Raw genomic sequence first — 53,911 nt, forward strand, 5'->3', positions numbered from 1 at the left:
ATATCCGCGGTAATCGCTCGCTGACCCTGCATCACGTGCAGGACAGCAGGCGACCCATGGGCCGCAGCGTCTATCCGGTCATACGCCACCTGCACCAGCTGTGGGGATTTCCCGTGCGGCTGGAATCGCTCTCCGAGGACGGGACGGTGGCGCGGCGCTATCAATGGCCGCTACCCGACGAGGAGGGCAAGGAGTGACCCGGACCCAAGGGCGGCGGGCCTTGAGGCCCGCTCAGTCCGCGGTGACCCAGGACTGGCACCAGCCGCCGGATTCGACGCTGTTCTGCGGGAACAGTTGGCAACTCTCGTTGCGGCGTTGGAAGAACATGCAGTTGTGGCAGGCTTCACCCTCCTCGTAGGCGGGGTGGTCGCTGGCTTGCTCGGCCACTTCGACATAGTTCAGCGCCTGGGCCTGCTCGTCGCTGGGATCGAGCTTCGGCAGGCTCTGCGCAAAAGCCTGGCGCGACAGCACGCCGGCTCCCAGCGGCAGGGCGGCGATGGCCACCAGGCTTCGGCGTAGGAAGGTACGTCGGCTATGTACAGCCTGAGGCCGGCTCTCTTTGGCCATGGATTTCTCTCTCCTGCTTCGACACGGTCCAGACTTTCCGCTTCGGCCCAGACTGGCGCCATGGTCGCTGCTTCACGCACCAACCGATCTATCTGACTCAGCGCAGGGTCCGAAGTTCTTTATACGTCAAGCAGGGAACACGTTTTCTCTCGGGGGCGCAATTGCCAAGTGTATCGCACCGTAGCTGCCTGGTGTCGGGCGGTTTCAGAAGAATAGCGTAGGTAGCCGTGCGGCCTTGTAGAGGCACGCATCGCCGGGCGGTAAACCTGGCCCCGCTACCCTACATTGGTTAGGGTGGGTTCACACTGCTGCTGCAAGGATGCCGTGATGCCGTGGATCAAGGTGCTGCACATTGCCACGCTGCTGTGCTGGTGTGCGTCTCTGCTTTATTTGCCCGCCATGCTGCTGACGGGCGCCAAAGGACAGGAGGGGGCGTCTTTCGACGCCCCCGTTCCGGTATTGCTGCGCTTTCTCTTCACTTACGTCGCCACCCCTTTCGCCTTGCTGGCGATCATGAGCGGCACGGCGCTGTTTCTCGTCGGGCAGATAACCGGCGGCTGGCTGGTGCTGAAGCTGATGGCAGTAAGCGGCATGGTGCTGTGCCATGTCCTGTGCGGCGCATTGATCGTACGCCTGGAGCAAGCGCAGCGCCGTTTTCTGGTGCCTGCCAGCGGGCTGCTCGCGATCGCCTCGGCAACGCTGATGCTCGCCGTCCTGGTGCTGGTGCTGAGCAAGCCGTTCGCTTGAGGCATGACAAGGAGAGTCACGATGCCGAATCCTACTCAGTCTCTCTCACTTGTCGTCGATCTCGACGCCCACCGCCTTCTCGTAGACCAGCGTGCCCCCCAGGGCGCCGGTGAGGCCGACCAGGACAGCAGTGAGGAGGGACAGGGCGATGGCCCAGGGCAGCAGGTCGGTGGCCTCGAGGAAACGCCACAGCCAGTTGAGCGAGGCCAGCGACAGCATCATCACCGCCATGATGGCGTGACACCAGCCGAGCAGCTTGCGTCGGATCCGATGGATCGTGACCAGGTCGATCAGTCCCACGGTGCTGGCAATCCAGCCGCTAAGTGCACCAACACCGGCCAGCCACAGGCCCGCCTGCGCCCAGAACACATCACCCGTATAGAGATAGGCAGCATCGCTGCCGACCAGCAGCAGCAGGCAGGCGACCGGGAAATGTACCAGGGTCGGGTGCATCGGGTGGCCGAAGATGGCAATGCGGCTATTGATGGTGCGGATCGGTTGGTCGGCCATGTTCGCGTCCTTTGCGATCGGTTCAGGGCTCTCACTGGCATTCAACGCCCTGGCCGGCATCGGGTCAACCGCCCGGGCCGGCTCCCTCGGTGGCCCCTGTGGCTGGCAGGCCTGCTGGCCGGCTGCGGCGGCGAGATGTCGATCCTGGACACTGCGGGGTCGGCCGCTCGCCAGCAGTTCTGGGTCTGGTGGGCCATGCTCGCCGTCGCCGTCGCCGTTTCTCTTGGCGTTTATGCGCTGTGGTTCTACACCTTTTGTCGCCGCGAGCCTGCGTCGCGTACGCCGCGCGAGGAGCGCCGCATCATGCTGCGCTGGGTGTTGGGTGGCGGCGTCGCGCTGCCGGTGGTCAGCATCGTTGCGCTGCTTGTGTTCGCCGCGCCCACCGGCCGTGGCATGCTGCCGTTCCCTGAGGGCGAGGCCGAGCGCATCGAGGTGATCGGCCACCAGTGGTGGTGGGAGGTGCGCTATCCCGGCGAGGGAGAGGAGCGTGAGGTGGTCACCGCCAATCGCCTGGTGATGCCGGCCGGCGAGCCCGTCGACTTCCACCTTACTAGCGACGACGTCATTCATGCCTTCTGGATACCGCGGCTGGGCGGCAAGCGCGACATGGTCCCCGGACGCGACAGCATCGTTCGCCTCGAGGCCGACTCGCCCGGCGTGTTTGGCGCGCAGTGCGCCGAGTATTGCGGTGCGCAGCATACCCACATGCTGCTCCACGTCGAAGCACTCGAGCGCGACGCCTTTGACGCCTGGCTCGCCGAGCGCCGCTCTTCGCCCGAGCTGCAGCCAGGGTTCGATCAGGCGCGGGAGGCCTTCGGCGAGCACTGTGCCGCCTGCCACACCGTCGCTGGCTTTCCCGACGAACTCGTCGTCGACGACCTGGAGCACGACATTCGCGGACCCGACCTCAGCGACGTCGGCTCCCGTCCCTCGCTGGGCGCAGGCGTGTTGCCCATGGAAGAGGGCGCCATCGCCTACTGGCTGCAGCACCATCAGACGCTCAAGCCCGGCAACCGGATGCCGCCCCATCACCACATCGATACCGAGACATTACACGAGATCGGTGCCTGGCTGGAGACGCTGGAACCATGAGCGATGACAAGGATGTAACCCTGACTCCCGAAGTTCGTCGCCTGCACGAGGGCATGGCCGATGTCTGGGCCAACCCGCGCGGCCTGGCTGCCCTGACCGTGGTCAGCCATACCAGCGTCGGGCTGCGCTTCATGGTCACCGGGGCGATCTTCTTCCTGATCGGCGGACTGCTGGCAATGCTGATCCGCACCCAGCTCGCTTTCCCCGGCAACGATTTCATGTCGCACGAGATCTATAATCAGGTCTTCACCATGCACGGCACGGTGATGATGTTCCTGTTCGCCATTCCCATTCTCGAGGGGCTGGCGATCTACCTGATTCCCAAGATGATCGGCGCGCGTGACCTGGTCTGTCCGCGACTCTCAGCTTTCGGCTACTTCTGCTACCTGTTCGGCGGCATCATCCTGGTATCGAGCCTGCTGTTCGAGATGGCCCCGTCCAGCGGCTGGTTCATGTACACCCCGCTGAGTAGCGGCGACTACTCACCCGGGCGTGGCTCGGACTTCTGGCTGCTTGGCATCACCTTCGTCGAGATCTCGGCGCTTTCCGCCGGGGTGGAGCTGGTGGTGTCGATCCTGCGTACGCGTACCGAAGGCATGGCCCTGCACAAGATGCCGCTGTTCGCCTGGTACATCCTGGCCATGGCGCTGATGATCGTGGTCGGCTTTCCGCCGCTGATTCTCGGCAGTATCCTGCTCGAGCTGGAGCGTGCCGCCGGCATGCCGTTCTTCGACGTGGCCGGCGGCGGCGACCCGGTGCTGTGGGCGCACCTGTTCTGGCTGTTCGGCCATCCCGAGGTCTACATCATCTTCCTGCCGGGGGCGGGCATCGTCTCTACCCTGATCCCGGTCTTCGCCCGGCGCCCCATCGTCGGCTACGGCTGGGTAGTGGCGGCGATCGTCATCATGGGCTTCGTCAGCTTCGGTCTGTGGGTGCACCACATGTTCACCCTGGGCATCCCGCAGCTGGCGCTGGCGTTCTTCTCGGCAGCGAGCATGCTGGTGGCGATTCCCACCGGCATTCAGATCTTCGTCTGGCTCGCGACGCTGTGGCTGGGGCGACCGGTCATGTCGCTGCCGATGCTGTGGGTCGCGGGGTTCCTGGTGATCTTCGTGCTGGGTGGGCTGACCGGGGTGATGCTGGCGCTGGTGCCGTTCAACTGGCAGGTCCACGACACGCATTTCGTGGTGGCGCACATGCACTACGTGCTGGTGGGCGGCATGCTGTTTCCGCTGATCGCCGGGCTCTACTACTGGCTGCCGTTGATCTCGGGACGGATGCCCTCCGAGCAACTGGGCAGGTGGAGCTTCTGGCTGCTCTTCCTCGGCTTCAATACCACCTTCCTGGTCATGCACTGGACGGGGCTGCTGGGCATGCGTCGACGCGTGTATACCTACGACTCGGCAATGGGCTGGGACATCTACAACCTGATCTCGTCCGTCGGCGGGTTCACGATGTCCGCCGGCGTGGCGCTGCTGATTCTCGATGTCGCGCTGCACTTCCGCTTTGGCAGGAGGGCGCCGCAGAACCCCTGGAATGCCGGTGGTCTGGAGTGGGCCATGCCCAAGCCGCCGACGCCCTACAACTTCGTCAGCCTGCCGCGGCTCGAGACGCGCCACCCTCTATGGGAGGTTCCCGAGCTGCCGCGCACCATTACCGAGGGCCGCCATGGACTCAACACCATCGACCACGGGCGTCGCGAAACCTGGGGCAGCGACCCCTTGACCGGCAAGCCGCGCGAAGTCGTTCATTTGCCCACCAACTCCTGGTGGCCCTTCTTAGCCGCTCTGACCCTGGCGGTGGTATGCATCAGTCTGCTGATCAAGATCTACCTGCTGGCCGCGGTGGCGACGCTGGTGGCCGCCGTGCTCCTGCTACGCTGGTCGTGGGAGAACGGCGCTCATCCCAAGGCGGCACCGGACGCCACGGTGGCGCCCGGCCAACCGCCGCTGCATTCGCGCACCCTGAACGGGCCCGGGGTATGGTGCATGTCGGTCTCGCATCTGGCCAACGGCTCGTTCTACCTCTCGCTGCTGTTCGGCTGGTTCTACCTGTGGACCGTGGCGCCCGAGTGGCAGATGCCGGCATCTTCGCCGCTCTCTCTGCCGCTGCTGGCGGGGGCGGGTCTCGTGCTGACGCTGGGGGCCGCGTGGCTGGCCAGGCTGGTGCGACGCCTGCAGCGCGGCAGCGACGCCGGGCTCGGCGGCGGCATGTACCTGACGGCTGGGCTTGGCGCGCTGCAAGCGATGCTGCTTGGCGTGGCGATCTGGCAGGCACCGCTGGCACCCAGCGAAACCGCCCACGACGCCACGCTGCTGGTGGCTTTGATCTACGTCCTGATTCATGCGCTGCTGGGAGCCGTGCTATGTCTGCTGCAGGGACTGCGGGTGGGGTATGGCTACGTGGGGGCCGAGGCGCCCATGGAACCCGTGGTAGTGCTGCGCCTGTGGTCCTACAACCTGGTCGTCTACTGGTCCCTGTTCGCTGCCATCTGGCTGCTGCCGGTACTGCTGGGAGGGACATCATGAAGCGCCTGCTGAGACTGACGCATCCCATTCACCTGGTCAGCGGCGTCACCCTCTGGGGCATCTGGTTCGTGGCGATCTATGCCGGTCTCTCGGTGGCCTGCTCGGTGGCGCCGCCCGACCCCGAACGTGACATGCTGACCGGCATCAATATCGGGGTGGGACTGGCCACGCTCTTCACCGTGTTGCTGCTGCTGTGGTTGGCCTGGGCCAGCGTAGTGGCAGGGCGAAGGGCGGAGCCCCGGCGTGAGCGCTTCTTCGCCTACGTCTCGGCGGGGATTTTCCTGTTCTCGGCGGGCGGCACCCTGTTCGTGGGCTATCCGATCGTATTCCTGCCCCCCTGTCTCTGAGGGGGCGATTCAGCCGCCGCGGCCGGCCTGCTATACTCGCGCCAGGTCGCGGCGATGTCTGCCGCGGTGGAGCCCGACGGGGACAAGACAAGGGAGAGCCCGATGCAGAATGCCGTGATCCTGATCAATACCGACAAGGGCCAGGTCAAGGCGGTGGCCGAGCGGCTCGCCGACGTCGAAGGAATCAGCGAGGTCTACTCCACCTGTGGCCGCTACGACCTGGTGGCGATCGCTCGCACACCGGATTTCGAGAGCCTGGCCGAATTGGTGACCGAACGCCTCAATGCCGTTGAAGGCATACGCGATACCGAAACCCTCAATGCCATGCAGGTGCACTCCCGGCACGACCTCGAGACCATGTTCTCTCTGGGCTGGTAGCCGGCGCACTCCCTCCGCGACCGTTATTCAATGCCGGCGCTTCCGGGCGCCGGCGGTGGCACCCTCTGGACCGATCCATGGCTCTTGCACGTTCTCGCAGCAGGCGGCGTCGCTCGCCGCTGTCACGCTGGCGCTCCCGCACCCGGCAGTTCGTCATCACGCTTGCTTTCGTCGTGGTCGGAAGTGGCCTGTGGTACACCCAGGAGCAGGAGTACCGCGACCAGCTGAGCTGGATGGGCGTGCCCACTTGGCAGGATCCGATGCCGTTGAGCGTGCACCGCGTGCTGCGCAACGACGGCTTTCTTGTGGGCTGGTCCGATGTGCGCGTCAATCCGCTGTGGGTCAGCTACCTGCTGCATGAAGTAGAGGATCCTCGCGCCGGGCCGCGCCCCGATTTTCGCCGGGACTGGCGCACCCTGTGGCCGATAAGTGCCGATAGCTATTTCGACAGCGGCTACGACCGCGGCCACTTGGCGCCCAACTATGCCGTTGCCACGGTGCATGGTGCCCGTGCCCAGCAGCAGTCGTTCCTGATGAGCAACATCTCGCCCCAGCGGCCCAATCTCAATCGCCGGCTCTGGCAGCGCCTGGAGGAGGTGGTGATCGATCACTTCGTGCCGCGCTTCGGGGTGGTACAGGTGATCACCGGTCCGGTCTTCCCCGAGCGCTTCCTCGACAACGTTACCCACCGGGTGGGGCTGGTCGAGGTTCCCGAAGCCTTCTTCAAGATCGTCGTGGTGCCGGCCGAGACGCCCAGGGCGCTGGCCTTCATCATGCCGCAGGAGGTACGCGGCGACGAGCCGTTGGACGACTACCTGGTGAGTATCGACGAGGTGGAGGCGCGTACCGGGCTGAACTTCTTCCCGCGCCTGCCCGAGGTGGTGGCCGAGGTGCTGGAAGGGGAAGTCGTGACCGAGGGATGGGCGCTCGACGAGGTTGCGCGCCTTCCTTCTCGTTATTGAAGTCGCTGCGCGAGCGAAGCACAGGCACAAAAAAACCGCGATTGGTCGCGGTTCCTTAAATTAATTCGTTGGTTTGCTCTGGAAATGCTCAGCTTGCATGACGCGATTCGCTCGAAAGAGCGGTGGTGCCCAGGAGAGGACTTGAACCTCCACATCCGTAAGGATACTAGCACCTGAAGCTAGCGCGTCTACCAATTCCGCCACCTGGGCGCATCATGCCGTTGTCGTTATCGCCGTGTGTTCGCGTGCCTGGGATGGTGCCCAGGAGAGGACTTGAACCTCCACGTCCGTAAGGACACTAGCACCTGAAGCTAGCGCGTCTACCAATTCCGCCACCTGGGCGAACACGAGCGATTCGAGCTGACAAAGAGCAGGGGCCTGACCCGACCAACGCTTCGCAGGAAGCGATGGTGCCCAGAAGAGGACTTGAACCTCCACGTCCGTAAGGACACTAGCACCTGAAGCTAGCGCGTCTACCAATTCCGCCATCTGGGCAGGCGACGCGTATCTTACCCAAATTGTGGCCCAATGCAAGAGCGCCCACCGAAATTTCACCTCGCCGTCGGCGTGAAAAAGACGCAAGGCTCTGCGCGATCTCGCCAGGGTCTTTCCTCTGATCGTGCCGTCATGGTTGGGCCGAACCGGCACCGGCGCTATACTGCGGGGCATGACAAACGACTCCATTAGCAACACCCTACGCACGCGGCCTCTTTTCCGCGCCCTTCCCCGAACGCTGCTCCCGTTGCCTAGGATGCCCCACGCATGACTCATTGGACGCTCAGCGACGACCCCCACGCCAGCCGTGAAGCCCACAAGTACGACAAGCCGGCACCCAGCCGCGAGTACCTGTTGGCGCGACTGGAAGAGTACGGCAAGCCGATCACCCATGAGAAGATGAGCCGCATGCTGGGCCTCGATGACGAGGATCTCCAGGAAGCCGTGCGTCGCCGGCTGGCGGCCATGGAGCGCGATGGCCAGGTGTTGCGCAACCGCGCCGGGGCCTATGCGCTGATCGACAAGCTCGACCTGATCAAGGGCAAGGTGCTGGGGCATCGTGACGGTTTCGGCTTCGTGCTGCGCGACGACGGCAAGAAACCCGATCTGGTACTGCCGCCGCGGCAGATGCGGCGGGTCTTTCATGGCGACTACGTGCTGGTGCGTATCAGCGGTCGCGACCGCCGCGGTCGCGACGAAGCGACCATCGCCGAGGTGCTGGCGCGCAATACCCAGACCATCGTCGGCGTCTATCGCGCCAACACCCCCGAGTTCGGCGTGCTGATCCCCGAGAATCCGCGCATCACCCAGGAGGTGATCATCCCCCACAGTGCCTGCAGCGGAGCTCAGGATGGGCAAGTGGTGTCGGCCCGTATCGTGCAGCAGCCCGAGACCCGGGTGCAGCCGGTGGGCGAGGTGGTCGAGGTGCTCGGTGAGCGTATGGACCCGGGCATGGAGATCGACATCGCGATCCGCAGCTACGAGATCCCGGCCGAATTCCCTCCCGAGGTGCACGATCAGATCGCCGGGATGTCTGCCGAGGTGGCCGAACAGGACAAGCAGCATCGTATCGACCTGCGCCATCTGCCGCTGGTGACCATCGACGGCGAGGATGCCAAGGATTTCGACGACGCGGTATACGCCTGGAAGACCAAGTCCGGGAGCTGGAAGCTGATCGTCGCCATTGCCGACGTGTCGCACTATGTGCGTCCGGGCAGTTCGCTCGACGAAGAAGCGATTCGCCGCGGCAACTCGGTCTATTTCCCCGGGCAGGTGGTGCCGATGCTGCCCGAGTTGCTCTCCAATGGGCTGTGCTCGCTCAATCCGCACGTCGACCGCCTGGCGATGGTATGCGAGATGAACATCTCCAAGAGCGGGGCAATCAGCCGCTATCACTTCTACGAGGCCGTGTTCCAGTCGCATGCCCGGCTCACCTACACCAAGGTGGCGGCGATTCTCGACGAGGACGATCCCGATAACGATGCGCTGCGTCGCGAGTATCACGAACTGGTCAAGCCGCTCCAGGAACTGCACCAGCTCTACAAGGTATTGCGTCAGGCTCGCGAGGAGCGCGGCGCCATCGATTTCGAGACCACTGAAACGGCGATCGTCTTCAACGAGGAGCGCAAGATCGAGAAGATCGTGCCTCGGCAGCGTAACGACGCCCACAAGCTCATCGAGGAGTGCATGCTGGCGGCCAACGTGGCCACCGCGCGCTTTCTCGACAAGCACGACCTGCCGGCGCTCTATCGCATCCACGAGCGTCCCTCGCCGGAGCGTCTCGACAAGCTGCGTCTGTTCCTCAACGAGCTGGGCCTGTCGGTGGGCGGCGGCGACGAGCCGACGCCGCAGGATTACCAGGCCCTGGCCGAGGCGATTCGCGGGCGCCCGGACGCCGACGTGATCCAGACCGTGATGCTGCGCTCGATGAGTCAGGCGGTCTATTCGCCGCACAATGAAGGCCATTTCGGCCTGGCCTACCCGGCCTATGCCCACTTCACTTCGCCGATACGCCGCTACCCCGACCTGCTGGTGCACCGGGCGATACGCTCGGTCATTCGCGGACCGCGTCAGACCAATACCGTGCTGCGTGCCGAAGGTGCGCCGGTGGAGCCGCCCAGCAAGTGGTGCCCCTACACCTTCGAGCAGATGCTCGAGCTCGGCGAGCACTGCTCGATGACCGAGCGTCGTGCCGACGACGCCACTCGCGACGTGGAGGACTGGCTCAAGTGCGAGTTCATGTCCGACAAGCTGGGCGAGGTCTATGAAGGCACCATCGCTTCGGTGACGCAGTTCGGTATCTTCGTGCGTCTCGACGAGGTCTACGTCGAGGGGCTGGTGCACGTCACCTCGCTGCCTTCGGACTACTACCACTACGAGCCCGAGAAGCATCGCCTCAAGGGCGAGCGCACCGGCATGAGCTACCGTCTGGGCGACGGCGTCACCGTGCAGGTGGCTCGCGTCGACCTCGATGAGCGCAAGATCGATTTCGTGCTCGAGGACGAGAAGCCGCGGCCCAAGCGTCAGCCGCGCAAGCGGCGTGGTGAGGGTGAGGCAGCGTTCACGCCAAAGCCTGGTGCCGGCAAGGGAGCGTCCGATGACAAGGCTGGCAAGGGCAAGGGTGGCAAGCGGCGCCGTGGCCCGCGCAAGCCGAAGGCACGTGGCTGATGGCTTCAGGTCGCCAGGGCAAGCCGCGTAACGCGGGAAGAGGGGCAGCACGCCGCAAGCCGAACCTGTCGGGCATGCCTGCCGGGCTCGATGCGGTGTTCGGCGTGCACGCGGTGCGCGCCCTGTTGCAGCGAGGCGATAGCCCGCGTGTACTGTGGGTGCAGGATGGCGAGGCGCAGCAACGGCTGGCCGAGCTGGTCGACATGGCTCGGCAAGGCGGGGCACGAATCGAACGGCACCCGCGCGACGAACTGGACCGCCTGGCCGGAGAAGCCTCGCACCAAGGCGTCGTTGCCTTCACTGCACCGCTCGCTTTCGAGAGCGAGGCGTCGCTCTGGTTCAAGCTCGAGGCCTGGCCTCACGAGACGCCTCCTCTGTTGCTGGTGCTCGACGGCGTCACTGACGTGCACAACTTCGGCGCCTGTCTGCGCAGTGCCGATGCCGCCGGTGTGCACGGCGTGATCGTACCCAAGGACAAGGCCGCGCCGCTCAACGCCACGGTACGTAAGGTGGCTTGCGGTGCCGCCGAGAGCGTGCCGGTCTACCAGGTGACCAACCTGGCCCGAGCGCTGGCCCGGCTCAAGGAATTCGGTGTGTGGGTCACCGGCACCGCAGGCGAGGCGGAGGCGATGCTGTTCGAGGCCGATTTCGCCGGGCCTACGGCGCTGGTGATGGGCGCCGAGGGCAAGGGCATGCGCCGCCTGACCCGCGAGGCCTGCGACGGGCTGGTCAAGCTGCCCATGGCCGGCAGCGTCTCCAGTCTCAACGTTTCGGTGGCCACCGGGATCTGTCTGTTCGAGGCGGTGCGCCAGCGTCGCGGCGGTTGAGTCGCGGACTCGCCCTGCTCTTGCAACTGGGGGCGCGGGTCACTAGAATGCAGGCGCCCGTTCCTGTGTGAGCGGGCGTCATTATTTGACTATCACTCCTTGCTTCCCTTGAGCGCCTGTCCTGGACGGGTGTCACGCGGAAGCTGCCAACCCGAAAGGAGATCCCATGCGTCATTACGAGATCGTGTTCATGGTCCACCCGGACCAGAGCGAGCAAGTGCCGTCCATGGTCGAGCGTTACTCCAGCATCGTTACCGAGAGCGGTGGTACCGTGCATCGTCTGGAGGACTGGGGCCGTCGTCACCTGGCCTACCCGATCAACAAGATCCACAAGGCTCACTACGTGCTGATGAACGTCGAGTGCAGCGGCGAGACCCTCGAGGAAATCGAGAACATCTTCCGCTTCAACGACGCCATCATTCGCAGCCTGGTGGTGCGCTGCAAGGAAGCCATCACCGAAGCTTCGCCGATGATGAAGCCGGCAGACGACAAGCGTGCGCGTCGCGAAGAGAAGCCGCGCACCGAAGAAACTGCCGAAGCCAACTGATCGCACGTACCGAGGAGTCTTTACATGGCACGCTTTTTCCGCCGTCGCAAGTTCTGCCGTTTTACCGCTGAAGGCGTGAAGCAGATCGATTACAAGGATCTGGACACGCTGAAGGCCTACATCACCGAAACCGGCAAGATCGTACCCAGCCGCATCACGGGTACCAAGGCCCGTTACCAGCGTCAGCTGGCAACCGCCATCAAGCGCGCGCGCTACCTGGCTCTGCTGCCCTATACCGACAGCCACCAGTAAGTCGCGACTCGATGTTGCCGATAGCCCGATGGCTGATGCGCGGCACGCCCTACGCCGTAGGCGGAGCGGCATTGGCAGCGATCGTACCCTGGCTGTTCTGGCTGAGCGGTGCCATCGTTGCCCTGGTCACGCTGCGGCGCGGCTTGTCGCCAGCGCTGCCAGTGCTGGCAGCGGCTGCCATCCCTGCTGGATGGTGGTGGACGCAGGGCGACGTCATCCCGCTGGCCAGCGTGTTGCTGGTCACGCTGATGGCGGTGGTGTTGCGCTCCCGCATGCGCTGGGGCGAGGCACTGATCGTCGGCACTCTGGCCACGGCGGTGCTGGTCCAGCTCGGCATCTTCGTACCGCCGGGCGGCACCGGGCCACTGCTGGAGCAGCTGCGCCAGGGCTCGGACGAGATCGATCGCATGCTGGCGGAACTGGTACGCCAGGGCTATGACACCGAGCAGCTGGCATCGCTGCTGATCGGTGGCATTACCGGCCTGGTGGTGTTGATTGCCGCCATTGGCTGCCTGGCGCTGGCTCGTGCCTGGCAGGCGGGGCTCTACAACCCCGGCGGCTTTCGGCTGGAGTTCCATGCGCTGCGCCTGGCGCCGCGCGAACTCGGTCTGCTGGTGCTGTTCGGTGTGGTGGGCATGGTGCTGGGATTGCCGTCGCTCTCCATGCTGGTGTGGGTGCCGTTGCTGATAGCCGGCATGGCGCTGGTGCACGGCTTCATCGGGATAAAGGGCATGAACGGGCTGTGGCTGATCGCCTTCTACGTACTGCTGATCACCACCTGGCCCATGATTCTGATAGTGCTGCTGGCGGCCTTCATCGACGTGTTCGTGGATTTCCGCGGCCGTCTGGCCCCTCGCGGCGACTGACAAGAGGTTAACGAGATGGAAGTCATTCTGCTCGACAACATTGGCAAGCTGGGCGGCCTGGGTGACAAGGTGGCCGTGAAGCCCGGTTATGGTCGTAACTACCTGGTGCCCTACGGCCTTGCCGTACCGGCTACCAAGGACAACGTGGAAGCCTTCGAGGCGCAGCGCGCCGAGCTCGAAGCCCAGGCCGCCGAGCGCAAGGCGATCGCCGAGTCCCGTGCCGCCCAGCTCGCCGAAATCGAGCTGTCGCTGGTGGCCAAGGCCGGTGACGAAGGCAAGCTGTTCGGCTCCATCGGTCCGCGTGACCTGGCCGAGGCGCTGGGCCAGGCCGGTATCGAAGTCGCCAAGAGCGAAGTTCGCATGCCGGAAGGTCCGATCCGTCAGACCGGCGAGTACGACATCGACCTGCACCTGCACGCCGAAGTCGACGCCACCGTTCGCGTGGTCGTGGTCGCGGAGTAAGCCGCCGAGTCAGTTTCCAGCTAACTCGACAGCGACGCCAAGGGGCGCGGGAGTTCTCCCGCGCCCCTTGTTCGTTTGGCCCGACATCGGCGCACGCGGATTTCGGCTTAGACATTGGTAGTAATATTACGGTTTGCCTTTGCGTCACGACTCTTAAACGATTAAGTTTTTGCCTGGTCTGGATGCGTTGGGCTTCAGGCTAGGGCAGCAGGGCCGTAAGGCATCGTCGCGATGCTTGTCTGAAACGATACAGTGCCGTGTTTCGCCCCGTCTCTCTTGTGAAACAAACGAACATACAACCATAAAAGGAACCACTGCGATGAAGACTGCCTTGCTACGAACCCCGCTTGTCACCGCCGTAGCCGTGGCCAGCTTCGGTATGATGGGGCACGCCGCTGCCGATACCGCCTCTCTCGAGCAGCGCCTGCTCGAGCTCGAGAACCGCATCGCCGCCGCCGAGCAGCGTGCCGCTGCCGCGGAGCAGCGTGCCGAACTTGCCGAGGCCCAGGTCGAGGGGCGTCTTTCCGCCGACGAGGTGAAGGAGCGACTGGCCAAGGTCGAGCGTCAGGCCAGCGGCGAGGAGGGCTTCTCGTTCAACGTCTATGCCCGTTCGGGGCTGCTGCTGGGCGAAGACCGCAAGAGCATCGAGGGCGGGCCCTACGTGACCCCGGCCGGCGGGCTGGGCGGCGCCGTGGGGCGGCTGGGCAACGAGCCGGATACCTACGCCGAGGCGATCCTCAACTACCGCATGCAGTTCGACAACGGCGCCAAGGCGCACTACCGCACCATGCTGGCCAGTGGCACCACCACCAGCAACGATTGGGACGACGACTCCAACCTCAACGTGCGCCAGGTCTACGCCGAGTTCAGTGAGCTGCCGAGCTTCACCGGTGCCTTCGAGAACGCCTCGATCTGGGCCGGCAAGCGCTTCGACCGCGACAATTTCGACATCCACTGGCTCGACAGCGACATCATCTTCCTTGCCGGTACCGGTGCCGGTATCTACGACATGCAGCTGGCCGACAGCTGGCGTTCGAACTTCTCGCTCTACGGGCGCAGCTTCAGCGACTTTCCCGTCGATAGCGAGAACCCCGACGATACCGGCTCCACCGATAGCCTGGTCGTCACCTCCAACAACTACTTCGGCAACTGGCAGTGGATGGTCAACGGCCTGTCGGCGGCCGACAACCAAGAGCGTGACATCGACGAGGGACAGACCGCTGCCGACAGCGGCTTCCATACCATGGTGGCCTATCACGGCGACAGCTTCTTCGGCCTGGGCGAGGGCAACTTCAAGGCCGCGGTGCTGCACGGTCAGGGCCTTGGCGCCCAGGTCAAGGGGCTCGGCAGCGACGGCGACCTCACCGACGACGCCGCCGCGACGCGCCTGGCCCTATACGGCACTACCTACGTGGCGCCGCGCTGGCGCGTGGCCCCGGCGATCCTCGCCGAGACCAGCGAGGACCGCTACGTCGAGGGCGACCAGTACGACTGGGCCACCTTCAACGTACGCCTGGCCAACGAACTCACCCAGAATTTCGAGATGCAGTACGAGGCCAGCTACCAGTGGATGGACCTCGATCCCCGCGGTCGCGGCGGCAACAGCGCGGTGGAGGGCGACTACACCAAGTTCACCATCGCACCGACCTTCAAGCCCCAGGTGGGCGGCTTCTGGCAGCGCCCCGAGATCCGCCTGTTCGCCTCCTGGAGCGACTGGGACGAGGAGCTCAACGGTTTCAACGGCGACGACGCCTTCGGAAGCGACGGCTTTACCGGCGGCCAGTGGAGCTTCGGCGTGCAGACCGAGGTCTGGTTCTAGGTTCTCAGTGCGGCCCGGCCATGGCCGGGCCACTGCTCGCGCACGGTTTCGATCCCTTGCCGCGACCGCTTTCGGTCGCGGTTTTTGTGGTTTTGAAAGGTAGGGTGGGCCCCGGCCATCGGGTAGAATGGCACGGCCCGTTCTCATCAAGGTTGCCGCACCATGAACGACACGCTCGAGCTCGATCAGGAAACCGCTGCGCTCAAGGTGCCGCCGCACTCGCTGGAGGCGGAGCAGTCGGTGCTGGGCGGCCTGATGCTCGACAACCAGGCTTGGGACAACGTCGCCGACCGACTGGTGGCGGACGACTTCTACCGCTACGAGCATCGCCTGATCTTCAACGCCATGATCGGCCTCGCCGAAGCCGCCAGGCCGCTCGACGTGGTCACGCTGTCCGAGGCGCTTGAGGGGCGCGACCAGCTCGACACCGTCGGCGGGCTCGCCTACCTGGCTGAGCTGGCGCGCAACACGCCCTCGGCGAGCAACATCCGCGCCTACGCCGACATCGTGCGCGAGCGGGCCACGCTGCGCAAGCTGATCCGCGCGGCCAGCCAGATCGCCGACGGCGCCTTCAGTCCTCAAGGCCGGCCGGCCGATGAACTGCTCGACGAGGCCGAACGGCTGGTGTTCCAGATCAGCGAGGAACGACCCAAGTCGGGTGGCCCCATCGGCATGAGCGAACTGCTGGCCAAGGCGGTGGACCGCATCGACGAGCTGTTCAACATGAAGGGCGAGATGACCGGGCTCTCCACCGGCTTTCGCGACTTAGACGAGATGACCTCGGGCCTGCAGCCCTCGGACTTGGTGATCATCGCCGGGCGCCCCTCCATGGGCAAGACCACCTTTGCCATGAACGTGGTGGAACATGCCGTTATCTCGAGCGACAAGCCGGTGATGGTGTTCTCCATGGAGATGCCGGCGGATGCGCTGATGCTGCGTATGCTGTCGTCGCTGGGGCGTATCGACCAGACCCGGGTGCGTACCGGCCAGCTCGAGGACGAGGACTGGCCGCGACTGACGTCGGCGGTGAACCTGCTCAAGGACAAGCAACTATTCATCGACGATACGGCGGCGCTGTCGCCCAACGAGATGCGCTCGCGAATGCGCCGCCTGGTGCGCGAGCACGGCAATCTGGCATTGGTGATGATCGACTATCTGCAGCTAATGCAGATCCCCGGCTTCTCCGAGAACCGCACCGGCGAGATCTCCGAGATCTCGCGCTCGCTCAAGGGGCTGGCCAAGGAGTTCGGCTGTCCGGTGATCGCACTCTCCCAGCTCAACCGCTCGCTGGAACAGCGACCCAACAAGCGGCCGGTGATGTCGGACCTGCGCGAATCGGGCGCCATCGAGCAGGACGCCGACGTGATCGCCTTCGTCTACCGTGACGAGGTCTATAATCCCGACAATCCCGACAATCAGGGCCTGGCCGAGTTGATCATCGGCAAGCAGCGTAATGGTCCCATTGGCACGGTGCACATGGCTTTCATCGGCAAGTACACCCGCTTCGAGGACCTGGCGCCGGACAGCTACGGCGATGCGTTCGGCGAATAAGCCTGGGCGGCGGTTGAGCCTGACGCCCGGCACCGTATAATGCCGAGCCCCCGACAGTCGTTTTCGAGGAGTGACCATGGCAGGCGGATTTCGGCGCGGCAAGCGCCAGCGCACCCCAAAACTGGAAGCGCGCGGCGAACTTCAGGCGTTGGAGCGTGAAGGTCCCTTCAAGGAGTGGCTGGGCATGCCGGACCTTTACCGTTTCCAATTGGTCGTGGACGGCGAAACCTACAGCTACCAGACCGAGGACGCCGAGCTCGCCGTGGCGGTGGGTGACCGCGTGGTGTTCCGCTACAAGGAGACCAAGGCGGGCAAGTGGGTCGACCGCAACTCGCTGGCCAAGGCGATCGATCCCTCCGATTATCAGTAGCGCCACGGGCGCGAATAGCGGAACCCTCGGACGTCTCGGCTGTCATAATAATGATATGCCAGCGTCATGCAGATCACATCGGGCACAGTCATGCTGTGCCCGACGCATATCTCGCATAGGCCAATGGAAACAATTCCAGGACATGGAGGGAACCATGGAATTCGAACAGCTGAAACAATTCGTCTCCCGACACGACAACTTCGAGGTGCGGGTCATCACGCACTCCGGCAGCCACTGCTATCAGGTGGAGCTGGAGGATGTGGAAGGGGGGCGTCACCTGCTGACCCGTCGCGGCAAGCCGACCGTCTTTCGTTCGTTGGAGGACGTCTATCTCGAACTGCAGCGCGCCGGCATTCATCGCGCCTTCCTGGTTCAGCACGTACCGCAGGACGAGGTGATCGGCCGGGACACTCATTATCACGACCCGCTGACGTCACGCATGCCGCTCGTGTTCTAGCGTCTGCGCTGGTCTATTCTTTAACCTTGATCCAAGTTATACAAATCGTCTTTATAGTATAACTTCATGCCCTGTGCGCTCCTCGCCTGATACAATGAACGCTTCTTTCTTCACGCATGAGGAGCGCAGCGCATGGCCGCATCGCAAGTGCAACCGAGCCCGGCGGAACGCCAACGTCCGGCTCATGCTCCGGCGGATCACCCCGCGGTACCAACCCCCCGGATCGGCATCGTGCTGGCCAACCTGGGCACGCCTGACGCTACCGATTACTGGTCGATGCGCCGCTACCTCAACGAGTTCCTTTCCGACAAGCGCGTGGTGGACTATCCGAGCTGGAAGTGGCAACCACTGCTGCAGCTGATCATTCTGACCCGGCGTCCGTTCAAGTCGGGGGAGGCCTACCGCAGCATCTGGAACACGCAGCAGGACGAGAGCCCGCTGCTGACCATCACCCGCGAGCAGACCCGCAAGCTGGCCGAGACGTTGACGGCGCGTCATGGCGATCGCGTGCTGGTGGACTTCTGCATGCGCTACGGCAACCCTTCCACCGATAGCGTGCTGCGCCGTATGCAGGCCGCAGGCTGCCAGCGCATCCTGTTCTTCCCGCTCTACCCCCAGTACGCCTCGCCGACCACCGCCACCGCCAACGACCAGGCCTTTCGCACCCTGATGAAGCTTAAGTGGCAGCCGGCGCTGCGCACCGTGCCGGCCTACTTCGAGCATCCGGCCTATCTCGAGGCGCTGGCCAACTCGGTGCGCGAGACCTATGCCGCCACCGAGACACCGCCCGAGGTGCTGGTCGCTTCCTATCACGGCGTGCCCAAGCGCTTCCTGCGCGAGGGCGATCCGTACCATTGTCAGTGTCAGAAGACCACGCGGCTGCTGCGTGAGCGGCTGGGATGGGAGGAGGGGACGGTACAGACCGCCTTCCAGTCGCAGTTCGGCCCCGAGGAGTGGGTCGGCCCGCAGACCGTCGATCACGTGGCCGAACTGGCGCGCCAGGGCAAGCGGCATATCGCGGTGATCTCGCCGGCGTTCGCCTCCGACTGCGTGGAAACCCTCGAGGAGATCAACGAGGAGATCCGCGAGAGTTTTCTCGCTGCCGGCGGTGAGCAATTCACCTACGTTCCCTGCCTCAACGAGCGCGACGATCATGTCGCCGCGCTGGTCGCGATCGCCGAGAACGAGCTGGGCGGCTGGCTGTAGCCAGCGGCCCGACGTCAGCCGTGGCCGCGGTCGGGGTGGGGCACGGGCTTCTCGCCGATTTCCTCGGGACGTAGCTCGGGTGGGCGCCCGCCGGTCTCGTCGATGTGCTTGAGCTGCATGTGCAGCCCGGTCTTGGCCAGCAGGTGGGCGCTTACCGGTGCGGTGATGAACAGGAACAGCGTGATCAGCATTTCTTGGATGTCGGGCTTGCCCTGGGTGACCCAGAAGTAAAGCATCGAGGCGATCAGCATGCAGCCGATGCCCAGGGTAGTGGCCTTGGTGGGCCCGTGCAGGCGCATGTAGAAGTCGCGCAGGTGGGCCATGCCCAGCGAGCCGATGAAGGCGAAGGCGCCGCCGGCAACGAGGAAGAAGGCGATCACGCCTTCGAGGATCACGTACAGGGTCATGGAGCCTCCTACTCGATGATATCGCCGCGCAACAGGTACTTGCACACTGCCACGGTGCTGATGAAGCCGAGCATGGCGATCAACAGCGCCGACTCGAAATAGGTCTTGGTGTTGAGCCATAGCCCCATCAGCACGATCAAGGCAATGGAATTGATGTACATGGTGTCCAGCGCCAGGATGCGGTCGGGCATGTCCGGCCCCACGGCGAGTCGGTAGACGTTAAGCAGCAGGGCCAATACCACCAGCGTCAGGCTGATCGTCAGCGCGATGTCTAGCATTCGTAGATCTCCTTCAGCGGCCGCTCGTAACGCTCGCGTATATGGGCGATCAGGGCCGCTTCATCCTTCGCGTTCAGGGCATGGATCAGCAGGCTCTTGCCGTCCAGGCGCAGGTTGGCCGATACCGTGCCCGGCGTCAGGCTGATGGTGTTGGCCAGCAGCGTGATGGTGAAACGATCCTGCAGCATCAGCGGGTACTCCACGAAATGCGGATGCAGGCGGCGGCGGGGGTGGATGATCAACCAGGCGACCTCGAGGTTGGCGACCAGGATGTCGCCCAGCACGCGCAGCACGAAGCGCAGCAGCAGCCAGGGCTTGGCGATGTGCGGTTGGGCATCCCAGAAGCGGTGGGTCGCCAGCGGGATCGTCACCGCCAGAAAGCCGCCCAGCAGAAAGTGACCGAAGGCCAGGCTACGCACCAGCAACAGCCAGACCACGAGCAGCAGGAGCGACAGCAGCGGTGTCGGCAGCCAGGGACGAGGCTTGATCATGGAGCACCTCCGGCGCTGGGCAGCAGCGCATCGATCAGGGCTTGGGGAGCCGCCAACTGGTCGGCGGTGGCCTCGGTGTATTCGCTGACGGGGCCGGCCAGCGCCACCAGCAGCGGCGAAGCAGCCAGCAGCCAGGTCACGCCGAACCATTTGCGCCACGTCAATCTTTCACCGGCAGGCTCGCCCTGGCTACGCCAGAACAGGGTGGAGCCGGCACGGGAGAGTGCAATCAGTGCGCACAGCCCGGTGAGCAGCAGGATTGGCCACAGCCAGAGGCGCTGTCCGCCCTCGGCAGCGGCCAGCAGCAGCGCCTTGCCGAGCGCCCCGGAGAGCGGGGGCAGGCCGGCCACCGATACGGCGCCGAGGAAGAACAGCCCGGCCAGCCAGCCGCCCTGCTGCAGCGGACGGCCCCGCACCAGGCGAGTGCCGGCCTTGCCGCGCTGCTGACCGATCAGTTCGGCCAGCAGGAACAGGCCACCGGTGATCAGGGTGGTATGGATCAGGTAGTAGAGCAGGGCGGAGACCGCCCGCGGCGAGCCCATGCCGATGCCGGCGAGCAGGGTGCCCACCGAGACCAGCACCAGGTAGGCCACCAACAGGCGCAGGTCGCGCGCCGCCAGCACGCCCACGCCGGCCGCGACCAGAGTGGCCAGCGACAGCCACCAGACCCAGGCCTGCTCGAGATTGGCCAAGGGCCCCGCGGCCTCGCCGAAGATCAGCGAATAGACCCGCAGGATGGCGTAGATGCCCACCTTGGTCATGATCGCAAACAGTGCCGCTACCGGCGCCGGGGCGGCGGCATAAGTGCGCGGCAGCCAGAAATAGAGCGGTAGCATGGCGGCCTTGAGCCCGAATACCACCAGCAGCATCAGTCCGCCGGCGGTGACCAGCCCGGCCCGCTCGGCGGGCAGCTCGGCAAGGCGCGACGCCATATCGGCCATGTTCAGGGTGCCGGTGGCGCCGTAGAGCACGCCCACGGCGATCAGGAACAGCGCGGAGCCGGCCAGGTTGAGTACCACGTAGTGTACGCCGGCCTGAATGCGTGACTTGCCCCCGCCGTGCAGCAACAGGGCATAGGAGGCCAGTAGCAACACCTCGAAGAAGACGAACAGGTTGAACAGGTCGCCGGTAAGGAAGGCGCCGTTGATGCCCATCAGCTGCCACTGGAACAGGCCATGGAAGTTGCTGCCGCGCTCGTCGTCGCCATCGCAGGCAAAGACCACGGCGCCCAGTGCCAGTACGGCGGTGAGCAGCACCATCAGGGCCGACAGTCGGTCGAGTACCAGCACGATGCCGAAGGGGGGCTGCCAGTCGCCCAAGGCATAGTAAGCCACCTCGCCGCTCCCGGCACGCTCGACCAGGGCAACGCCGACCAGCACCAGCAGGGCGGTGCTGCCCACGCCGACCAGGCGCTTCAGCCGGGTGCCGCCTTGGCGGCGGTAGAGCAGCACGATCCCTGCCACCAGAGGTAGCACGATGGGCAGTACGATGAGATGCATCATCGGCTGCGCTCCTCATCGTGGTCATGCGAACGGCCGTCGACATGATCGTTGCCGACTTCGCTGCGGGCACGCATCGCCAGGATCACCACGAAGGCGGTCATGGCGAAGCCGATGACGATGGCGGTGAGTACCAGGGCCTGCGGCAGCGGGTCGGCATAGTGGCCGGCACCGTCGACGATGGCCGCGCCGTCGGTAGTGAGCCCGCCCATGGAGAACAGGAACAGGTTCACCGCATAGGAGAGCAGGGTCAGGCCCACGACGACGGGGAAGGTGCGACCGCGCAGGGTCAGGTAGAGCCCGCAGGCGGTCAATACGCCGGTGGTGATGGCGTAGAGGCTTTCCATCAGGAGGTCTCCTTGCTGGGGCGCTGGTGGGCATCGGTGTGGCTCTCGACGGGCTCCTTGGCCGGCCGGTGCGGCGTGGTGACCTTGCCCAGGTTGGCCAGTATCATCAGGGTCGCGCCGACCACCGCGAGGTACACGCCAAGATCGAAGAGCAGCGCGGTCGCCAGCTCGAACTTGCCTACCAGCGGCAGACTGAAGTAGCCGAAGGCCGAGGTCAGGAAGGGGTAGCCGAACAGCCAACTGCCCAGCCCGGTCAGGGTGGCGATGCCGACCCCGGCGACGGCCACCGGCTGATAGGGGAAGTCGAGCCGCGCCTGGGCCCATTCGACCCCGCGCGCCATGTAGAGCAGGATCAGTGCCACGGCCGTGATCAGGCCGGCAATGAAACCGCCGCCGGGCAGGTTGTGGCCGCGCAGGAAGATGAAAGCGGATACCAGTAGGGCCAGCGGCAGCAGTGCCATGGAGATCGAGGTGAGGATCGCCGGGTAGCGGTCCGGCGACCATACTCGCCCCTCGCCGTCGCTGTGCGGCATGAACAGGCGCAGGCGGTTGAGCAGCTTGAAGATGGCCAGGCCAGCCAGCGCCAGCACGGTGATCTCGCCCAGGGTATCGAAGCCGCGGAAGTCGACGAGGATGACATTGACCACGTTGTGGCCGCCGCCGCCGGGCACGCTGTTCTCGACGAAGAAACCGGCGATGGAGGTATTGTCGCGGGTCAGCACGGCATAGTTGAGGCTTGCCACCACCAGGCCGAGCGAGCCGGCCAGCACGATGTCACGCAGGCTGCGGCGGTTGGAGGACTCCGGCGGCGTCTTCTGCGGCAGGAAGAACAGCGCCAGCATCAGCAGGATCATCGTCACCACTTCCACCGAGAGCTGGGTCAGGGCCAGGTCGGGGGCGGAGAAGCGGGCGAAGGTCAGTGACACCACCAGACCTACCACAGACAGCAGCAGCAGCGAGACCAGACGATAACGATGCGTGACGGCCGTGCCGATGCCGCCGAACAGCAGCAGGCCGGCGCCCAGCACCAGGACACCGTCCAGGGGCTGGTTGCCCTTCTCCCCGGTCAGGCCGGTCATCTGAGCTAGCCCCAGCCCACCGACCACTAGAGTGGCGAGCAGCAGCCAGGTCATGTAGCGCTGCAGCGAGGCCCCGTCGAACCAAGCCAGGCCGGCTTCGGCGGCATTGCCCAGGCGCTGGATGGCAGCCTCGAATACCAGGCGGGCGTCGACCGGACGAAAGCTGCGCACGAAGCGTTGCAGGTCCGCATGGCGCCAGTAGGCGACCGCCCCCGCCACCAGTGCCACCAGGCTCATGATCAGCGGCAGGTTGACGCCGTGCCAGATCGCCAGATGGAATTCGAGCGGCTCGCCGAGCGCCGCTCGCACGGCCGGGGCAAGGATGCCTTCGGCCAGCACCGGGACGAGCCCCACCGCCACACACACCACGACAAGCAGCTCGACGGGAGCCCGCATCAGGCGCGGCGGCTCGTGGGGCGTCTTGGGCAGCGGCTGTTGGGCGGGCTTGAAGAAGAGCGCGTGAACCAGGCGCAGGGAGTAGGCGACCGAGAGGACGCCGCCCAGCGTGGCCAGCGCCGGCAGCAGCCAGCTCAGCCCGCCCAGCACCGGGGTGGCCAGGGTCTCGGTGAAGAACATCTCCTTGGAGAGAAAGCCGTTGAGCAGCGGGACGCCGGCCATGGCGGCCGCGGCCAGGGTCGTCAGAATGGCGGTCACCGGCATGGGGCGGCGCAACCCGCCCAGGCGGCCAAGTTCACGGGTACCGGTCTCATGGTCGACGATGCCCGCGCTCATGAACAGCGCCGCCTTGAACGCGGCGTGGTTGAGGATATGGAACAGCGCGGCGAGTACGGCCATGGGACTGCCGATCCCCAGCAGCAGAGTGATCAGCCCCAGATGGCTCACGGTGGAGAAGGCCAGGATCCCTTTCAGGTCGGTCTTGAGCAGCGCGAACCAGGCCCCGTAGAGCAGCGTGGCGGCGCCTATCAGTGAGACCGTCACCGACCACAGGGCGCTGTCGGCGATGGCCGGATGGAGTCGCGCCATCAGGAAGATGCCCGCCTTGACCATGGTGGCGGAGTGCAGGTAGGCCGAAACGGGGGTCGGTGCTGCCATGGCGTGCGGCAGCCAGAACTGGAACGGGAACTGGGCCGACTTGGTGAACGCCCCCAGCAGCACCAGCACGAGCATGATCGGGTAGCGCGGATCGGCAACGATGAGGTCGCCGCTGGCGAGCACCTGGTCCATGGAGAAGCTGCCCGCCATGTCGCCCAGCAGCAGCAGGCCGGCGAGCAGGGCGAGGCCGCCGGCGCCGGTCACGGTCAGGGCCATGCGCGCGCCCTTGCGCGCGTCGCTCTGGTGGGACCAGAAGCCGATCAGCAGGAAGGAGGAGATGCTGGTCAGTTCCCAGTAGAGCCACAGCAGGATCAGGTTGTCGGCCATGACGATGCCGACCATCGAGGCCATGAACAGAATGAGATAGGCGTAGAAGCGCCCGAAGGGCTCATCGGGCGAGAGGTAGTAATGCGCGTAAAGCAGGATCAGCAGCCCGATGCCGAGGATCAGCAAGTTGAACAGCAGCGACAGCCCGTCCAGCCGAAAGGCGAGATCGAGGCCCAGCGCGGGCAGCCACTCCAGCGAAAAGCGCAGCGTTTCGTCAGTCGCCAGTGCTGGCCATTGGCTCAGTGCCAGGAGTAGAGCCAGGGCCGGTGCCACGGCCGTGGCCAGCGTACACAGGCGGCGGCCTTTGTGCGCGCTGAGCATGGGCACCAGCATGCCCAGCAGCGGTAGCAGGGGTATCCACAACAGTGTCATCGTTTGCTCATCCTGCGCGGGTCCGTGAGGAGAGGGGCATAGTTTGCCTGCCGGACGGGAGGACGCAAGCATCAAGCGTTTGTTTCCCGTCCTTGGGCAGAACGTCCTATAATGCCGCCTCTCGCTACGTCAACGCAAAACGAACGCGCCTGCGCTTCCTTGCCTTTCAATACCTTGTCTCTATAAAGTGAGTGCGTCGAGGTGAGGAGCGATGCCGAGGCATGGCTCGGTCCATTGATCGGGGAGAGCGCCGTATGCAGCTGGCCGTGCTGGGTGGCTTCGTGGTGGCGGGGATGGCGCCGCTGCTCCATCGCTGGTTCGGTGCCCGAACGCCGCTGGTTCTGTCGCTTCTGCCGGCCTCGATGATGATCTGGCTGCTCGGGCTCTGGCCCGTCATCGCCTCGGGCGAGGCGGTGCTGCTTGAATGGGCCTGGGTACCGGGGCTCGACATTACGCTGACTTTCCTCATCGACGGCCTGTCCTGGCTGTTCGCCCTGCTTATTCTCGGGATCGGTGCGCTGGTGCTGGTTTACACCGGCGACTACCTGCACGGTCATCAAGACCTGCCGCGCTTTCTGGTCGTGCTCATCGCCTTCATGATGTCGATGCTCGGGTTGGTGCTGTCCGATAACCTGGTGACCCTGTTCGTGTTCTGGGAGCTCACCAGCATTACTTCCTTTTTGCTGATCGGTTTCCATCATGGCGACCTGTCAGCGCGCAAGGCGGCACAGCAGGGGCTCTACGTTACCGCCGGGGGTGGGCTCGCGCTGCTGGCCGGCTTCGTCATGCTGGCGCAGGCCGGGGGCAGCTGGTCGCTGGCCGAACTAACGATGCGGGGCGATGCCCTACGCAGCCATGCCCTCTACCTGCCGATGCTGTTCTGCCTGTTAGTCGGCGCTTTCACCAAGTCGGCCCAGTTCCCGTTCCATTTCTGGCTACCCAGTGCCATGGCCGCACCGACACCGGTCTCGGCCTACCTGCACTCGGCTACCATGGTCAAGGCGGGTGTCTTTCTTTTGGCGCGGCTGCATCCGGCCCTCGGCGGCACCGACGCCTGGACGCTCAGCCTGTCGCTGGTAGGGGCCTTCACCATGGCCACGGGCGCTTTCCTGGCGATCCAGCACACCAACATCAAGAAGCTGCTGGCCTATTCGACGGTGATGGCGCTCGGCACCCTGACCATGCTGCTGGGGCTGGGCACGCCGGAGGCGCTGGTGGCGTTCGTGGCCTTCCTGTTGGCGCACTCGCTGTACAAGGGGGCGCTGTTCATGGTGGCCGGCATTCTCGACCATGAAACCGGCACCAAGGATGTCACCCACATGGGCGGGCTGCGTCACGTGATGCCGCGTACTGCCGTGGTCGCCGCCGTTGCCGCACTCTCGCTGGCCGGCATGCCACCGCTACTGGGCTTCGTCGGCAAGGAATTGATGCTCGAGTCGGCGCTGGCTGCCACGCAGTATCGTGTGGTCATCGTCGGGCTGACGTCGGTGGCCGCCTTTTTGACTCTGGCGGTGGCGGCCATCGTCGCGTTTCGACCGTTCTACGGCGCCTTGCGGCGCACGCCGCGTACGCCCCATGAGGCGCCGCCGGGCATGCTGGCGGGGCCGGCGCTGCTGGCTGGGCTGTCGCTGCTGTTCGGCCTGGCGCCGGGGTGGCTCGACGGCCTGGTGGTGGCGACGATCGCCGGGCTCGGCGCCACCGATCATGACGTGCACCTGGCGCTCTGGCACGGCATCAACCTGCCGCTGGTGCTGTCGCTGGTGAGCCTGGCGCTGGGCCTGATGGTGTGGCGCCGCTGGGATCGCCTGCGCGCGCACCTGGCCCGGCTCAGGCCGTTCATGGCGCGCGGGCCAGAGGCCGGCTACGAGGCGCTGATGGCGGGGATGGTGGCGGCTGCCGAGTGGCAGACCCGCATGCTGCAGAACGGCCATATTCGCAACTATCTGATCGTGACCCTGCTGACCCTGCTTGGGCTGGTTGGGCATGCGCTGTTGTTCCGTCATGCGCCGAACCTCAACGTGCCCGTGGCCGCCTACCCGCACGAGGCAGTGGTCGCCGGCTTGATGGTGGCCGGGGCGGTGGCTGCCTGCGTGATGCGCTCACGCCTGGCTGCCGTCGCCGCGGTCGGCATCATGGGATTCTCCGTCGCGCTGGTATTCGTCCTGTTCAGCGCGCCGGACCTGGCCATCACCCAACTGCTGGTCGAGACCTTGACGGTGATCCTGCTGGTGCTGGTGCTGTTCCGCCTGCCACGCTTCGCCACACTCTCCACGCCCACCGAGCGCGCCCGCGATCTCGTGGTAGCGGGGCTATCCGGAATCATGATCACGCTGCTGATGTTCTCGGTGCTTGGCGGCGAACGGCTGCCGCGCATCTCCGACTTCCTGGTCGCCAACAGCCAGCCGCAGGGACATGGCCACAATATCGTCAACGTGATACTGGTGGACTTCCGCGCTCTGGATACGCTGGGCGAGATGTTCGTACTGGCACTGGCGGCCATCGGCGTGCTGGCCATGCTGCGCTTCCACGCCGAATCGGGTGGCACCGCGCCTACCCCGCCGCGGGAGAGCGAGAATGGTTAGGTCCGGTACCCTGATCCTCAGCGTGGCGGCGCGGCTGCTGCTGCCGCTTCAGCTGCTGTTCTCGCTGTTCCTGCTGCTGCGCGGCCATGACGAGCCGGGTGGCGGTTTCATCGCCGGGCTGGTGGCGTCGGGGGCGTTCGCGCTCTACCTCTTCGCCTATGGGGGGCGGGCCACGCACGCTATGCTCAAGGTCTCGCCGCGCGATCTGATCGGCCTCGGCCTGACGCTCGGCGTGTTTTCGACCCTGCCGGCCTTGTGGCAGGGCGAACCGTTCTTCACCGCTCAGTGGTGGACGATACCGGTGATCGGCTTCAAGGCCTCTACGCCACTGCTATTCGACATCGGGGTCTATCTGGTCGTGATCGGCTCCGTGCTGACCGCCATCACCGCCTTGGTGGACACCGATCGCGAAGATGCCTGAGACCGAGGAGTCAACATGGAACCCTTGCTCGCCATTGCCATCGGCATCCTATTCGCCGCGGCCATCTACATGATGCTGCGACGCTCCATCGTCAAGCTGGTGATCGGGCTGATGCTGCTGTCCAACGCCGCCAACCTGCTGATCTTCGTCTCCGCGGGGCTGACACGCGGCGGGCCGCCGCTAGTCCCGCAGGGCCTGACCGCTCCGCAGGGGACCGTGGCCGATCCGCTGCCGCAGGCGCTGGTGTTGACCGCCATCGTGATCGCTTTCGGCGTGTTGTCGTTCGCCGTGGTCCTGGTGCGCCGCGCCTGGGAGATTGTGCGCGCCGATGACCTCGACCGCATGCGGGATACCGACACGTGAACGTCCAGGTCGCGCTACCCATCCTGATCCCGCTGCTGGCCGGGGCCGTATCATTGCTGTTCTGGCGCTCGCGCCTCATGCAGCGTGTGGTCGCCGTGGCGGGAACCGGCCTGCTGTTGGTCGCCAGCGTTTGGCTACTGTCAACGGTCAGTCGGGACGGCATCCAGGTACTCCAGGTGGGCAACTGGCCGGCGCCTTTCGGCATCAGCCTAGTGGCCGATCTGCTCGGTGCCATCATGGTCGTGCTCACCGGCATCATCGGGTTCGCGGTGGCGCTCTACTCCCTTGCCACCACCGGACGCGGCCACGAGGCCTACGGCTACTTCCCGCTGATGCACCTGTTGCTTGCCGGGGTGGCGGGTGCCTTCCTCACCGGCGACATCTTCAACCTCTACGTCTGGTTCGAGGTAATGCTGGTGGCGTCCTTCGCCCTGCTGATCCTCGGCAACGAAAAGGCGCAGATGGAGGGGGCGATCAAGTACGTCACCCTCAACCTGCTGTCATCGGTGATCTTCCTGGTGGCGGTGGGGCTGCTGTATGGCATGGTCGGCACGCTCAACATGGCCGACATCGCCCGGCGTCTGGCGAGCCTCGAGGACAACGGCATGGCAGACGTGCTGGCGATGATGTTCATGGTCGCTTTTGGCATCAAGGCGGCGGCCTTCCCGCTGTTCTTCTGGCTGCCGGCCTCCTACCACACGCCGCCGGTCGCGGTATCGGCACTGTTTGCCGGATTGCTGACCAAGGTCGGGGTCTATGCGCTGTACCGGGTATTCACGTTGATCTTTCACCATAGCCCGGGCTACACCCACGAGATCCTGCTGTGGGGAGCGGGGTTCACAATGCTGTCGGGGGTGCTGGGCGCGGCGGCCCAGTTCGAATTCCGGCGCATCCTGTCGTTCCATATCGTCAGTCAGATCGGTTACATGATCCTGGGGTTGGCGCTGTTCACCCCGCTGGCCATCGTCGGCGGGATCTTCTACATCGCCCACCATATCCTGGTGAAGACCAATCTCTTCCTGGTCAGCGGTATCGTCCATCGCCTCCAGGGCAGTTACCGGCTCAAGCGCCTGGGCGGGCTTTATCGCAGCCATCCATGGCTTGCCGTCCTGTTCCTGGTACCGGCGCTGTCGCTCGCCGGCATGCCGCCGCTGTCGGGCTTTTTCGCCAAGTTCATCGTGATCCGTGCCGGCATCGAAGCCGAAGCCTACGGCGTGACGGCCATCGCGCTGCTGGTGGGGCTGCTCACGCTCTATTCAATGGTCAAGATCTGGTCCGAAGTGTTCTGGAAGGCGGCTCCCGGCGATGACGCGGCCGAGTCTTATTCGACGGTCGGCCAGCGTGAGCTGTGGCTGATGTCGCTGCCAGCGGTGGGACTGGCACTGTGTACGCTGTTCATCGGGCTGAATGCCGGGCCCTTGTATGCGCTGGCCGAGGCCTCGGCGGGCGAGCTGATGGCGCCCGAGCGCTATATCGAAGCGGTGCTGGGACCAAGCCGGGAGGGCTCGCCATGATCGGAGCCGCCTGGAACCTGCTGCTGGGCGTCGCCTGGGTGGTGTTGACCGGCGATTTCAGCGGTCGCAACCTGCTCGCGGGCCTGGCCTTCGGCTACCTGGTGCTGGCGTTGATCCAGCCGCAGGTGCCGGCGCTGGCGGGATACGCCCAGCGCCTGCCGCGGCTGATCCGCTTCGTCGGATTCTTCTTCAAAGAACTGCTGCTGGCCAATCTGAAGGTCGCCTTCGATGTCGTCACGCCGCCCTGGTACATGAGACCTGGCGTGATCGCCATGCCGCTCAAGGCGCGCAGCGAGTTCGAGATCGCGCTGGTGGCCAACCTGATCTCGCTGACGCCGGGTACCCTGAGCCTGGACGTTTCCGACGACCGCCGGGTGCTCTACATTCACGCCATGTTCCTCGACGACGAGGCCGAGTTGCGCCGCAACCTGGCGGAGCTGGAGCGCCGCGCGCTGGAACTGTTTCACTGACCGAGGAGACAAGCCGTGTCGACCGTGATCCTGGCGAGTCTGGCGCTCATGTCCCTGGCGCTGTGCCTGGCCTTCGTGCGTCTCTACCGTGGGCCCAGCCTGCCGGACCGGGTGGTGGCGCTGGAGCTTTTCTCCTCGATGATCGTCGGCATCATCGGGGTGGTGGCGATCGCCACCGACGTGCCGAGCCTGCTGGACGTGGCCATCGTCATGGCGTTGATGGCGTTCATGGCGGCCATCGGCTTCGCTCGCTTCCTGGAGCGCGGGGGGCCGCGCGATGATTGAGATGTTCAAGGCTGGCCTGATCCTGACCGGGGCTCTTTTCATGTTCCTGGCCGCGCTCGGGCTGGTACGCCTGCCCGATCTGCTGACGCGCATGCATGCCACTACCAAGGCGGCCACCCTCGGCGCCTCGCTGATCATGCTGGCGGTGGCATTGCACTTCGGCGAGGTGGCGGTAGTGGCGCGCGCGCTCGGGGTCATCCTCTTCATCATGATGACGGCGCCGGTGGCGGCCCACGTGATCGGCCGTGCCGGCTACTTCGTCGGTGCCAAGCTATGGCACGGCACGATCAAGGACGAGCTGCGACCCAATTACGATCCGCTCACTCATGAGCTCAAGAGCGGCCTGGAAACGGACGCCAACGCCGTGCATCATCCCCGCGAGAGCGACCCCAAGTGACGTTCGAGCTGGCGGGTTGGTTGGTTACACAAAACGACGCTTCACCCGGCTCGGAGGGCTGGTCTGGAGTCCGCTTCTGAGCCATTATCGGTGGCCTTCGATGTAAAGGAATACGTGCCATGACTCGTCCGCTTTTCTCTGCTGCTCTTCTCATGCTGCTGTTGGCCGGATGCCAATCCGGTCCTATCCAGGACGTCGTGGCCGACGACCGGCAGGAGCAGGCTGCTACAACGCCGGCCGCTGCTGAACCTGCTTCCGGTGAGGCCGAACGTGCCGAGCCGGGCGACTTCCAGACCTGGCTGCGCGATTTCCGTCGCCAGGCCCGTAGCGAGGGGATCGGTGAGGCGACGTTGGCGCGCGCCCTGGACGGAGTACGTTACCGGCCCCGCGTAATCGAACTCGACCGCTCGCAACCGGAATTCGTGCGTCCCATCTGGCAATACCTGGATAGCGCCGTCTCCCAGACCCGCATCAGCCAGGGGCGGGCCAGGCTCGACGAGCACCGCGAAACTGCCCGGCGCATGGAGCAACGTTATGGGGTGCCGGCCGAGGTCGTGGTGGCGATTTGGGGCATAGAGAGCAACTACGGGGGCAATTTCGGTGATTTCTCCACGCTCGAGGCGCTGGCGACTCTGGCATTCGACGGGCGTCGGCGCGACTTCGCTCGCGGCGAACTGATCGCCGCGCTGCGTATCCTCGAGGCTGGCGACATCTCGCCGGAGCGCATGATCGGCTCCTGGGCCGGCGCCATGGGGCATACCCAGTTCATTCCCTCCAGCTTCGAATCCTACGCCGTGGATGGCGACGGCGATGGGCGTCGCGACATCTGGGGCAGCATTCCGGATGTGATGGCCTCCACCGCCAACTATCTGGCGCGAGCCGGCTGGCAGCCCGGTCTGCCCTGGGGGGTAGAGGTACGGCTGCCGCAGGATTTCGACTATGCCCAGACCGAGCTTTCCACGCGACGCTCGAGCCGCGAATGGGCGCAGCAGGGTGTGAGTCGCAGCGGCGGTGGCACTTTGCCCGATTTCGAGCAGGCATCGGTGATCGCGCCGGCGGGTGCCCGGGGGCCGGCCTTCCTGGTGGGACCCAACTATCGCGCCATCCTGCGCTACAACAACGCCACCAGCTATGCCCTGGCGGTGGGCACGCTGGCCGACAGCATCGCCGGACGCGAGGGCGTCCGGGCCGGGTGGCCGCGCGACGTGCAACCGCTGTCGCGCAGCCAGGTGCGTGAGCTGCAACAGGCGTTGAATGCGCGTGGTTTCGACGTCGGTGCCCCGGATGGCGTGATGGGGCCCAACACGCGACGTGGACTGCGTGAATACCAGCAAAGCATCGGCGTCACGCCGGACGGTTTTGCCACGCTGAGCCTGCTGGAGCGGCTTCAGCGCCACTGACCTGTCGGCCGGGGCCTGCGTGGCGCCCGGCCGCGGGACGTTCAGCTGTCGCTATCGCTGGTCCACTGGTCGAGAACCTCACTGATGCGGCGTCCGGCTCGTTCGGCCCCTTCTTGGGTGCGCTCCCAGGCGTCCTCGGCGCCCTCGCCGATGCGGTCCAGCCCCTGCCGGGTCCGGTGCCAGGCGCTTTCGGCCCCTTCGCCGGCGCTATCCCAGGCTTCGCGGGCACGCTCCTGGGCGGTGTTCATCCACTCCTGGTCATAGCGAGGCATGGCGTCGAGCGCCTCGGTGTCGGTCTCGACAATGATGTCATGCTGGGTCTTGCCGTTCTCGTCGAAGTTGACCAAGCGATAGTGCTGATTGGTGATCACCACGGTATCGCCATCCAGGCCTACCGAGTCGTGGGTGTCGACCACGATGGCTTGCACTTTCCTGTCGTCGCCGAGGAGGATGTCGACCACCTCGCTAGGCTCGCTGGCCGGGGCACTCTCGAAATGCACCTCGGCATCGAGGATCGCATGGGTCGAGTAGAGGCCCTGTGGGTCGAACTGGGCCAGTGCGGCGCCGGCAAGCCCGGTGAGAAACAGACTGGCCGAAACCGCCAGGGTCGTCCTTGTGGTGCGTGACTGCGTCATCGTGTTGCCCTCCTTATCCTTGGTGACACGCACAGTGTAGTAAACGTAACGTTTGGGTTCAGGCGACTGGAACCGGCATGCTGAATCAAGGTCCATGAAGCGATGACGAACATAGGAGGTGAAACCATGCCCGTTGAGTGGCAGATGATATTCCGTCAGGTTTGTCGACTCTCCCTGTGCTGGAAGACCTTGGCAGGGGCGCTGTTGGTGTCTGCTCCGATGACGGCCATGGCCGAGGAGGCGTCTGTGTTCGGCTGGGTCGAGAAGAGCACGCTCGAGCCCTGGGGGGTCGAGGTGAAAGCCAAGCTGGACAGCGGTGCGCTGACCTCGTCGCTCGATGCCCGCGATATCGAGCGTTTCGACAAGGAGGGCGAGGAGTGGGTGCGCTTCCGTCTCAGGCTGGAGGACGAGGCGGAGGGCGAGATGTTCAGCGAGAGGATGGAACTGCCGCTCTATCGCAGCCTGAAGCTGCGCGGCGCCGGTGGTGTCGACCGGCGCCCAGTGGTGTTGATGAAGGTGTGTTTGGGCGACACCATCTACGAGGAGCAGTTCAGCCTGCGCAATCGTGAGGAGATGAATTACCCGCTTTTGCTCGGTCGCCGCACCATCGGGCATCTGGGTCTGCTGGACGTGCGCGAAACCTTTCTCACCGAGCCGAACTGCGATGAGAACTCCCCGTTGGTCGAGCACGACCCCGAGGAAGACGCCGACTTCGACGACGGGGGTTCGTCCGATTGACCGGTTGGCCCAGGCGGTCGCGACAGCTCGTTAGAACAGCCGGGCCAACAGGGCGACGATGGCCGTCTCGACCCTCAGGATGCGCGGCCCCAGGTGAATGCCCTCGCAGCCGGCCGCGAGCAGGCGCTCGACCTCGAACGGTATGAAGCCGCCTTCCGGTCCGATAAAGAGAAGGGTGGGTGTCCCGATCCCGGTCGGACACGCCTGGGCCAAACCGGGGTGGGCCACCAGGCCTCGCCGGCCTTCGAGCAGTGTCGGCAACCGCTCCTCGACGAAGGGGCGAAAGCCCTTGGCCAGAGTCACCTCAGGCAACTGCGTATCCCTGGCTTGTTCGAGCCCCAGTACCAAGTGCTCGTGAATCTTGGCCGGATCGAGTTCCGGGGATTGCCAGTAGCTTTTTTCTACCCGTCGGGTATGCAGCAGGGTGATCTGCTTCACGCCCATGGCCGTCATGTGTTCGAGGCTTCTGGCCAGCATGCGCGGACGCGGCAGGGCCAGCACGAGATGTACCGGCAGCGCAGGTGGCGGTGGCGTGTCGAGCCCCTCGAGCGTGAAGCGGGCCTCGTCGCCCGAGAGCAGCGTGAGCTCGCCGCGGCCGATGCCGCCGCCCACCACGCCCAGGGTCAGACGATCGCCGACCTTGGCGCGATGCACCTCCTTCAAGTGGCGCAGGCGGCGCGGGTCGCGCAGGCACGCCAGGCGTTCGTCGCGTATCTCCTCGGGGGTAAGCAGGATCAGGTTCATCGGGCCTCGTTGGTCGCTTCGATTTGCAAGGGCGGTGGCGCGGTGCACAATAGCAGCCAAGGGCTGTCTGCCTTTCCAACAAGGAGTGCCATCGTGCGCGTGATTCGCAAGTATGCCAACCGCAGGCTCTATGATACCCAACAGAGCCGCTATGTGACGCTCGAGGATCTTCGGCGTCTGGTTCTCGACGACGAGCCGTTCCGGGTCGAGGATGCCAAGAGCGGGGAGGATCTGACCCGTACCATCCTGCTGTCGATCATCATCGAGCAGGAGCAGGCCGATGGCGAGGCCGAGGTGTTTTCCAACGACCTGCTGGCACAGTTCATCCGCGTCTATGACATGGCACAGCCGCTGCCGTTGGCCCGCTACCTCGAGCAGGGCACGCAATTGATGCTCGAGCAGCAAAAGCGCATGCAGGATCAGTGGCAGCAGGCCATGCGCCACTCCCCCATGGAGCTGATGCGCGAAATGGCCGAGGAGAACATGCGCTTCTGGCAGCAGGCGATCGGTCAGGGCCAGCCCGGCAAGCCGGAGTCGAAGGAAAAGACGGGCAAGAACGACGATAGCGACAAGTGAAGCACGCCATTCCTGCAGAGCGAGGCGGCGTAGCGGGCTGCTTTCTGCCATAATGCCGCGACGTCTTCCCAGCCGAACATCGGGCCCGTACATTCGCGGGCCTGCGCAGCAAGAAACAGGAATAGCAAGCGGATGAAGGTTCTGATCATCGGCGGCGGTGGCCGCGAACATGCCCTGGCCTGGAAAGTCAGTCAGTCGTCCCGCGTCGAGCGGGTCTTCGTGGCGCCCGGCAATGCCGGCACGGCGCATGAGCCGGGCCTGACCAACGTGGCGGTCGAGACGACCGATCTGGAGCGTCTGGTGGCGTTCGCCCGCGACGAAGACATCGCGCTGACCATCGTTGGTCCCGAGGCGCCACTGGTCGAGGGCGTGGTCGATCGCTTCCGCGAGGCCGGCCTGGCCATCTTCGGCCCCACCCGGGGCGCCGCCCAGCTCGAGGGGTCGAAATCCTTCACCAAGGATTTCCTGGCGCGCCACGCCATTCCCACGGCCGCCTACCGGACCTTTACCGAGGTCGAGCCGGCGCTGGCCTATCTTGCCGAGCAGGGCGCGCCGATCGTGATCAAGGCCGACGGTCTGGCCGCCGGCAAGGGCGTGATCGTGGCCATGACCCTGGCCGAAGCCGAGGCCGCTGTGCGCGACATGCTCGAAGCCAACGCCTTCGGCGGTGCCGGGGCGCGCGTGGTGATCGAGGAGTTCCTCGAGGGCGAGGAGGCCAGCTTCATCGTCATGGTCGATGGGACCACGGTATTGCCCATGGCCACCAGTCAGGACCACAAGCGGGCGCTCGATGGCGATGCCGGTCCCAACACCGGGGGCATGGGAGCCTATTCACCGGCGCCGGTAGTCACCGAGAGCGTGCATGAGCGCATCATGCAGCAGGTGATCATGCCCACCGTACACGGCATGGCGGGCGAGGGCCTTCCCTATACCGGCTTCCTCTACGCCGGGCTGATGATCGATGCCGAGGGCAATCCCAAGGTCATCGAATACAACTGTCGCTTCGGCGATCCTGAGACCCAGCCGATCATGCTGCGTCTCCAGTCGGACCTGGCCGAACTGTGCCTGGCGGGAGCGCGCGGCGAACTGGCTGGCCATACCTGCGAGTGGAATACCGATGCCGCCGTCGGTGTGGTGATGGCCGCGGGCGGTTACCCCGGCAGCTATCGCAAGGGCGATGTCATCGAGGGGATCGATGCCGCCGAAGCGACGGGCTGCAAGGTGTTTCATGCCGGTACCGCCGAGGATGACCAGGGGCGGATGGTGACCAGCGGCGGCCGGGTACTGTGTGTCACTGCGCTGGGCCATGGAGTGTCCCAGGCCCGCGACCTGGCCTACCAGGGGGTGGCGGCGATTCGCTGGGAAGATGCCCAGTTCCGTCGCGACATCGCCTATCGGGCCATCGCCCGGGAGCGGCAGGCCGGTTGAGCCACGGCCAAGCGTCCGCATCGACCCAATAACAAGATTCAGGGAGTGGGCATGGAGCGAGTCAAGCTGGAGTTTCCCGAGTCCGCTATCGTGCACCGGCAGCCGCTGTCGGTGCGCATCACCGACATGAACTACGGCCGGCACCTGGGCCACGATACCTTGGTGTCGTTGCTCCACGAGGCGCGCACTCAGGCATTCGGCGCGCTCGGGCTGAGTGAGTGGGACATGGGGGGCTACCCCAGCGTGGTGGCCGACCTCGCCGTGCAGTACCAGTCCGAGGCGCGCTGGCCGGATGCCCTGGTAGTGGAGACCGCGATGCCGGCGCCAAGCGGCAAGGCCATCGCCGTCTACCACCGGGTATGCCATGCCGAAGGCGGCCGGCCGGTGGCGACGGCGCGTCTCAACGTCGTCCTGGTCGATCCTGCCCAAGGGCGTAGCGTGGCCATTCCCGAGGCCGTGCAGCAGGCCATTCTCGGAGCGGAGAACGCCTGATGTCGCGCGAATATCCCATTATCGCCGTGACCGGCTCGTCAGGGGCCGGCACCACCACGGTGAAGCGTACCTTCGAGCGCATGTTCACGCGCGAGGACGTGCATGCCGCCTTCGTCGACGGTGATGCCTTCCATCGCTATACCCGCGAGGAGCTGGCACGGATCTTCCGCGAGGAGCCCGAGCGCAAGGACCAGCTCTCTCACTTCGCCGTGGAGGCGAACCTGCTCGACCGCCTGGAGACGCTGTTTCAGGAGTATGGCGAGCACGGCAGTGGTACCTACCGCCATTACATCCACGCCGAAGACAAGCAGATGATCGAGGCCGGCCATCAGGTGGGCACCTTCACCGAATGGCAGCCGCTGCCCTGTGGTACCGACCTGCTGTTCTACGAGGGGCTGCACGGCGGGTTGGTGACGGCGGAGCACGATATCGCCCGCCACGTCGATTTGCTGGTGGGCGTGGCGCCGACCATGAACCTGGAGTGGATCCAGAAGATCGACCGCGACATCAAGCTGCGCGGCTATTCCCAGGAAGCGGTGATCGACACCATCCTGGGTCGCATGAACGACTACGTGCGCTACATCCAGCCGCAATTCTCACGGACCCACATCAACTTTCAGCGCGTGCCCACGGTGGACACCTCCAACCCCTTCGAGGTGCAGGACATCCCCAACGACGCCGAGTCGTTCGTGGTGATCCGCTTCCGCGATCCCTCGACGGTGGACTTCCCGTGGCTGCTGGCGATGATCCAGGATTCGTTCATGAGTCGACCGCATACCCTGGTGGTGCCCGGCGCTCGCATGTCGCTGGCCATCGAACTGATCCTGGCCCCGCTGGTGCGCCACCTGCTGGCCCAGCGCCGCTTCCGCTGAGGGCGCTCGCGACCGCAAGGCCCCGTCTTAGGGGATCGATAGGAGCTCGAGCCGATGCAAGACTGCCTGTTCTGCAAGATCGTCAAACGCGAGATTCCCGCCGACATCGTCTACGAGGACGAGCAGGTACTGGCGTTCAACGACATCAATCCCCAAGCCCCGACGCACATCCTGATCATTCCCAAGCAGCACATCGCCACGCTCAACGACGTCGAAGCGAGCGATCAGGCGCTGGTCGGCCGGTTGCCGTACGTTGCGGCCCGACTGGCCGAGGAGCGCGGCTTCGCCGCTGACGGCTATCGTGTGGTGATGAACTGCAATGACCAGGGCGGCCAGACGGTCTATCATATTCACATGCACCTGATGGGCGGTCGACGCTTTACTTGGCCGGCTGGCTAGCCGGCGCTATGCGGAGCAAACCGCGCGCGTCGAGGCGTGCGACGCATCAGGTGCATCCCGCTTCGTGGCGCCACCCCTATGGGTGGCGCTGCCGTGCTTATGGCACCCTCGCGGGCGCCTTCGCCACCGTTGTGCCGCGTACAGGAACCGAGTGAGATGAACCGCCACTACTCCCACGCCGATAACCTGATCCATCAGTTCGATACCGTGCTGCGCACCCTGGTGCCCCATGCGGCCGTTGCCTCGCGTCCCACGCCGGCCACCGCAGGCATTCAGGATGAAGACATGAGCGCCGAAGAGCGTCGTCATGCCGCAGGCTTGATGCGGGTCAACCACACCGGCGAGGTGTGTGCCCAGGCGCTCTATCAGGGGCAGGGCTGCACCGCCAAGCTGCCCGAGGTACGCAGCCAGATGGAGCACTCCGCCCAGGAGGAGATCGACCACCTGGCGTGGTGCGATGAGCGACTGCAGGAACTCGACAGCCATACCAGCCTGCTCAACCCGCTGTTCTACGCTGCCTCCTTCGGCCTCGGAGCGGTGGCCGGCGCCATTGGCGATCGCATCAGCCTGGGCTTCGTCGCCGCTACCGAGGAACAGGTGGGCAAGCATCTGGAAGATCACCTGGTCAAGCTGCCCGCGGGCGATCACCGCTCACGCGCCGTGCTGCGCCAGATGGCAATCGACGAGGCGCACCATGCCCAGCTGGCGCTCGAAGCCGGCGGGGCGCGCTTCCCGGCACCGGTCAAGTTCGGCATGTCGCTGATGTCGAAGGTGATGACCAAGAGCGTCTATCGGGTCTGAGTGGCGCAGCATGTCCGCGGAGATCCATCTGCATTTCGTCGAGGTCGCTCGCGAGCTGAGCCCTGGCCTTGCCGATGCCTTCGAGCGCGGCGGGCCGGTCACGCTCCAGGCCGATGACAGCGAGCCGCTGGCCGAACGCCTGTGCCGCTCGATCGCCGGACAGCAGCTGTCGGTCAAGGCGGCGCGTTCGATCTGGACGCGGGTCGTCGATGCCGCCGGCGAGACGCCGCTGATGGAGTTCTTCGTCGAGCCGAACCAGGCAGCGCTGCGTGGCTGCGGCCTCTCGGGGGCCAAGTCCAAGGCGCTATGCCTGATCGCCGAAGAGGCCCGGGCCGGGCGGCTCGAAGCCGATGACCTTCGCGGTTTGGATCATGCCCAGCGTTCACAGCGGCTGACCGCGCTGTGGGGCGTGGGCCAGTGGACCGCCGACATGATCTCGATCTTCTACTTCGGTGAACCGGATGTATGGCCGGAGGGCGACGTGGCGGCGCGCAAGACACTGGAGCGACTGACCAGCCCACGACGCAAGACGCTGCGTACCGCCGCCCGCTTCGCTCCCTACCGCTCGCACCTGGCGCTATACCTCTGGCGACACGTGGATGCACCGCCCGTCTAGCAGCACGTCACGCACCCTATGCAGCAAAAGGCCCGCAGGTGCGGGCCTTGTGCCGTCACGTACTGTGAACCTTGTCCTCAGTCGTCGACGATGCTGTAGGAGTGGGTTACTTCGACGCCACCCTTGGCCAGCATGATCGAGGCGCTGCAGTACTTCTCGGCGGAGAGTTCCACCGCGCGCTTGACCTGGTTCTCCTTGAGGTTGTGGCCGCTGACGGTGAAGTGGACGTGAATGCGGGTGAACACGGACGGCACCGTGTCGGCGCGTTCGGCTTCGATGCTCGCCACGCAGTCGGTCACACCGGCGCGCGACTTCTCGAGGATCTCCAGCACGTCAAAGGAGGTGCAGGCACCCATGCCCATCAGCAGCATCTCCATGGGGCGCGGGCCGGTATTGCGGCCGCCGTGGTCGGGAGGGCCGTCGATCACCACGCTGTGGCCACTTCCGGATTCGGCGACGAACTGGCGACCATCGGTCCATTTGACGCTGGCTTTCACGAGCTGAACTCCTTCCTATTGGTTAGATGCGCTGATCCACGACGGCCACCGTGGCCGCTTCCCGCTCTCTACAACCCCAGGCGACGAACTGGCGTCTATCGGGCCACTTGACGCAGGCTTTCATGAGCAGGGTTTCGTTATCGATGCGTTCATGTTGGGCAGCTTAACATTGAGCCACCTCGGGCTCAGCCCCGGCGTTGGAGCAGCGCCCGGTCGAGCTCGGCCAGTCGCTCGGGCGTGCCCACGTCGATCCAGCCGCCGCGGTAATGCGTGCCGCCGACGCGGCCGGCGCGCATCGCGTCGCGCAGCAGCGGGGCCAGAGGAAACTCGCCGGGCGGTTGGCCGGCCACCAGGGCGGGGTCGAGCAGGCTGACACCAGCGAAGGTCAGACGCGGCTCGCCCAACGCATGCACCCGGCCGGTGGCGTCGAGGTGGAAATCTCCCAGGGGATGGTGGCCGGGGTTGTCGACCAGCACCAGGTGGGCCAGGTCCTCGCCCAGCGGTGGCAGAGTGCGGAGATCGAGTTCGCACCAGACGTCGCCGTTGATCAGCAGGAAAGGCGCGCCGCCCAGCTGCGGCAGCGCCTGGCGGATGCCTCCTCCAGTCTCCAGCGGGGCTGTCTCGCGGCTCCAGTCAATGCGGACGCCGTAGGCACTGCCGTCGCCAAGTGCCTCGACGATCTGTTCGGCGCGATAGCTGACGTTGATCACCACGTCGGAAATGCCCGCAGCGGCAAGGCGCTCCAGGTGGTGTACGATCAGCGGCTTGCCGGCTGCCGGCAACAGCGGCTTGGGGCAGTGGTCGGTCAATGGCCGCATGCGCTTGCCGAGACCGGCGGCGAGGATCATGGCCTTCATGTCGTCTCCGAATCGGCGTGACCTGCCAGGCGTCTCTCCAAGGCGGGGCGGAAGGTATCGGCGAGCCAGGCATTGAAAGCCGCGTGTTCGGGCAGCGCCATGAGGCTCTCCTCGAGGTGAGCGAGGAAATGCGGCAGACGCTCGAGGTAGCCGCTACGGCCGTCGCGCAGGGTGAGGCGACAAAAGATGCCAAGCACCTTGAGCGCGCGCTGGGCGGCCATGGCCTGCGCCTGGCGCTGGAAGGCCTCGCTCGTGGTGGCCCCGGACAGCCGGCCATCGGCGATTGCTTGCTGGCGGAACGCCTCGATCCAGTTGGCGACGCGAGCGGCCGGAAAACGGCAGTAGCGGCCGCGCAGCAGCGAGATCAGGTCGTAGCTGATCGGGCCGGCCACGGCATCCTGGAAGTCGATCAGGTAAAGCCGTTCGTCGAGCACCATCAGGTTCATGGCGTCGAAGTCGCGGTGCACGGTGACCACCGGCTGGGCCAGGGCGGAGTCGATCAGTGCCTGGCGCAGTCCGGTCCAACCGGGCGGGGGGGGCAGACCGAGCCAGCTTTCGAGACACCACTCGGGAAAGAGGTCCAGCTCGCGACCGAGCAGGGCCGCGTCGTAGGTCGGCAATTCGTCGGGACCAGCGCGATTCTGCAGTGCATGGATCAGTTCGATGGCGCGATCGTGCCAGGCCAGAGTGTCGGCGGCGTCGCTGCCGGCGAAGCGGTGCTGCAGCGGGGTGTCCCCCAGGTCGTCGAGTTCGAGAAAACCGGCCTCGAGGTCCACCGCGTGCAGGGCGGGTACCGGCAGCCCGCCGGCGCGCCAGCGCTGGGCGATCTCGACGAAGGGACGGCTATCCTCCTGGGCGGGAGGCGCGTCCATCAGCATGCGCGTACCGCCGTCGGGCAGGCGCAGGCGAAAGTAGCGCCGAAAGCTGGCGTCACCTGCGGCCAAGTGCAGGTCTAGCGCTGCGACAGACAGGCGGTGGCGAGCAGCTGCCCAACGGCGCAGGGCGTCCAATCGCGTCGAGGTGTCGGCCGTGGTCATGCTGGCTCCTTCAGTTGTGCCGGGTGCTGGCTGTTGACGCTCGTGGGGCGCCGCCGCATGCTGAGCGGTCAGTCGCCTACGACAGGCTGGGTGCGGTCTGTATAATACCGATTCTCTTCGCCAAGGACATCGAGGGACCATGGGCAAGCGACATGCAGGCGCGGCATTGGCCGGCTTGATTACATCCGGCCTGACGTTCGGCGCGTCACAGACGATGGCGCTCGAACCGCTGCCGGCCTGGCAGCTCGACTGGCACCCTTGGGCCGAAGACCGTCCCGCCGAAGCACTGTGCCGCGGCACTTACGTGATGCCGGTCTACCGCCTGCCCGCCACCGATGAGCCCGGGCAGGTTCGTTCCGAGTCCGACAGCGCCTACTACGGCGATGAGGGAGAGACCATTCTCGGTGGCGAGGTGATACTGCGCCGCGGCGACAGCCAACTCGAGTCACCGCGGGTGAGTGTCCCCCCCGAACGCGACTGGGCCTACGCTAAAGGCCCCCTGGCCCTGCGCGATATCAACCTGCTGGTGCGCGGTGAAGCCGGCGAGGTGTCGCTGAACAGCGATGCCGCCAGCATCGACACGGCCCACTTCGTGGTGCATGACCAGCATCTGCGCGGCGATGCGCTGCAGTTGGAGCGGCTCGAGGACGGGCGTTTCCGGCTCACCTCGGCGAGTTTCACCACCTGCGACCCCGGCAGCAATCTGTGGCAACTGGTCACCAGTGACCTGGTGCTCGACCGCGAGAGCGGCTTCGGCACCGCGCGTCATGCCCGCCTCAAGATGGGCAACGTCCCGGTGTTCTACTGGCCATGGGTGCGCTTCCCCATCGACGATCGTCGGCATACCGGCTTCCTGTGGCCCGTGCTGGGCTTCTCCAGCGACAGTCTCGACTACGCCCAGCCGTTCTACTGGAACATCGCACCCAATCAGGACGCTACCATCACGCCGCGCTGGATCAGCGATCGAGGGCTGCTGCTTGCCGGTGAGTATCGCTACCTGTTTCCCAGCGATGCCGGGCAGATAGAGGGTGCCTATCTCACCAGCGACGGCGGTGGTTCCGGCGGCTCGGGCTCGCGCTACGAGGGCGAGGATCGATGGTACGTCGACTACCTCCATCGCGGTCGCTTCGACGCGCGCACGAGCTACGACCTGCGCTACGGTGCGGCCAGCGATGGACGTTACTTCGACGATTTCGGCAGCCCCTTCGGTAACGGCCCCAACAACATGCAGCGCCTGGCGCGGCTCGACTATCGCGGCGACCTGTGGCACCTCGAGGCACGCGCCCAAGGCTTCCAGAAGCTGGAAGATCCGCTGCGCGATCGCGACAAGCCCTTCTATCGCCTGCCCAGCCTGAATGCCAATGCGCGCTGGACGCAACCGGGCGGGTGGTACCAGCAGTGGCGCTCCAATGCGACCTACTTCTGGCGCGACGTGGACCGCAACCAGGTCCCGCTACGCGAAGCGGCCATTGGTACGCGCCTGCACCTCTCGCCCGTCACCGGCTGGCGCTTCGACGAGACATGGGGACACCTGGAGCCGCGGGTCGAGTGGCTCTACACCGCCTATGACCTCGACTACGGTGAGCGCCAGACGGAGCGCGACACCTCGCTGCAGCGCGCGGTCCCGGTCGCTTCGGTGGATGGCGGTCTGATCTTCGAGCGCGAGCTCGAACTCGGCGGGCGCGAGTACCGCCAGACCCTCGAACCGCGGATCAACTACGCCTACGTGCCGGCTCGTGACCAGAGCGAGTTCCCCGATTTCGATACCGGTGAGCGTGCCTTCTCCTGGAACCAGCTGTGGTCGCCGTATCGTTTCTCGGGCGCCGACCGAGTGGGAGACCTCAACCGTGTCTCGCTGGGTGTCGACACGCGGTTACTGGAAGATGCACGTGGCCGCGAACGGCTGGCATTCGGGGTGGGGCAGGCATTCTATTTCGACGACCGATATATCGATATGGAGGGCGATGCCGATACGCTACCACGCCCACCGGAAGAGGGGGGCAACTTCGAGCGCTGGTACAACGCCACTCGCGACCGCTCATCTCTTGTGACACGGCTCGACTGGCAAATCAGCGACACCTGGAGCAGCCGTTGGCAGTGGATCTACGACGACAAGCAACAGCGTACCGAGCGTACCTCCCTTGACTTGAGCTACCGCAGCCAGGCCGGACATGTATTGAACCTTGGTTACCGCTGGGAACTCCAAGGGTTCGATCCGTCGGTAGAGCCGGACGACGACGAGTTTCGTGATTACAATCGTGAAGAGTTCGATTTATCCATTGCCTGGCGGCTCTCGCCGCGGGTGGATCTGATTGGCCGTGCGGTCTACGACTCCACCAATGAGCGCATGCTCGATCAAGTGGCGGGTGTTCAGTGGAACGACTGTTGTTATGGTCTACAACTCGTCTGGCGTGAGTGGGTCGACGATAACGACACCGCCAGAGTGGCGGACGATACCGATGAAAGTGGCATCTTCCTGCGCTTCGTGTTCAAGGGACTGGGCGGCGTCGGCGGCCATGCCGGCGATTACTTCGAGCGTGCCGTCCCGGGCTACCGCACCACGGCTTTCTGACGGGATCGGGACGCCACACCAGAGAGACAACATGAGAGGAAAGAGAGACATGCGGATACCGCCTATAGCCACTCTGGGAGCCCTGGGGCTGGTCTTGTGCCTTGGTGCCGTGCCGCTGACGGCACTGGCCCAAGAGCAGAACCAGAACTTCCAGCCGGTGCAGCGGCAGTCGCTGGACCGCATCGTGGCCGTGGTGAACGAGCAGGCCATCATGCAAAGCCAGTTGGAGGAACGCATGGAGCAGGCGCGCAGCCAGATCGCCGCCCAGGGACAGGGACTACCGCCCGAAGGGGTACTGCGGGAGCACGTGCTCGAGCAGGTGATTCTCGAGGAGATCCAACTGCAGATGGCGGCGGATGCTGGTCTCAGCGTTGACGATACCGCCCTCAATCGCCAGATTCGCGAGATCGCCGAGAGCAACGGCATGACCCTCGACCAGTTCGCCGATGCGCTGGAGGCCGATGGGTTGAACATGGCGAGCGTACGCGAGGAGATCCGCCGTGAGATGCTGCTGCGCGAACTGCACCAGCGCCAGGTGGGTGGCCGCGTCAATGTCAGCAATCGCGAGGTGGAGCGCTTCATCGAGCAGCAGGGCGGCAACGTCAGCCCCGAGCAGGCGCGCCAGATGGTGTTTCAGCGCAAGGCCAACGAGGCGCTGGACGCCTGGCTTCAGGAGATCCGTGCCGAGGCCTTCGTCGACAACCGGCTCACCAGCGGCAGCTGAGCACCATGCCCCCCACCGCCCCCGTATTGGCCGTGACCTGCGGCGAGCCCGCCGGTATCGGTCCCGAGCTGATGCTGCAGCTGGCGCTGGGCGAGCCGCCGCCCGCCAGGGTGGTGGCAGTGGGCGACCCGACGCTGCTGGCCGAACGGGCCGAACGGCTCGGCCTCGAGGTCGGCCTGCTCGAACTGCAGCCGGGCGAGCCGGTACCGGCAGTGCGTCCCGGCGTGTTGCCGGTGTGGCCGGTAGCGCTGCGCGAGCCGAGCCGGCCGGGCCGGCTCGACGTAGCCAACGCCGGCTACGTGCTCGAGACCCTCGATGTGGCGATCGCGGCCTGTCGCCAAGGGCAGGCGGATGCCATGGTCACCGCGCCGCTGCACAAGGGAGTGATCCTCGATGCCGGCCACGTCGGCTTTCGCGGTCACACCGAATATCTGCGCGACGCTTGCGGTGTCGACGAGGTCGTCATGATGTTGGCGACCGACTCCGCCCTGCATGCCGCGCAGCCCGGCTGGCAGGGCGGTGCTGCACTGCGCGTGGCCCTGGCGACCACGCATCTGCCTTTGCGGGAGGTGGCCGACGCGATCAGCGCCACCAGCCTGGAGCGTATCCTGCGCATCCTGCACGCGGACCTGATCCGCTGGTTCGGGGTGGCGGCGCCGCGCATCGCCGTGTGTGGCCTCAATCCGCACGCCGGCGAGGGGGGGCACCTGGGGCGCGAGGAGATCGAGGTGATCGCGCCTTGCCTCGAGCGCCTGCGCAAGCAAGGTTTCGTGCTTGACGGACCGCTGCCGGCCGATACCCTGTTCACGCCTCGCCACTTGGCCGGCGTCGATGCCGTGCTGGCGATGTATCACGACCAGGGGCTACCGGTGCTCAAGTACGCCGGCTTCGGCCGGGCCGCCAACATCACCCTGGGACTGCCGATCGTGCGCACTTCGGTGGATCATGGCACGGCGCTGGACCTGGCCGGCCGTGGCCTGGCCGATGCAGGCAGCCTGAGGGTCGCCGCGGCACTGGCCGCCGAGATGGCCTGCCGTGGTTCGGCCGCGGCCACTTCCTGACGAAACGACTGACAAGGATTCTTGCATGGCATCGCGCCCGCCGGTTCATCGCGCTCGCAAGCGCTTCGGCCAGAATTTCCTGCGTGACCCCGGCATCATTTCGCGCATCGTGCGCGCTATCGCGCCGCGCCCCGGCGACCGGCTGGTCGAGATCGGCCCCGGACAGGGCGCCCTGACCGAGCCTCTGCTCGAAGCGACGGGCGGCCACCTCGAAGTGATCGAGCTGGACCGCGACCTGATTCCGGGGCTGCGCGTGCAGTTCTTCAACTACCCGGGCTTCGTCGTGCACGAGGGGGATGCGCTGAAGTTCGATTTTCGCGAGCTGCGCAGCGACGGCGAGCCGCTGCGGGTCGTGGGCAATCTGCCCTACAATATCTCGACGCCGCTGATCGGCCATCTGCTGGAAGCCGGCGATGCCATTGCCGACATGCATTTCATGCTGCAGAAGGAGGTGGTCGATCGCCTGGCCGCCGAGCCGGGCGGCGCCGACTGGGGGCGGCTCTCGGTGATGGCGCAGTACCGCTGTCGCGTCGATTATCTGTTCACGGTGCCGCCGGAGGCGTTCGTGCCTCGCCCCAAGGTCGATTCGGCCATCGTGCGGCTGACTCCCTTTGCCGAGCCGCCATGGCCCGCCAGCGACGAAGCGTTGCTGTTCCGGGTCGTGCGTCAGGCCTTCGCCCAGCGGCGCAAGACCCTGCGCAACAACCTCAAGGGCGTGATCGATGGCGATGCTCTGGCGGCGCTTGACATCGATCCCGCCCGCCGCCCCCAGACGCTCGGGGTGGAGGAGTTCGTTCGCATCGCCAACCACCTGGCCATCGAGGAGGAGGCTCCATGACCCAGGCACCGGACATGCCTCTGGAGCAGCAAGTGCTGGTCGACGTGGAGCCCGACTTTCGCGACGATGAATCCTCTCGCGACGAGTCGCGCTACGTGTTCCGCTATACCGTGACGATCCACAACCATTCCAAGCGCAGCGTCCAGCTGCTGGCGCGACACTGGCGCATCACCCAGGGCAGCGGCAAGGTGCAGGAGGTGCGCGGCAAGGGTGTGGTGGGCCAGCAGCCGCTGATCGGTCCCGGTCAGACCTTCCGCTATACCAGCCGAGCCATCCTCGATGGGCCGGTGGGGGTGATGGAAGGCGCCTATACCTGTGTCGACACCGCCAGCCAGCGTCCCTTCGAGGTGGCCATCGCCCCCTTCCGTCTGGCCGGCCCCAACCAGGTACACTGACGGCAGCGAGGAAGCCTTCGGGCTGGTTGGGAATTCAAACCGTACCGCAAGGGACAGTGCCATGACCGTCTATGCCATCGGGGACCTGCAGGGCTGTCACGCCGAGTTCGTCGAACTGCTGGAGCGGATCGAGTTCGACCCCGCCCGCGACCGGTTGTGGTTGGCGGGCGATCTGGTCAATCGCGGCCCCGAGTCGCTCGCCTGCCTGCGGGAGGTACGCGCGCTGGGCGATGCCGCGCTCAGCGTGCTTGGCAATCACGACCTGCATCTGCTGGCGGTAGCGCGTGGCGGCGCCCGGCTCAATCGCAAGGATACGCTGGATACCATACTCGCTGCCCCCGACCGTGAGGCGCTGCTCGACTGGCTTCAGGCGCGCCCGTTACTGGTGCGCGAGTCTTTTGCGGGGCAGGGAGAGACGCTGATGACCCATGCGGGGCTTTTGCCCGAGTGGTCGGCCGAGCAGGCGGCAAGCCTGGCCGCGGAGGTCGAGGAGCGGCTCGCCAGCGAGCGCAGCGGAGCGTTTCTCGAACGGATGTACGGCAACGAACCCCCCTGTTGGGAGGCGTCGCTCGACGGCATCGATCGACTGCGCGTCATCGTCAACGTACTGACGCGGATGCGTTTCATCGATGCCGACGGCTGTCTGGATTTCAGCGCCAAGGAGGGCCTCGGCAGCGCACCCGATGGCTTCGCTCCCTGGTTTTGCTACCCTCGCCGCGATGACGTGCGGCTGCTGTTCGGCCACTGGGCGGCGCTGGAGGGGCGTGCCGAGGGTGCCATGGTGCGCGCCGAGGCGCTGGATACCGGCTGCGTCTGGGGCGGCAGTCTCACTGCGCTGAACCTCGCTACCGGTGAGCGAATTGGCGTGCCTAGCCGCCAACGCCACTGATCACGATCCGTCATTCGGGAGGCCAAGATGGCGACCCCCATGTTTCAACACCTGTCGATCGAGACTCTTACCGCCTGGATCGACGCCAAGACCGAGCTCACGTTGGTCGATATTCGCGATCCGATGAGCTTCGCCGGCGGCCACATTCCGGGCAGCTTGCACCTCGACAATGACGGTGTCCCGGCACTGCTCGAGTCGACGCCGAGGCAGCCGCCGCTGGTGGTGGTCTGCTACCACGGTCACTCTAGCCAGCAGGCGGCGGCCTGGCTGGCAGGCCAGGGCTTCGCCGACGTCTACAGCCTCGATGGCGGCTTCACCGAGTGGGAGCACCGCCTTCCTGAACGGGTGGAGCGCGGGCATTCATGAAGGCGACACGCGGACGCTGCCTCGAAGGGCTTGAGGTCTACCGCGTGGGAGGTGCCGTGCGCGATGCCCGGCTTGGCTGGCCTACCGTCGATACCGACTGGGTGGTGGTCGGGGCGACGCCCGAGGAGATGCAGCGTCGAGGCTTCCGCCCGGTGGGGCGTGATTTCCCCGTCTTCCTGCACCCCGACACCCATGAGGAGTACGCACTGGCGCGGACCGAGCGTAAGTCGGGCCACGGCTACACGGGCTTCGAGGTGCATGCCAGTCCCGACGTGACGCTGGAGGAGGACCTGGCTCGGCGTGACTTGACCATCAATGCCATGGCCGAAACGCCGGAAGGTGAGCTGGTCGATCCCTACGGCGGCCTGAAGGATCTTCACGCCAGGCAGCTGCGCCATGTCTCTCCGGCCTTCATCGAGGACCCGCTGCGCGTGCTGCGCACCGCTCGCTTCCTGGCGCGCTATGCCCGGCTCGGCTTCACCATCGCCGAGGAGACGCGGGCGCTGATGGTGGAGCTCGCGGCGAGCGGCGAGCTCGACCACCTGGTGGCCGAGCGGGTCTGGACCGAGACCGAGAAGGCGCTGGGTGAAGCGGACCCGGCGGTTTACTTTCGTACCCTGCATGAATGCAATGCGCTGGCGGTTCTGATGCCGGAACTGGTCGAGGAGGCCGCTGCGCTTTCCGAGGCGCTGACGAGGCTTGCGAGACTGCCCGACGACCTGCCCGAGGAGGAGTGCCCCCGCTGGCGCTGGGCACGGCTGGTGGAGCATCTCGACGATGCCCGGCAGGCGACGTTGGCCGAGCGTCTCCGCTTGCCGCGTCGCTATCGTGACCTGGGGCGTCAGGCCGCACTCACCCGACAGTTGCGACACCGGAGCGAACCCGAGGCGGACGACGTCAAGGCCTGGCTGGACGGCATCGACGCCTGGCGGCGGGAGGAGCGGGTGCCCCCCTTGCTTGCGCTGCTGGCGGTGGATGCCCCGGCTCTGGCCGAGCGGCTCGAGCGAGCCTGGCAGGCGGTCTCGCAGGTCGAGCCGCGGGAGCTGGTGGCGGAAGGGTTTCGCGGTGGCGAGCTGGGGCGGGAGCTGGCCCGCCGGCGCCGGGCCATCCTCCTGCAGGATTTCTCGGGCGCGTGATCCTACCATGCAGGTTGCCACCGCCTAACGCGAGAACGTGCGCGGCCAGTCAAACGTGATCGGCCAGAGTCGCTGTTGGTCGTCGTCGAAGGCCGACCACAGTTCGGCGTAGGTTCGCCCGTCCACGGGGTGCGGTGTGTCCGGCAGCAGTTCGGACAGCGGCAGCAGCACGAAGGCATGATGCAAAATCTCGCCGCGTGGCAGCCGGACGCCATCGTGCTCGCCGACGAGATCGCCCACCGTGAGCAGGTCGATGTCCAGCGTGCGCGGGCTGAACTTGGGGGTCCCTTCGCGGCGGCCGTGTTCCCGCTCGATGCGCTTGCACCAGGCCTGCAGCTCCCCGACCGACCAGTCGCTGTCGAACACCGCAACCAAGTTGTAGAAGTTGTGACCATCCTCGAAGCCCACCGGCTCGCTCTCGTAGACGCGAGAGACGGCGAGACCGCGGAAGGTGGCGTCAAGCACGTCCAGGCAGCGCCGTACGTGATGGTCGCGATCGATGTTGCTGCCTATGCTGACGCTGACGCGGGTCATCCGGCGCGCTCCCGACCACGTTCGATGCGTACCCCTACGGCCGCGGCGGCGGGCACGGCACCGGGCTTGCGCAGCGTCAACCGCAGCCAGGGCACGCCAAACTCCTCCATCAGCAGTTGGGCGAGGCGCTCGGCGAACGTCTCGACCAGGGCGACATCGTGCTCGGCGGCGAAGCCGGCGATGCGTTGGCTGATGGCAGCGTAATCGAGGGTCTTTGTCAGGTCATCGTCGGCCGCCGCCGGGCGAATGTCGGTGGCCAGTTCCAGGTCGAGCGTCAGCCGCTGGCGAATGGTGCGCTCCCAGTCATAAACGCCAATCACCGTCTCGATCTCGAGAGATTCGATCAGTATGCGGTCCATGCGCGGCTCCCATCGAAAAAAGGAGGCCCGATTGTACTGAGCGACGTGGAGGAATGACAGTTTGCTGTCCCCGCGGCGTCGCGGCTGGCATCATGCAGCGATAGGCGTGGGTAAGGAGGCGGGACCGGGTGACGGTCGAAGGGTTACTGCTGCTGTTGACGCTGGTGCTGCTGGGCTACGCCAGCGGCTCCTGCTTGGGAGCGCTATGGGTCTGTCGCCTGGCGGGTGTGGGCGATCCTCGCCGAGAAGGCTCGGGCAACCCGGGGTTCTCCAACGTGCTGCGTCTGCATGGTCGCCGACTGGCGGCGGCGACGCTGCTGCTTGACGCGCTGAAAGGCATGCCCGTGCTATGGCTGGCCCTGGGGTTGGACCTGGCGCCATGGGAGCAGGGCGTAGCAGGGCTGGCCGTGCTGCTGGGACACAGTTATCCGCCATGGCATCGTTTTCGCGGCGGCAAGGCGGTGGCCAGCGCCTTCGGCGTGATGCTGGTGCTGACGCCTTGGGTGGCATTGTGCTGTGCGGCGCTGTGGACGCTGCTGGCCTGGCGCGTGCGCACCGCCGCGGTAGCGTCACTGGCCAGCGCCGGCATCGCCCCGCTGGCCAGCCTGTGGTTGGCTCCCGACTACGTGTGGGTCGTGATGGCCTTCACCGCCCTGGTGTTGGTGCGGCACCTGCTCAATATTCACCGGCTGCGGCACGGCGAGGAGCCGGGCATCTAGTCGCCGACAGGGGCCTTTAGGGTTTCCATGGGCCAGCGCGGCACGGCCTTCATCAGGCCGATCTCGTCACGCTCGCCGGCCAACAGGCGTCGGGCGCCGGCAAGCGCGATCATGGCGCCGTTATCGGTGCAGAAGCGACCGCGAGGATAGTAGACCTGTGCGCTGCGCTTCTCGGCCTCATGGCCCAGTCGCTCGCGCAGGCGCGCGTTGGCGCTCACGCCGCCGGCCATGACCAGGCGCTTGAGTCCGGTGTCGTCGAGCGCCCGGCGGCACTTGATCACCAGGGTGTCGACCACGGCCTCCTCGAAGGCCAGGGCGACGTCGGCGCGGGCCTGATCGTCGAGTTCGCCGGCTGCGTCGAGCTGGCGCAGGGTGGTCAGGGTATGAGTCTTGAGCCCGGAGAAGCTGAAGTCGAGTCCCGGGCGGTCGGTCATCGGCCGGGGGAAGCGAAAGCGCCCGGGATTGCCGGTTTCGGCCAGGCGGGCGACCTGCGGCCCGCCGGGATAGGCCAGGCCGAGCATCTTGGCGGCCTTGTCGAAGGCTTCTCCGGCGGCGTCGTCGACTGACTCGCCGAGCAGGCGGTACTGTCCTTGCCCCTGAACTTCCACCAGTTGGGTATGTCCGCCCGACACCAGCAGCGCCACGAAAGGAAAGGCGGGCGGCGCCGCCTCGAGCATGGGCGCCATGAGGTGGCCTTCCATGTGATGGACCCCAAGCACCGGAATATCGAGAGCGCGTGCCATGCCATGGGCGGTGCTGGCGCCGACCATCAGGGCGCCGACCAGACCGGGACCGGCGGTATAGGCGATGGCATCCAGCTCGCCGCGGGTCATGTCGGCCTCGTCGAGTACCTGCTGAATCAGCGGCAGCAGGCGGCGGGTATGGTCGCGGGAGGCGAGTTCCGGCACTACCCCGCCGTACTCGGCATGCATGGCGATCTGGCTGAAGAGCGCGTCGGCCAGCAGGCCGCGGTCAGTGTCGTAGATCGCGACGCCGGTCTCGTCGCAGGAGGTCTCGATGCCAAGGACTCGCATGGTTCAGGCTCGTGCAGCGTGAAAGCCGGCATTTTATCAAATCGGGACGCCTCAATCCCTTTTTCCGCAGCAGGAATTTGCAATGCTTGGTATCGCCGACTAAACTACCGTGCGCTGTACAATTGGGTCGCGTGCCCGGCCAGGGTATGCGTTATGACCGAACTCAAGATTCTAAGGTAGGTGAGTGCTTAATGCCTTCTGTCAAAGTACGTGATAACGAGCCGTTTGACGTCGCGCTGCGTCGCTTCAAGCGTTCCTGTGAAAAAGCCGGCATTCTGTCCGAGGTGCGTCGTCGTGAGCACTACGAGAAGCCGACTGCAGAGCGCAAGCGCAAGGCGGCAGCTGCGGTGAAGCGTCACGCCAAGAAGCTCCAGCGTGAGCGCAAGCGTTTCGAACGGCTCTATTGATCCGTACTAAGGAAGTACCGACGCCTCGGGCATCGGTCCTTCTGGAAGGATGACCAAGCGGCTGCCGTCAGGTGGCCGCTTGTCTTTCGCGACCCGTTCCTCTCTTGTTTCATCCATCCCGCCGGGAGGTGGCGAGACCTGCATGGCCGGCCAGATCCCTCAGCGTTTCATCGATGACCTGCTGGCGCGCGTCGACGTGGTCGAGGTAGTCGGTGAGCGGGTGCAGCTGAAGAAGGCGGGGCGCAACTATTCGGGCCTGTGTCCCTTCCATCAGGAAAAGACGCCCTCCTTCACCGTCAGTGCCGACAAGCAGTTTTACCACTGTTTTGGCTGCGGCGCCCATGGCAATGCCCTGCGCTTCCTGATGGAGTACGACAAGCTGCGCTTTCCCGAGGCGGTGGAGCAGTTGGCTTCACGGCTTGGTCTCGAGGTGCCGCGCGAAGGCGCCGACGATCCGCGTGCTCAGGCGCGGGAACGCAAGCGCCAGGAGGGGGTCAACCTGCTCGAACTCGCGTCCAGTTTCTATCGCGAACGGCTGAGGATGCCCGAAGGGCAGTCGGCACGGGAATATCTGGCCCGGCGCGGTCTCTCCGAGGAGGTGCAGCGCGACTTCGGCATCGGGTATGCCCCGAATGACTGGGAGGCGCTGAAGCGCCACCTGAGCGCTAGGGAGATTGTAGAAGCGGTGCAGGTCGAATACGGCCTGCTGGTGCAGCGTGAGGACAGCGGACGCACCTATGACCGTTTCCGCGACCGGGTGATGTTCCCGATCCGCGACGTGCGTGGACGCACCATCGCCTTTGGCGGTCGGGTGCTCGGGGACGCCAAGCCCAAGTATCTGAACTCGCCCGAGACGCCGGTCTTCCACAAGGGGCGCGAACTCTACGGGCTGTTCGAGGCCAGGCAGGCCAATCCACGGCTGGAGCGGGTGATCATCGTCGAGGGCTACATGGATGTGGTGGCACTGGCGCAGTACGGTATTCGCTATGCCGTTGCCACCCTTGGCACCTCCACCAGTGAGGAGCACCTGTCGCGGCTGTTCCGCATGGTCAACGAAGTGGTGTTCTGCTTCGACGGCGACAAGGCGGGGCGCCAGGCGGCCAGCCGCGCGCTGGAGACGGTGTTACCGCAGATGATCGACGGTCGCGAGGCGCGCTTCCTGTTCCTGCCTGAAGGGGAGGATCCGGATACGCTGGTGCGTCGAGAAGGGCGTGAGGCCTTCGAGGATCGCATCACCTGCGCCAGTCCGC

Annotated in this window: 61 protein-coding genes and 3 tRNA genes (2 of these 64 only partly in view); 45 read left to right on the forward strand and 19 right to left on the reverse strand. The window is 65.5% G+C overall.

Going from position 1 to position 53,911, the window contains the following annotated elements:
* Nucleotides 1–197, forward strand: the end of a protein-coding gene (locus KPL81_RS07000) for a SpoVR family protein (protein WP_209476610.1). 1,360 nt of this gene lie to the left of the window's left edge; the window shows 197 of its 1,557 coding nt (coding positions 1,361–1,557); the start codon falls outside the window, past its left edge; its stop codon occupies nt 195–197.
* A 34-nt stretch (nt 198–231) separates the two neighbouring features.
* On the opposite strand, the gene KPL81_RS07005 is transcribed toward KPL81_RS07000, so the two are convergent.
* Nucleotides 232–567, reverse strand: coding sequence for a high-potential iron-sulfur protein (locus tag KPL81_RS07005; RefSeq protein ID WP_219791217.1), 336 nt, complete (start codon nt 565–567; stop codon nt 232–234).
* A gap of 327 nt (nt 568–894) precedes the next feature.
* Between KPL81_RS07005 and KPL81_RS07010 the strand changes: the two genes are divergently transcribed.
* A complete protein-coding gene (locus KPL81_RS07010; protein WP_219791218.1) occupies nt 895–1,314 on the forward strand; it encodes a CopD family protein in 420 nt (139 codons plus the stop codon).
* Nucleotides 1,315–1,359: 45 nt separating this feature from the next.
* On the opposite strand, the gene KPL81_RS07015 is transcribed toward KPL81_RS07010, so the two are convergent.
* Nucleotides 1,360–1,824, reverse strand: a complete 465-nt coding sequence (locus KPL81_RS07015) for a DUF2231 domain-containing protein (protein WP_209476616.1) — start codon at nt 1,822–1,824, stop codon at nt 1,360–1,362.
* A 135-nt stretch (nt 1,825–1,959) separates the two neighbouring features.
* Here KPL81_RS07015 and coxB point away from each other — a divergent pair, with 135 nt between their 5' ends.
* From coxB to KPL81_RS07040, 5 genes are all read left to right on the forward strand, one after another.
* Nucleotides 1,960–2,916, forward strand: coding sequence for a cytochrome c oxidase subunit II (coxB, locus tag KPL81_RS07020; protein ID WP_240549088.1), 957 nt, complete (start codon nt 1,960–1,962; stop codon nt 2,914–2,916).
* A complete protein-coding gene (gene ctaD, locus KPL81_RS07025) occupies nt 2,913–5,444 on the forward strand; it encodes a cytochrome c oxidase subunit I (RefSeq protein WP_219791220.1) in 2,532 nt (843 codons plus the stop codon). Before coxB ends, ctaD begins: the two co-directional genes overlap by 4 nt.
* On the forward strand, nt 5,441–5,791 hold the full coding sequence (locus tag KPL81_RS07030) for a hypothetical protein (protein ID WP_219791221.1): 351 nt from the start codon (nt 5,441–5,443) through the stop codon (nt 5,789–5,791). The genes ctaD and KPL81_RS07030 overlap by 4 nt, the downstream gene beginning before the upstream one ends.
* A gap of 102 nt (nt 5,792–5,893) precedes the next feature.
* On the forward strand, nt 5,894–6,169 hold the full coding sequence (locus KPL81_RS07035; RefSeq protein ID WP_209476624.1) for an Lrp/AsnC family transcriptional regulator: 276 nt from the start codon (nt 5,894–5,896) through the stop codon (nt 6,167–6,169).
* Nucleotides 6,170–6,246: 77 nt separating this feature from the next.
* A complete protein-coding gene (locus KPL81_RS07040) occupies nt 6,247–7,131 on the forward strand; it encodes a DNA/RNA non-specific endonuclease (RefSeq protein ID WP_219791222.1) in 885 nt (294 codons plus the stop codon).
* Between the two features lie 123 nt (nt 7,132–7,254).
* Here the strand turns inward: KPL81_RS07040 and KPL81_RS07045 are convergent.
* The 3 genes from KPL81_RS07045 to KPL81_RS07055 all read right to left on the reverse strand — a co-directional run bounded on the left by KPL81_RS07045 (nt 7,255) and on the right by KPL81_RS07055 (nt 7,626).
* Nucleotides 7,255–7,341: transfer RNA gene (locus KPL81_RS07045), tRNA-Leu, on the reverse strand.
* A gap of 45 nt (nt 7,342–7,386) precedes the next feature.
* Nucleotides 7,387–7,473: transfer RNA gene (locus KPL81_RS07050), tRNA-Leu, on the reverse strand.
* Nucleotides 7,474–7,539: 66 nt separating this feature from the next.
* A tRNA-Leu gene (locus KPL81_RS07055) sits at nt 7,540–7,626 on the reverse strand.
* Between the two features lie 267 nt (nt 7,627–7,893).
* Here KPL81_RS07055 and rnr point away from each other — a divergent pair.
* From rnr to hemH, 11 genes are all read left to right on the forward strand, one after another.
* Entirely contained in the window at nt 7,894–10,293 is a 2,400-nt protein-coding gene (gene rnr, locus KPL81_RS07060) for a ribonuclease R (RefSeq protein WP_219791223.1), read from the forward strand.
* Nucleotides 10,294–10,367: 74 nt separating this feature from the next.
* Nucleotides 10,368–11,120 carry a 23S rRNA (guanosine(2251)-2'-O)-methyltransferase RlmB gene (rlmB, locus tag KPL81_RS07065; protein WP_209478516.1) on the forward strand — a complete coding sequence of 251 codons (753 nt, stop codon included), beginning with the start codon at nt 10,368–10,370 and terminating at the stop codon, nt 11,118–11,120.
* Between the two features lie 166 nt (nt 11,121–11,286).
* A complete protein-coding gene (gene rpsF / locus KPL81_RS07070; protein WP_209476630.1) occupies nt 11,287–11,667 on the forward strand; it encodes a 30S ribosomal protein S6 in 381 nt (126 codons plus the stop codon).
* A gap of 24 nt (nt 11,668–11,691) precedes the next feature.
* Nucleotides 11,692–11,919 (forward strand): 30S ribosomal protein S18, encoded by a 228-nt coding sequence (gene rpsR / locus KPL81_RS07075; protein WP_010629658.1) that lies wholly within the window; start codon nt 11,692–11,694, stop codon nt 11,917–11,919.
* 11 nt (nt 11,920–11,930) lie between these two features.
* On the forward strand, nt 11,931–12,785 hold the full coding sequence (locus KPL81_RS07080; RefSeq protein ID WP_219791224.1) for a YybS family protein: 855 nt from the start codon (nt 11,931–11,933) through the stop codon (nt 12,783–12,785).
* Between the two features lie 15 nt (nt 12,786–12,800).
* Entirely contained in the window at nt 12,801–13,247 is a 447-nt protein-coding gene (gene rplI, locus KPL81_RS07085; protein ID WP_181515385.1) for a 50S ribosomal protein L9, read from the forward strand.
* Nucleotides 13,248–13,566: 319 nt separating this feature from the next.
* On the forward strand, nt 13,567–15,066 hold the full coding sequence (locus KPL81_RS07090) for a carbohydrate porin (RefSeq protein ID WP_219791225.1): 1,500 nt from the start codon (nt 13,567–13,569) through the stop codon (nt 15,064–15,066).
* 162 nt (nt 15,067–15,228) lie between these two features.
* Nucleotides 15,229–16,617, forward strand: coding sequence for a replicative DNA helicase (gene dnaB, locus KPL81_RS07095; protein ID WP_209476636.1), 1,389 nt, complete (start codon nt 15,229–15,231; stop codon nt 16,615–16,617).
* A 76-nt stretch (nt 16,618–16,693) separates the two neighbouring features.
* A complete protein-coding gene (locus KPL81_RS07100; RefSeq protein ID WP_209476637.1) occupies nt 16,694–16,987 on the forward strand; it encodes a hypothetical protein in 294 nt (97 codons plus the stop codon).
* Nucleotides 16,988–17,141: 154 nt separating this feature from the next.
* Nucleotides 17,142–17,444: a DUF6482 family protein gene (locus KPL81_RS07105; protein ID WP_209476639.1), complete on the forward strand. Its 303-nt coding sequence runs from the start codon at nt 17,142–17,144 to the stop codon at nt 17,442–17,444.
* 132 nt (nt 17,445–17,576) lie between these two features.
* Complete coding sequence (hemH, locus tag KPL81_RS07110) at nt 17,577–18,650, forward strand: ferrochelatase (protein WP_209476641.1); 1,074 nt, start codon at nt 17,577–17,579, stop codon at nt 18,648–18,650.
* Between the two features lie 14 nt (nt 18,651–18,664).
* Here the strand turns inward: hemH and KPL81_RS07115 are convergent, their stop codons facing one another.
* From KPL81_RS07115 to KPL81_RS07140, 6 genes are read right to left on the reverse strand one after another with little or no spacing between them, the layout of a single operon-like run.
* A complete protein-coding gene (locus KPL81_RS07115; protein WP_209476643.1) occupies nt 18,665–19,057 on the reverse strand; it encodes a Na+/H+ antiporter subunit G in 393 nt (130 codons plus the stop codon).
* Between the two features lie 8 nt (nt 19,058–19,065).
* A complete protein-coding gene (locus KPL81_RS07120; protein ID WP_111413250.1) occupies nt 19,066–19,335 on the reverse strand; it encodes a K+/H+ antiporter subunit F in 270 nt (89 codons plus the stop codon).
* Nucleotides 19,329–19,826 carry a Na+/H+ antiporter subunit E gene (locus KPL81_RS07125; protein WP_219791226.1) on the reverse strand — a complete coding sequence of 166 codons (498 nt, stop codon included), beginning with the start codon at nt 19,824–19,826 and terminating at the stop codon, nt 19,329–19,331. The genes KPL81_RS07120 and KPL81_RS07125 overlap by 7 nt, the downstream gene beginning before the upstream one ends.
* Complete coding sequence (locus KPL81_RS07130; RefSeq protein WP_219791227.1) at nt 19,823–21,328, reverse strand: monovalent cation/H+ antiporter subunit D; 1,506 nt, start codon at nt 21,326–21,328, stop codon at nt 19,823–19,825. The genes KPL81_RS07125 and KPL81_RS07130 overlap by 4 nt, the downstream gene beginning before the upstream one ends.
* Nucleotides 21,325–21,672 carry a Na+/H+ antiporter subunit C gene (locus KPL81_RS07135; RefSeq protein ID WP_219791228.1) on the reverse strand — a complete coding sequence of 116 codons (348 nt, stop codon included), beginning with the start codon at nt 21,670–21,672 and terminating at the stop codon, nt 21,325–21,327. Before KPL81_RS07135 ends, KPL81_RS07130 begins: the two co-directional genes overlap by 4 nt.
* A complete protein-coding gene (locus tag KPL81_RS07140; RefSeq protein ID WP_219791229.1) occupies nt 21,672–24,503 on the reverse strand; it encodes a monovalent cation/H+ antiporter subunit A in 2,832 nt (943 codons plus the stop codon). The genes KPL81_RS07135 and KPL81_RS07140 overlap by 1 nt, the downstream gene beginning before the upstream one ends.
* Before the next feature lie 254 nt (nt 24,504–24,757).
* Between KPL81_RS07140 and KPL81_RS07145 the strand changes: the two genes are divergently transcribed.
* From KPL81_RS07145 to KPL81_RS07180, 8 genes are all read left to right on the forward strand, one after another.
* Nucleotides 24,758–27,085, forward strand: a complete 2,328-nt coding sequence (locus KPL81_RS07145; protein ID WP_219791385.1) for a putative monovalent cation/H+ antiporter subunit A — start codon at nt 24,758–24,760, stop codon at nt 27,083–27,085.
* Nucleotides 27,078–27,506 (forward strand): Na+/H+ antiporter subunit B, encoded by a 429-nt coding sequence (locus KPL81_RS07150; protein WP_219791230.1) that lies wholly within the window; start codon nt 27,078–27,080, stop codon nt 27,504–27,506. The genes KPL81_RS07145 and KPL81_RS07150 overlap by 8 nt, the downstream gene beginning before the upstream one ends.
* Before the next feature lie 15 nt (nt 27,507–27,521).
* Complete coding sequence (locus KPL81_RS07155; protein ID WP_209476656.1) at nt 27,522–27,869, forward strand: Na+/H+ antiporter subunit C; 348 nt, start codon at nt 27,522–27,524, stop codon at nt 27,867–27,869.
* Complete coding sequence (locus tag KPL81_RS07160) at nt 27,866–29,383, forward strand: Na+/H+ antiporter subunit D (protein ID WP_219791231.1); 1,518 nt, start codon at nt 27,866–27,868, stop codon at nt 29,381–29,383. Before KPL81_RS07155 ends, KPL81_RS07160 begins: the two co-directional genes overlap by 4 nt.
* Complete coding sequence (locus KPL81_RS07165; protein WP_209476660.1) at nt 29,380–29,853, forward strand: Na+/H+ antiporter subunit E; 474 nt, start codon at nt 29,380–29,382, stop codon at nt 29,851–29,853. The genes KPL81_RS07160 and KPL81_RS07165 overlap by 4 nt, the downstream gene beginning before the upstream one ends.
* 15 nt (nt 29,854–29,868) lie before the next feature.
* A complete protein-coding gene (locus tag KPL81_RS07170; RefSeq protein WP_209476662.1) occupies nt 29,869–30,138 on the forward strand; it encodes an MrpF/PhaF family protein in 270 nt (89 codons plus the stop codon).
* On the forward strand, nt 30,131–30,535 hold the full coding sequence (gene mnhG / locus KPL81_RS07175) for a monovalent cation/H(+) antiporter subunit G (RefSeq protein ID WP_219791232.1): 405 nt from the start codon (nt 30,131–30,133) through the stop codon (nt 30,533–30,535). Before KPL81_RS07170 ends, mnhG begins: the two co-directional genes overlap by 8 nt.
* A 119-nt stretch (nt 30,536–30,654) precedes the next feature.
* On the forward strand, nt 30,655–31,935 hold the full coding sequence (locus KPL81_RS07180; protein ID WP_219791233.1) for a lytic murein transglycosylase: 1,281 nt from the start codon (nt 30,655–30,657) through the stop codon (nt 31,933–31,935).
* Between the two features lie 41 nt (nt 31,936–31,976).
* On the opposite strand, the gene KPL81_RS07185 is transcribed toward KPL81_RS07180, so the two are convergent.
* Nucleotides 31,977–32,570, reverse strand: coding sequence for a hypothetical protein (locus KPL81_RS07185; RefSeq protein WP_219791234.1), 594 nt, complete (start codon nt 32,568–32,570; stop codon nt 31,977–31,979).
* 219 nt (nt 32,571–32,789) lie between these two features.
* Here KPL81_RS07185 and rloA3 point away from each other — a divergent pair, with 219 nt between their 5' ends.
* Nucleotides 32,790–33,308 (forward strand): retropepsin-like aspartic peptidase RloA3, encoded by a 519-nt coding sequence (gene rloA3, locus KPL81_RS07190; protein ID WP_240549133.1) that lies wholly within the window; start codon nt 32,790–32,792, stop codon nt 33,306–33,308.
* A 30-nt stretch (nt 33,309–33,338) separates the two neighbouring features.
* Here the strand turns inward: rloA3 and KPL81_RS07195 are convergent, their stop codons facing one another.
* Entirely contained in the window at nt 33,339–34,052 is a 714-nt protein-coding gene (locus KPL81_RS07195) for a 16S rRNA (uracil(1498)-N(3))-methyltransferase (RefSeq protein WP_219791236.1), read from the reverse strand.
* Between the two features lie 93 nt (nt 34,053–34,145).
* Here KPL81_RS07195 and phaR point away from each other — a divergent pair, with 93 nt between their 5' ends.
* The 7 genes from phaR (at nt 34,146) to KPL81_RS07230 (ending at nt 39,236) form a co-directional block, all read left to right on the forward strand.
* Nucleotides 34,146–34,628, forward strand: coding sequence for a polyhydroxyalkanoate synthesis repressor PhaR (phaR, locus tag KPL81_RS07200; RefSeq protein ID WP_209476674.1), 483 nt, complete (start codon nt 34,146–34,148; stop codon nt 34,626–34,628).
* Nucleotides 34,629–34,760: 132 nt separating this feature from the next.
* Nucleotides 34,761–36,056, forward strand: coding sequence for a phosphoribosylamine--glycine ligase (purD, locus tag KPL81_RS07205; RefSeq protein ID WP_219791237.1), 1,296 nt, complete (start codon nt 34,761–34,763; stop codon nt 36,054–36,056).
* Between the two features lie 51 nt (nt 36,057–36,107).
* Nucleotides 36,108–36,548, forward strand: coding sequence for an acyl-CoA thioesterase (locus KPL81_RS07210; RefSeq protein ID WP_219791238.1), 441 nt, complete (start codon nt 36,108–36,110; stop codon nt 36,546–36,548).
* On the forward strand, nt 36,548–37,420 hold the full coding sequence (locus tag KPL81_RS07215) for a phosphoribulokinase (protein WP_209476680.1): 873 nt from the start codon (nt 36,548–36,550) through the stop codon (nt 37,418–37,420). The genes KPL81_RS07210 and KPL81_RS07215 overlap by 1 nt, the downstream gene beginning before the upstream one ends.
* 54 nt (nt 37,421–37,474) lie before the next feature.
* Complete coding sequence (locus KPL81_RS07220) at nt 37,475–37,819, forward strand: histidine triad nucleotide-binding protein (protein ID WP_209476681.1); 345 nt, start codon at nt 37,475–37,477, stop codon at nt 37,817–37,819.
* Between the two features lie 156 nt (nt 37,820–37,975).
* Nucleotides 37,976–38,620 carry a 2-polyprenyl-3-methyl-6-methoxy-1,4-benzoquinone monooxygenase gene (gene coq7 / locus KPL81_RS07225; RefSeq protein WP_219791239.1) on the forward strand — a complete coding sequence of 215 codons (645 nt, stop codon included), beginning with the start codon at nt 37,976–37,978 and terminating at the stop codon, nt 38,618–38,620.
* A gap of 10 nt (nt 38,621–38,630) precedes the next feature.
* Nucleotides 38,631–39,236 (forward strand): DNA-3-methyladenine glycosylase family protein, encoded by a 606-nt coding sequence (locus tag KPL81_RS07230; protein WP_219791240.1) that lies wholly within the window; start codon nt 38,631–38,633, stop codon nt 39,234–39,236.
* A gap of 77 nt (nt 39,237–39,313) precedes the next feature.
* Here the strand turns inward: KPL81_RS07230 and KPL81_RS07235 are convergent, their stop codons facing one another.
* The 3 genes from KPL81_RS07235 to KPL81_RS07245 form a co-directional block, all read right to left on the reverse strand.
* Nucleotides 39,314–39,733 (reverse strand): OsmC family protein, encoded by a 420-nt coding sequence (locus KPL81_RS07235; RefSeq protein ID WP_167111327.1) that lies wholly within the window; start codon nt 39,731–39,733, stop codon nt 39,314–39,316.
* A gap of 185 nt (nt 39,734–39,918) precedes the next feature.
* Nucleotides 39,919–40,590 (reverse strand): N-acetylmuramate alpha-1-phosphate uridylyltransferase MurU, encoded by a 672-nt coding sequence (gene murU / locus KPL81_RS07240; RefSeq protein WP_219791241.1) that lies wholly within the window; start codon nt 40,588–40,590, stop codon nt 39,919–39,921.
* Nucleotides 40,587–41,627, reverse strand: coding sequence for an aminoglycoside phosphotransferase family protein (locus tag KPL81_RS07245; protein ID WP_219791242.1), 1,041 nt, complete (start codon nt 41,625–41,627; stop codon nt 40,587–40,589). The genes murU and KPL81_RS07245 overlap by 4 nt, the downstream gene beginning before the upstream one ends.
* Before the next feature lie 139 nt (nt 41,628–41,766).
* Between KPL81_RS07245 and KPL81_RS07250 the strand changes: the two genes are divergently transcribed.
* The 8 genes from KPL81_RS07250 (at nt 41,767) to KPL81_RS07285 (ending at nt 49,608) form a co-directional block, all read left to right on the forward strand.
* Complete coding sequence (locus KPL81_RS07250; protein ID WP_219791243.1) at nt 41,767–44,199, forward strand: LPS-assembly protein LptD; 2,433 nt, start codon at nt 41,767–41,769, stop codon at nt 44,197–44,199.
* 49 nt (nt 44,200–44,248) lie between these two features.
* Nucleotides 44,249–44,923 (forward strand): SurA N-terminal domain-containing protein, encoded by a 675-nt coding sequence (locus tag KPL81_RS07255; RefSeq protein ID WP_219791244.1) that lies wholly within the window; start codon nt 44,249–44,251, stop codon nt 44,921–44,923.
* Nucleotides 44,924–44,928: 5 nt separating this feature from the next.
* Nucleotides 44,929–45,984 carry a 4-hydroxythreonine-4-phosphate dehydrogenase PdxA gene (gene pdxA / locus KPL81_RS07260; protein WP_219791245.1) on the forward strand — a complete coding sequence of 352 codons (1,056 nt, stop codon included), beginning with the start codon at nt 44,929–44,931 and terminating at the stop codon, nt 45,982–45,984.
* Between the two features lie 25 nt (nt 45,985–46,009).
* A complete protein-coding gene (gene rsmA, locus KPL81_RS07265; RefSeq protein ID WP_209476690.1) occupies nt 46,010–46,822 on the forward strand; it encodes a 16S rRNA (adenine(1518)-N(6)/adenine(1519)-N(6))-dimethyltransferase RsmA in 813 nt (270 codons plus the stop codon).
* Nucleotides 46,819–47,217 (forward strand): Co2+/Mg2+ efflux protein ApaG, encoded by a 399-nt coding sequence (gene apaG, locus KPL81_RS07270; protein ID WP_209476691.1) that lies wholly within the window; start codon nt 46,819–46,821, stop codon nt 47,215–47,217. The genes rsmA and apaG overlap by 4 nt, the downstream gene beginning before the upstream one ends.
* 61 nt (nt 47,218–47,278) lie before the next feature.
* On the forward strand, nt 47,279–48,106 hold the full coding sequence (locus tag KPL81_RS07275; RefSeq protein ID WP_219791246.1) for a symmetrical bis(5'-nucleosyl)-tetraphosphatase: 828 nt from the start codon (nt 47,279–47,281) through the stop codon (nt 48,104–48,106).
* A gap of 27 nt (nt 48,107–48,133) precedes the next feature.
* Nucleotides 48,134–48,472, forward strand: coding sequence for a thiosulfate sulfurtransferase GlpE (glpE, locus tag KPL81_RS07280; protein WP_240549089.1), 339 nt, complete (start codon nt 48,134–48,136; stop codon nt 48,470–48,472).
* The gene (locus tag KPL81_RS07285; RefSeq protein WP_219791247.1) at nt 48,469–49,608 is read left to right on the forward strand and encodes a tRNA nucleotidyltransferase/poly(A) polymerase-related protein; all 1,140 of its coding nucleotides are present in this window, start codon (nt 48,469–48,471) and stop codon (nt 49,606–49,608) included. Before glpE ends, KPL81_RS07285 begins: the two co-directional genes overlap by 4 nt.
* Nucleotides 49,609–49,632: 24 nt before the next feature.
* Here the strand turns inward: KPL81_RS07285 and folK are convergent, their stop codons facing one another.
* Together folK and folB are read right to left on the reverse strand one after the other, a co-directional pair.
* Nucleotides 49,633–50,142, reverse strand: coding sequence for a 2-amino-4-hydroxy-6-hydroxymethyldihydropteridine diphosphokinase (gene folK, locus KPL81_RS07290; RefSeq protein WP_209476697.1), 510 nt, complete (start codon nt 50,140–50,142; stop codon nt 49,633–49,635).
* Nucleotides 50,139–50,501, reverse strand: coding sequence for a dihydroneopterin aldolase (folB, locus tag KPL81_RS07295; protein WP_219791248.1), 363 nt, complete (start codon nt 50,499–50,501; stop codon nt 50,139–50,141). Before folB ends, folK begins: the two co-directional genes overlap by 4 nt.
* Before the next feature lie 128 nt (nt 50,502–50,629).
* On the opposite strand from folB, the gene plsY reads away from it, so the two are divergent.
* Nucleotides 50,630–51,220 (forward strand): glycerol-3-phosphate 1-O-acyltransferase PlsY, encoded by a 591-nt coding sequence (gene plsY / locus KPL81_RS07300; protein ID WP_422674109.1) that lies wholly within the window; start codon nt 50,630–50,632, stop codon nt 51,218–51,220.
* Here the strand turns inward: plsY and tsaD are convergent.
* Nucleotides 51,217–52,254, reverse strand: a complete 1,038-nt coding sequence (tsaD, locus tag KPL81_RS07305) for a tRNA (adenosine(37)-N6)-threonylcarbamoyltransferase complex transferase subunit TsaD (RefSeq protein WP_219791249.1) — start codon at nt 52,252–52,254, stop codon at nt 51,217–51,219. The two genes, plsY and tsaD, sit on opposite strands and share 4 nt — an antisense overlap.
* A gap of 191 nt (nt 52,255–52,445) precedes the next feature.
* Between tsaD and rpsU the strand changes: the two genes are divergently transcribed.
* Complete coding sequence (rpsU, locus tag KPL81_RS07310) at nt 52,446–52,661, forward strand: 30S ribosomal protein S21 (protein WP_010629611.1); 216 nt, start codon at nt 52,446–52,448, stop codon at nt 52,659–52,661.
* A 142-nt stretch (nt 52,662–52,803) separates the two neighbouring features.
* On the forward strand, nt 52,804–53,911 hold the 5' portion of the coding sequence (gene dnaG, locus KPL81_RS07315) for a DNA primase (protein ID WP_219791250.1). Its footprint extends 716 nt past the window's final position; 1,108 of the gene's 1,824 nt are visible here — the first part of the coding sequence; it begins with the start codon at nt 52,804–52,806; its stop codon lies beyond the right edge, outside the window.

Origin of the sequence: Billgrantia antri, assembly GCF_019430905.1 — a bacterium.
Taxonomy (GTDB): domain Bacteria; phylum Pseudomonadota; class Gammaproteobacteria; order Pseudomonadales; family Halomonadaceae; genus Halomonas; species Halomonas antri.

Excerpts from the sequence above, each read along its gene's own strand:
- KPL81_RS07005 (WP_219791217.1), bottom strand. The coding sequence starts at position 567 with ATGGCCAAAGAGAGCCGGCCTCAGGCTGTACATAGCCGACGTACCTTC.
- KPL81_RS07010 (WP_219791218.1), top strand. The coding sequence starts at position 895 with ATGCCGTGGATCAAGGTGCTGCACATTGCCACGCTGCTGTGCTGGTGT.
- KPL81_RS07015 (WP_209476616.1), bottom strand. The coding sequence starts at position 1,824 with ATGGCCGACCAACCGATCCGCACCATCAATAGCCGCATTGCCATCTTC.
- coxB (WP_240549088.1), top strand. The coding sequence starts at position 1,960 with ATGTCGATCCTGGACACTGCGGGGTCGGCCGCTCGCCAGCAGTTCTGG.
- ctaD (WP_219791220.1), top strand. The coding sequence starts at position 2,913 with ATGAGCGATGACAAGGATGTAACCCTGACTCCCGAAGTTCGTCGCCTG.
- KPL81_RS07030 (WP_219791221.1), top strand. The coding sequence starts at position 5,441 with ATGAAGCGCCTGCTGAGACTGACGCATCCCATTCACCTGGTCAGCGGC.
- KPL81_RS07035 (WP_209476624.1), top strand. The coding sequence starts at position 5,894 with ATGCAGAATGCCGTGATCCTGATCAATACCGACAAGGGCCAGGTCAAG.
- KPL81_RS07040 (WP_219791222.1), top strand. The coding sequence starts at position 6,247 with ATGGCTCTTGCACGTTCTCGCAGCAGGCGGCGTCGCTCGCCGCTGTCA.
- rnr (WP_219791223.1), top strand. The coding sequence starts at position 7,894 with ATGACTCATTGGACGCTCAGCGACGACCCCCACGCCAGCCGTGAAGCC.
- rlmB (WP_209478516.1), top strand. The coding sequence starts at position 10,368 with ATGCCTGCCGGGCTCGATGCGGTGTTCGGCGTGCACGCGGTGCGCGCC.
- rpsF (WP_209476630.1), top strand. The coding sequence starts at position 11,287 with ATGCGTCATTACGAGATCGTGTTCATGGTCCACCCGGACCAGAGCGAG.
- rpsR (WP_010629658.1), top strand. The coding sequence starts at position 11,692 with ATGGCACGCTTTTTCCGCCGTCGCAAGTTCTGCCGTTTTACCGCTGAA.
- KPL81_RS07080 (WP_219791224.1), top strand. The coding sequence starts at position 11,931 with ATGTTGCCGATAGCCCGATGGCTGATGCGCGGCACGCCCTACGCCGTA.
- rplI (WP_181515385.1), top strand. The coding sequence starts at position 12,801 with ATGGAAGTCATTCTGCTCGACAACATTGGCAAGCTGGGCGGCCTGGGT.
- KPL81_RS07090 (WP_219791225.1), top strand. The coding sequence starts at position 13,567 with ATGAAGACTGCCTTGCTACGAACCCCGCTTGTCACCGCCGTAGCCGTG.
- dnaB (WP_209476636.1), top strand. The coding sequence starts at position 15,229 with ATGAACGACACGCTCGAGCTCGATCAGGAAACCGCTGCGCTCAAGGTG.
- KPL81_RS07100 (WP_209476637.1), top strand. The coding sequence starts at position 16,694 with ATGGCAGGCGGATTTCGGCGCGGCAAGCGCCAGCGCACCCCAAAACTG.
- KPL81_RS07105 (WP_209476639.1), top strand. The coding sequence starts at position 17,142 with ATGGAATTCGAACAGCTGAAACAATTCGTCTCCCGACACGACAACTTC.
- hemH (WP_209476641.1), top strand. The coding sequence starts at position 17,577 with ATGGCCGCATCGCAAGTGCAACCGAGCCCGGCGGAACGCCAACGTCCG.
- KPL81_RS07115 (WP_209476643.1), bottom strand. The coding sequence starts at position 19,057 with ATGACCCTGTACGTGATCCTCGAAGGCGTGATCGCCTTCTTCCTCGTT.
- KPL81_RS07120 (WP_111413250.1), bottom strand. The coding sequence starts at position 19,335 with ATGCTAGACATCGCGCTGACGATCAGCCTGACGCTGGTGGTATTGGCC.
- KPL81_RS07125 (WP_219791226.1), bottom strand. The coding sequence starts at position 19,826 with ATGATCAAGCCTCGTCCCTGGCTGCCGACACCGCTGCTGTCGCTCCTG.
- KPL81_RS07130 (WP_219791227.1), bottom strand. The coding sequence starts at position 21,328 with ATGATGCATCTCATCGTACTGCCCATCGTGCTACCTCTGGTGGCAGGG.
- KPL81_RS07135 (WP_219791228.1), bottom strand. The coding sequence starts at position 21,672 with ATGGAAAGCCTCTACGCCATCACCACCGGCGTATTGACCGCCTGCGGG.
- KPL81_RS07140 (WP_219791229.1), bottom strand. The coding sequence starts at position 24,503 with ATGACACTGTTGTGGATACCCCTGCTACCGCTGCTGGGCATGCTGGTG.
- KPL81_RS07145 (WP_219791385.1), top strand. The coding sequence starts at position 24,758 with ATGCAGCTGGCCGTGCTGGGTGGCTTCGTGGTGGCGGGGATGGCGCCG.
- KPL81_RS07150 (WP_219791230.1), top strand. The coding sequence starts at position 27,078 with ATGGTTAGGTCCGGTACCCTGATCCTCAGCGTGGCGGCGCGGCTGCTG.
- KPL81_RS07155 (WP_209476656.1), top strand. The coding sequence starts at position 27,522 with ATGGAACCCTTGCTCGCCATTGCCATCGGCATCCTATTCGCCGCGGCC.
- KPL81_RS07165 (WP_209476660.1), top strand. The coding sequence starts at position 29,380 with ATGATCGGAGCCGCCTGGAACCTGCTGCTGGGCGTCGCCTGGGTGGTG.
- mnhG (WP_219791232.1), top strand. The coding sequence starts at position 30,131 with ATGATTGAGATGTTCAAGGCTGGCCTGATCCTGACCGGGGCTCTTTTC.
- KPL81_RS07180 (WP_219791233.1), top strand. The coding sequence starts at position 30,655 with ATGACTCGTCCGCTTTTCTCTGCTGCTCTTCTCATGCTGCTGTTGGCC.
- KPL81_RS07185 (WP_219791234.1), bottom strand. The coding sequence starts at position 32,570 with ATGACGCAGTCACGCACCACAAGGACGACCCTGGCGGTTTCGGCCAGT.
- rloA3 (WP_240549133.1), top strand. The coding sequence starts at position 32,790 with ATGACGGCCATGGCCGAGGAGGCGTCTGTGTTCGGCTGGGTCGAGAAG.
- KPL81_RS07195 (WP_219791236.1), bottom strand. The coding sequence starts at position 34,052 with ATGAACCTGATCCTGCTTACCCCCGAGGAGATACGCGACGAACGCCTG.
- purD (WP_219791237.1), top strand. The coding sequence starts at position 34,761 with ATGAAGGTTCTGATCATCGGCGGCGGTGGCCGCGAACATGCCCTGGCC.
- KPL81_RS07210 (WP_219791238.1), top strand. The coding sequence starts at position 36,108 with ATGGAGCGAGTCAAGCTGGAGTTTCCCGAGTCCGCTATCGTGCACCGG.
- KPL81_RS07215 (WP_209476680.1), top strand. The coding sequence starts at position 36,548 with ATGTCGCGCGAATATCCCATTATCGCCGTGACCGGCTCGTCAGGGGCC.
- KPL81_RS07220 (WP_209476681.1), top strand. The coding sequence starts at position 37,475 with ATGCAAGACTGCCTGTTCTGCAAGATCGTCAAACGCGAGATTCCCGCC.
- coq7 (WP_219791239.1), top strand. The coding sequence starts at position 37,976 with ATGAACCGCCACTACTCCCACGCCGATAACCTGATCCATCAGTTCGAT.
- KPL81_RS07230 (WP_219791240.1), top strand. The coding sequence starts at position 38,631 with ATGTCCGCGGAGATCCATCTGCATTTCGTCGAGGTCGCTCGCGAGCTG.
- murU (WP_219791241.1), bottom strand. The coding sequence starts at position 40,590 with ATGAAGGCCATGATCCTCGCCGCCGGTCTCGGCAAGCGCATGCGGCCA.
- KPL81_RS07245 (WP_219791242.1), bottom strand. The coding sequence starts at position 41,627 with ATGACCACGGCCGACACCTCGACGCGATTGGACGCCCTGCGCCGTTGG.
- KPL81_RS07250 (WP_219791243.1), top strand. The coding sequence starts at position 41,767 with ATGGGCAAGCGACATGCAGGCGCGGCATTGGCCGGCTTGATTACATCC.
- KPL81_RS07255 (WP_219791244.1), top strand. The coding sequence starts at position 44,249 with ATGCGGATACCGCCTATAGCCACTCTGGGAGCCCTGGGGCTGGTCTTG.
- pdxA (WP_219791245.1), top strand. The coding sequence starts at position 44,929 with ATGCCCCCCACCGCCCCCGTATTGGCCGTGACCTGCGGCGAGCCCGCC.
- rsmA (WP_209476690.1), top strand. The coding sequence starts at position 46,010 with ATGGCATCGCGCCCGCCGGTTCATCGCGCTCGCAAGCGCTTCGGCCAG.
- apaG (WP_209476691.1), top strand. The coding sequence starts at position 46,819 with ATGACCCAGGCACCGGACATGCCTCTGGAGCAGCAAGTGCTGGTCGAC.
- KPL81_RS07275 (WP_219791246.1), top strand. The coding sequence starts at position 47,279 with ATGACCGTCTATGCCATCGGGGACCTGCAGGGCTGTCACGCCGAGTTC.
- glpE (WP_240549089.1), top strand. The coding sequence starts at position 48,134 with ATGGCGACCCCCATGTTTCAACACCTGTCGATCGAGACTCTTACCGCC.
- KPL81_RS07285 (WP_219791247.1), top strand. The coding sequence starts at position 48,469 with ATGAAGGCGACACGCGGACGCTGCCTCGAAGGGCTTGAGGTCTACCGC.
- folK (WP_209476697.1), bottom strand. The coding sequence starts at position 50,142 with ATGACCCGCGTCAGCGTCAGCATAGGCAGCAACATCGATCGCGACCAT.
- folB (WP_219791248.1), bottom strand. The coding sequence starts at position 50,501 with ATGGACCGCATACTGATCGAATCTCTCGAGATCGAGACGGTGATTGGC.
- tsaD (WP_219791249.1), bottom strand. The coding sequence starts at position 52,254 with ATGCGAGTCCTTGGCATCGAGACCTCCTGCGACGAGACCGGCGTCGCG.
- rpsU (WP_010629611.1), top strand. The coding sequence starts at position 52,446 with ATGCCTTCTGTCAAAGTACGTGATAACGAGCCGTTTGACGTCGCGCTG.